46 protein-coding genes, 1 tRNA gene and 1 pseudogene (2 of these 48 running past the window's edge) are annotated in these 57,671 nt (G+C 48.8%); 30 read left to right on the forward strand and 18 right to left on the reverse strand.

The features are described 5' to 3' along the window. The 13 genes from HHO50_RS07710 to HHO50_RS07770 all read left to right on the forward strand — a co-directional run. On the forward strand, window positions 1-840 hold the 3' portion of the coding sequence (locus HHO50_RS07710) for an oligosaccharide flippase family protein (RefSeq protein WP_181305431.1). It extends 462 nt beyond the left edge of the window; 840 of the gene's 1,302 nt are visible here — the last part of the coding sequence; its start codon lies beyond the left edge, outside the window; the stop codon is at window positions 838-840. Window positions 841-1,161: 321 nt separating this feature from the next. After that, the gene (locus HHO50_RS07715) at window positions 1,162-2,199 is read left to right on the forward strand and encodes a glycosyltransferase family 2 protein (RefSeq protein ID WP_181305432.1); all 1,038 of its coding nucleotides are present in this window, start codon (window positions 1,162-1,164) and stop codon (window positions 2,197-2,199) included. Next, complete coding sequence (locus HHO50_RS07720) at window positions 2,196-3,506, forward strand: O-antigen ligase (RefSeq protein ID WP_181305433.1); 1,311 nt, start codon at window positions 2,196-2,198, stop codon at window positions 3,504-3,506. The genes HHO50_RS07715 and HHO50_RS07720 overlap by 4 nt, the downstream gene beginning before the upstream one ends. Next, window positions 3,487-4,623, forward strand: coding sequence for a glycosyltransferase family 1 protein (locus HHO50_RS07725; protein ID WP_219921476.1), 1,137 nt, complete (start codon window positions 3,487-3,489; stop codon window positions 4,621-4,623). The genes HHO50_RS07720 and HHO50_RS07725 overlap by 20 nt, the downstream gene beginning before the upstream one ends. A 190-nt stretch (window positions 4,624-4,813) precedes the next feature. After that, complete coding sequence (locus HHO50_RS07730; protein ID WP_181305434.1) at window positions 4,814-5,929, forward strand: glycosyltransferase family 4 protein; 1,116 nt, start codon at window positions 4,814-4,816, stop codon at window positions 5,927-5,929. 382 nt (window positions 5,930-6,311) lie between these two features. Continuing rightward, window positions 6,312-7,184, forward strand: coding sequence for an O-antigen ligase (locus HHO50_RS07735; protein ID WP_181305435.1), 873 nt, complete (start codon window positions 6,312-6,314; stop codon window positions 7,182-7,184). A gap of 295 nt (window positions 7,185-7,479) precedes the next feature. Continuing rightward, window positions 7,480-7,578, forward strand: a complete 99-nt coding sequence (locus HHO50_RS21525) for a type II toxin-antitoxin system RelE/ParE family toxin (RefSeq protein ID WP_370457547.1) — start codon at window positions 7,480-7,482, stop codon at window positions 7,576-7,578. Between the two features lie 122 nt (window positions 7,579-7,700). After that, window positions 7,701-7,931 carry a helix-turn-helix domain-containing protein gene (locus HHO50_RS07745; RefSeq protein ID WP_219921477.1) on the forward strand — a complete coding sequence of 77 codons (231 nt, stop codon included), beginning with the start codon at window positions 7,701-7,703 and terminating at the stop codon, window positions 7,929-7,931. A gap of 566 nt (window positions 7,932-8,497) precedes the next feature. Beyond that, complete coding sequence (locus HHO50_RS07750) at window positions 8,498-9,004, forward strand: DUF1579 domain-containing protein (RefSeq protein ID WP_181305436.1); 507 nt, start codon at window positions 8,498-8,500, stop codon at window positions 9,002-9,004. 523 nt (window positions 9,005-9,527) lie between these two features. Further along, on the forward strand, window positions 9,528-10,910 hold the full coding sequence (gene hisS, locus HHO50_RS07755; protein WP_181305437.1) for a histidine--tRNA ligase: 1,383 nt from the start codon (window positions 9,528-9,530) through the stop codon (window positions 10,908-10,910). Next, window positions 10,910-12,415, forward strand: coding sequence for a histidine ammonia-lyase (gene hutH, locus HHO50_RS07760; RefSeq protein ID WP_181305438.1), 1,506 nt, complete (start codon window positions 10,910-10,912; stop codon window positions 12,413-12,415). Before hisS ends, hutH begins: the two co-directional genes overlap by 1 nt. An 8-nt stretch (window positions 12,416-12,423) precedes the next feature. Next, the gene (locus HHO50_RS07765; protein WP_181305439.1) at window positions 12,424-14,058 is read left to right on the forward strand and encodes a T9SS type B sorting domain-containing protein; all 1,635 of its coding nucleotides are present in this window, start codon (window positions 12,424-12,426) and stop codon (window positions 14,056-14,058) included. Between the two features lie 91 nt (window positions 14,059-14,149). Beyond that, window positions 14,150-15,235, forward strand: a complete 1,086-nt coding sequence (locus HHO50_RS07770) for a WG repeat-containing protein (protein ID WP_181305440.1) — start codon at window positions 14,150-14,152, stop codon at window positions 15,233-15,235. A 713-nt stretch (window positions 15,236-15,948) separates the two neighbouring features. On the opposite strand, the gene HHO50_RS07775 is transcribed toward HHO50_RS07770, so the two are convergent. Beyond that, window positions 15,949-16,941 (reverse strand): acyl transferase, encoded by a 993-nt coding sequence (locus tag HHO50_RS07775; protein WP_181305441.1) that lies wholly within the window; start codon window positions 16,939-16,941, stop codon window positions 15,949-15,951. A 78-nt stretch (window positions 16,942-17,019) separates the two neighbouring features. Here HHO50_RS07775 and HHO50_RS07780 point away from each other — a divergent pair, with 78 nt between their 5' ends. Then, the gene (locus tag HHO50_RS07780; RefSeq protein WP_181305442.1) at window positions 17,020-17,586 is read left to right on the forward strand and encodes a hypothetical protein; all 567 of its coding nucleotides are present in this window, start codon (window positions 17,020-17,022) and stop codon (window positions 17,584-17,586) included. Between the two features lie 85 nt (window positions 17,587-17,671). On the opposite strand, the gene HHO50_RS07785 is transcribed toward HHO50_RS07780, so the two are convergent. After that, the gene (locus tag HHO50_RS07785) at window positions 17,672-20,083 is read right to left on the reverse strand and encodes a thiamine pyrophosphate-dependent enzyme (RefSeq protein WP_181305443.1); all 2,412 of its coding nucleotides are present in this window, start codon (window positions 20,081-20,083) and stop codon (window positions 17,672-17,674) included. A gap of 186 nt (window positions 20,084-20,269) precedes the next feature. Here HHO50_RS07785 and HHO50_RS07790 point away from each other — a divergent pair, with 186 nt between their 5' ends. Further along, a complete protein-coding gene (locus HHO50_RS07790; RefSeq protein ID WP_181305444.1) occupies window positions 20,270-21,064 on the forward strand; it encodes a DUF1573 domain-containing protein in 795 nt (264 codons plus the stop codon). 215 nt (window positions 21,065-21,279) lie between these two features. Next, window positions 21,280-22,395, forward strand: a complete 1,116-nt coding sequence (gene ald / locus HHO50_RS07795; RefSeq protein ID WP_181305445.1) for an alanine dehydrogenase — start codon at window positions 21,280-21,282, stop codon at window positions 22,393-22,395. A 555-nt stretch (window positions 22,396-22,950) separates the two neighbouring features. Here ald and HHO50_RS07800 read toward each other — a convergent pair. Continuing rightward, on the reverse strand, window positions 22,951-23,418 hold the full coding sequence (locus tag HHO50_RS07800; RefSeq protein ID WP_181305446.1) for a type I restriction enzyme HsdR N-terminal domain-containing protein: 468 nt from the start codon (window positions 23,416-23,418) through the stop codon (window positions 22,951-22,953). Between the two features lie 75 nt (window positions 23,419-23,493). On the opposite strand from HHO50_RS07800, the gene HHO50_RS07805 reads away from it, so the two are divergent. Both HHO50_RS07805 and HHO50_RS07810 read left to right on the forward strand, forming a co-directional pair. Continuing rightward, window positions 23,494-24,264, forward strand: a complete 771-nt coding sequence (locus tag HHO50_RS07805; RefSeq protein ID WP_181305447.1) for an AMP nucleosidase — start codon at window positions 23,494-23,496, stop codon at window positions 24,262-24,264. Then, complete coding sequence (locus HHO50_RS07810) at window positions 24,257-25,909, forward strand: amidohydrolase (protein WP_181305448.1); 1,653 nt, start codon at window positions 24,257-24,259, stop codon at window positions 25,907-25,909. The genes HHO50_RS07805 and HHO50_RS07810 overlap by 8 nt, the downstream gene beginning before the upstream one ends. Window positions 25,910-26,002: 93 nt before the next feature. Here the strand turns inward: HHO50_RS07810 and HHO50_RS07815 are convergent, their stop codons facing one another. Further along, window positions 26,003-27,316, reverse strand: a complete 1,314-nt coding sequence (locus HHO50_RS07815; RefSeq protein WP_255478648.1) for an MFS transporter — start codon at window positions 27,314-27,316, stop codon at window positions 26,003-26,005. Between the two features lie 147 nt (window positions 27,317-27,463). Between HHO50_RS07815 and HHO50_RS07820 the strand changes: the two genes are divergently transcribed. The 5 genes and pseudogenes from HHO50_RS07820 (at window position 27,464) to HHO50_RS07835 (ending at window position 33,939) form a co-directional block, all read left to right on the forward strand. Then, entirely contained in the window at window positions 27,464-28,075 is a 612-nt protein-coding gene (locus HHO50_RS07820; protein ID WP_181305449.1) for an RNA polymerase sigma-70 factor, read from the forward strand. A gap of 73 nt (window positions 28,076-28,148) precedes the next feature. Beyond that, entirely contained in the window at window positions 28,149-29,222 is a 1,074-nt protein-coding gene (locus HHO50_RS07825; protein WP_181305450.1) for a FecR family protein, read from the forward strand. Between the two features lie 35 nt (window positions 29,223-29,257). After that, window positions 29,258-29,992: a head GIN domain-containing protein gene (locus HHO50_RS07830; RefSeq protein ID WP_181305451.1), complete on the forward strand. Its 735-nt coding sequence runs from the start codon at window positions 29,258-29,260 to the stop codon at window positions 29,990-29,992. Window positions 29,993-31,359: 1,367 nt separating this feature from the next. Beyond that, a pseudogene (locus tag HHO50_RS21530) lies at window positions 31,360-31,563 on the forward strand (DUF4974 domain-containing protein); the annotation flags it as partial. 30 nt (window positions 31,564-31,593) lie between these two features. Beyond that, window positions 31,594-33,939, forward strand: a complete 2,346-nt coding sequence (locus HHO50_RS07835) for a TonB-dependent receptor (protein WP_181305452.1) — start codon at window positions 31,594-31,596, stop codon at window positions 33,937-33,939. 115 nt (window positions 33,940-34,054) lie between these two features. On the opposite strand, the gene HHO50_RS07840 is transcribed toward HHO50_RS07835, so the two are convergent. Beyond that, window positions 34,055-35,539 carry a hypothetical protein gene (locus HHO50_RS07840; RefSeq protein WP_181305453.1) on the reverse strand — a complete coding sequence of 495 codons (1,485 nt, stop codon included), beginning with the start codon at window positions 35,537-35,539 and terminating at the stop codon, window positions 34,055-34,057. 270 nt (window positions 35,540-35,809) lie between these two features. On the opposite strand from HHO50_RS07840, the gene HHO50_RS07845 reads away from it, so the two are divergent. The 5 genes from HHO50_RS07845 to HHO50_RS07865 all read left to right on the forward strand — a co-directional run bounded on the left by HHO50_RS07845 (window position 35,810) and on the right by HHO50_RS07865 (window position 42,558). Beyond that, entirely contained in the window at window positions 35,810-35,998 is a 189-nt protein-coding gene (locus HHO50_RS07845; RefSeq protein WP_181305454.1) for a hypothetical protein, read from the forward strand. Between the two features lie 137 nt (window positions 35,999-36,135). Further along, the gene (locus tag HHO50_RS07850) at window positions 36,136-37,857 is read left to right on the forward strand and encodes an ABC transporter substrate-binding protein (RefSeq protein WP_181305455.1); all 1,722 of its coding nucleotides are present in this window, start codon (window positions 36,136-36,138) and stop codon (window positions 37,855-37,857) included. Between the two features lie 6 nt (window positions 37,858-37,863). Then, window positions 37,864-39,222, forward strand: coding sequence for an ABC transporter permease (locus tag HHO50_RS07855; RefSeq protein ID WP_181305456.1), 1,359 nt, complete (start codon window positions 37,864-37,866; stop codon window positions 39,220-39,222). 7 nt (window positions 39,223-39,229) lie between these two features. Beyond that, window positions 39,230-40,285 (forward strand): ABC transporter permease, encoded by a 1,056-nt coding sequence (locus HHO50_RS07860; protein ID WP_181305457.1) that lies wholly within the window; start codon window positions 39,230-39,232, stop codon window positions 40,283-40,285. Window positions 40,286-41,412: 1,127 nt separating this feature from the next. After that, a complete protein-coding gene (locus HHO50_RS07865) occupies window positions 41,413-42,558 on the forward strand; it encodes an NTP transferase domain-containing protein (protein ID WP_219921478.1) in 1,146 nt (381 codons plus the stop codon). A gap of 932 nt (window positions 42,559-43,490) precedes the next feature. Here the strand turns inward: HHO50_RS07865 and HHO50_RS07870 are convergent. The 9 genes from HHO50_RS07870 to HHO50_RS07910 form a co-directional block, all read right to left on the reverse strand. Continuing rightward, window positions 43,491-43,577: transfer RNA gene (locus tag HHO50_RS07870), tRNA-Ser, on the reverse strand. Window positions 43,578-43,653: 76 nt separating this feature from the next. Continuing rightward, complete coding sequence (locus HHO50_RS07875; RefSeq protein WP_181305458.1) at window positions 43,654-44,727, reverse strand: asparaginase; 1,074 nt, start codon at window positions 44,725-44,727, stop codon at window positions 43,654-43,656. Window positions 44,728-44,731: 4 nt separating this feature from the next. Further along, window positions 44,732-45,493: a TatD family hydrolase gene (locus tag HHO50_RS07880; protein WP_181305459.1), complete on the reverse strand. Its 762-nt coding sequence runs from the start codon at window positions 45,491-45,493 to the stop codon at window positions 44,732-44,734. 90 nt (window positions 45,494-45,583) lie between these two features. After that, window positions 45,584-46,675 carry a glycosyltransferase gene (locus tag HHO50_RS07885; protein WP_181305460.1) on the reverse strand — a complete coding sequence of 364 codons (1,092 nt, stop codon included), beginning with the start codon at window positions 46,673-46,675 and terminating at the stop codon, window positions 45,584-45,586. 3 nt (window positions 46,676-46,678) lie between these two features. Continuing rightward, window positions 46,679-47,245: a polysaccharide deacetylase family protein gene (locus HHO50_RS07890; RefSeq protein ID WP_370457537.1), complete on the reverse strand. Its 567-nt coding sequence runs from the start codon at window positions 47,243-47,245 to the stop codon at window positions 46,679-46,681. A 675-nt stretch (window positions 47,246-47,920) separates the two neighbouring features. Then, complete coding sequence (locus tag HHO50_RS07895; protein WP_181305462.1) at window positions 47,921-49,144, reverse strand: PP2C family protein-serine/threonine phosphatase; 1,224 nt, start codon at window positions 49,142-49,144, stop codon at window positions 47,921-47,923. Between the two features lie 205 nt (window positions 49,145-49,349). Next, a complete protein-coding gene (locus HHO50_RS07900) occupies window positions 49,350-49,607 on the reverse strand; it encodes a hypothetical protein (RefSeq protein WP_181305463.1) in 258 nt (85 codons plus the stop codon). Further along, window positions 49,604-50,731: a glycosyltransferase gene (locus HHO50_RS07905; protein ID WP_181305464.1), complete on the reverse strand. Its 1,128-nt coding sequence runs from the start codon at window positions 50,729-50,731 to the stop codon at window positions 49,604-49,606. The genes HHO50_RS07900 and HHO50_RS07905 overlap by 4 nt, the downstream gene beginning before the upstream one ends. After that, window positions 50,731-51,741: a lysylphosphatidylglycerol synthase domain-containing protein gene (locus HHO50_RS07910; RefSeq protein WP_181305465.1), complete on the reverse strand. Its 1,011-nt coding sequence runs from the start codon at window positions 51,739-51,741 to the stop codon at window positions 50,731-50,733. Before HHO50_RS07910 ends, HHO50_RS07905 begins: the two co-directional genes overlap by 1 nt. On the opposite strand from HHO50_RS07910, the gene ruvC reads away from it, so the two are divergent. Next, window positions 51,733-52,305: a crossover junction endodeoxyribonuclease RuvC gene (gene ruvC, locus HHO50_RS07915; protein ID WP_181305466.1), complete on the forward strand. Its 573-nt coding sequence runs from the start codon at window positions 51,733-51,735 to the stop codon at window positions 52,303-52,305. The genes HHO50_RS07910 and ruvC overlap by 9 nt on opposite strands. Before the next feature lie 272 nt (window positions 52,306-52,577). Here the strand turns inward: ruvC and HHO50_RS07920 are convergent, their stop codons facing one another. Both HHO50_RS07920 and greA read right to left on the reverse strand, forming a co-directional pair. After that, window positions 52,578-52,970: an HIT family protein gene (locus tag HHO50_RS07920; RefSeq protein ID WP_181305467.1), complete on the reverse strand. Its 393-nt coding sequence runs from the start codon at window positions 52,968-52,970 to the stop codon at window positions 52,578-52,580. Window positions 52,971-52,981: 11 nt separating this feature from the next. Further along, window positions 52,982-53,455, reverse strand: coding sequence for a transcription elongation factor GreA (greA, locus tag HHO50_RS07925; RefSeq protein WP_181305468.1), 474 nt, complete (start codon window positions 53,453-53,455; stop codon window positions 52,982-52,984). Between the two features lie 257 nt (window positions 53,456-53,712). Here greA and HHO50_RS07930 point away from each other — a divergent pair, with 257 nt between their 5' ends. Beyond that, window positions 53,713-54,639, forward strand: a complete 927-nt coding sequence (locus tag HHO50_RS07930; protein ID WP_181305469.1) for a phosphatase — start codon at window positions 53,713-53,715, stop codon at window positions 54,637-54,639. Between the two features lie 73 nt (window positions 54,640-54,712). Here the strand turns inward: HHO50_RS07930 and ppk1 are convergent, their stop codons facing one another. Then, entirely contained in the window at window positions 54,713-56,815 is a 2,103-nt protein-coding gene (gene ppk1, locus HHO50_RS07935) for a polyphosphate kinase 1 (protein ID WP_181305470.1), read from the reverse strand. Between the two features lie 161 nt (window positions 56,816-56,976). Next, a protein-coding gene (gene gyrB, locus HHO50_RS07940; protein WP_181305471.1) for a DNA topoisomerase (ATP-hydrolyzing) subunit B crosses the window boundary here: on the reverse strand, window positions 56,977-57,671 show its final stretch. It continues 1,261 nt past the right edge of the window; the window shows 695 of its 1,956 coding nt (coding positions 1,262-1,956); the start codon falls outside the window, past its right edge; it ends in the stop codon at window positions 56,977-56,979.

Here is a 57,671-nt window from a genome sequence, read left to right on the forward strand (position 1 = left end):
ATCAGTGTTGTGAATTCGGTCTCTAAAGTACTTTCATTGATGCTGATTGTTCTGTTTGTGACTAAGCCGGAAGACTATATTTACATCAATTTTTATTCGGGTTTAGGAACTATGTCGGCGGCCGCCTATAGCCTCTTCTTCATAAAAAGAAAATATGGCCTGGCTTTTCAACCTGCTACCTTCCACAAGGTACGGCACCATTTAAAGGAGGGGAAAGACATCTTCATCTCCAATTTAGCAGTTAACCTGTATTCCAACTCCAACATCCTCATCTTGGGCCTTTTTGCATCGGTTGAAATAGTGGGGTTCTACAGTGTGGCCGAAAAGGTCATTACCACGGTACGGCAAATGTTAAGTGTTTATTTCCAGGCCATTTACCCTACCCTGTGTACCCTGGTATCTAAAACGAAAAAGGAAATCATAGCATTTACCCTGCGCCTCCACTTGCCTTTTTTATTTTGCATTCTTTTGTTGTGTTCCGGCATCTATTACTTCTCAGATGAGCTAACCACTTACTTCGCGGGTAGTTCCATTCCAGAGATTCGTAGTCTTATACGGCTCTTAAGTTTCGTGCCGTTTATTGTGGCCCTGAATATTCCGTCTAACCAGTTCCTGCTTATTTACGGCTTCAAAGAAAGCTACAGAACCACCCTGCTCACCGGGACTTTCCTGAACTTACTTTTAAACTCCTTTCTAAGTTATTTCTATCTGGCCCAAGGCACTGCCCTGGCTGTTATCCTTACCGAAATTTTCATTACCGTAGGGCTGTTCACAGTCTTAGAAATCAAGAACCCCGTTTTTAGCCTACTTTTCTCAAAACAGGCATTAAACCAAAAATAACCCAGCAGTGATCTGGTGCAGCGAATGCTCTGGTTGAACATTTACATTGTCTCTTCTAGGTTTAAATGAAGGACTACTTTCAAAAATATTTTTTTTCCGAAAGCACCCGATTCTATCTTCGTTTTAGGGCCGATTTTAGGAAAATAGCCCGAAAACAGAAATTTTATATGGATAAATGCACCAGCAGATGTCTGCACTAGAAACAAAATTAAAAACGCTAAACAGGCTTTATTTCTAACTAATTACTTAGATTCTATTCAGAAAGATATTTGTAGCCAGAGAGTTGTTTTGCCTATCCTATTCCGTACAAATCTTACACCAATGACCGCCCGTAGAGACCTTCCCGCAAACCTTCCCTGGGTAAGTATCATTGTCTTGCATTACAGTAACTATCAAGACACCATTGAGTGCCTTGATAATTTGCTTAAGCTGGAATACGCGCGTTTCTCTATGGTTGTGGTCGATAATCATTCCCCTAATAACTCCCTTGCTTATATAAAAACCTGGCTGCTGGAGGGCGATTTTACCGGGTATGATTTAAAGAGTAAAGTAGAACAGCTAGAGACTTTCCAACAACACGTAATTTATGGGAAAGGAAAGGATTGGGATTCCGTTCCATCAGAAAAGGCTTTCCTTACCACCATCCAGGTAGGCGAAAACCTGGGGTTTGCGGGCGGCAACAACGTGGGGATTGACTTCGCCCTGCATCACTTCTCCCCTGATTTTGTCTGGCTGCTGAATAATGACACGGTGGTGGCCCCTAATAGCCTGTCTGAACTGGTGCACCAAGCGCAGGCGCAGTTGGGGGAAGGCAGCAACATAGGCATCTGGGGCTCCAAACTCCTGTATTACCACCAACCAGATACCATTCAGGCCATTGGCGGAAAACTGAATTTAACTACTTTTACCACCAGCCATCTCGCCCAGGGACTTAAAGACACCCCCGCCAACGAGGAAGAATACCCAAACCAGGATTACGTGGTGGGGGCTTCGCTTTTTGTTTGCCGAAAGTTTCTGGAAGAGGTTGGGCTGTTAAGCGAAGAGTATTTTCTTTACTTTGAAGAACTGGATTGGGCGAAACGAGGGCAAAAAGCTGGTTTCTCGCTGGGGTATGTGGCTGCCAGTAAGGTTTACCACAAAGAGGGTGCCTCCATCGGCTCCAATTCGGTGGGCAGGCAGAAAAGTGATCTGGCAGATTACCACGGCATCAGAAGCAAAATCATCTTCTTCAAGAAGTTCTACCCAGAAAAGTCCCTGCACCTGTACACGTGGCTGCTGGCTTCGGTTTTCCTGCGGTTAGGCCGGGGGCAATTCAAGAGAGCTTTTAGGGTACTTAGCCTCCTACACCGCACAAAATGAAGATAACGTTTACCCCTAAGGTCTCCCTTTCCTATACGCTGCTGGTTAGCCTTATTCTCACGCTTTTATTCAGCGGTTTCGTCACTAATTTTATTTCATTTACTACGGTTAACCTGGGCACGGCGCTGGTAGATCTGGTCGTATTCCTGATCATGATTCACACGCTTCTAACCCTGGCGTTCTTTTATTTATCAGGTAAAAAGATAGACAAAGAGTACGTTATTTTCGCCGCCTTCTTGCTTTTGCTGTTAATACTCACGTTAAGTAAAATCTTCTTTATAGACGAAAATCCTGTGCGGGAAAGGGTATTAGGCCTCCGAAATAACCTCATTTACTGTCTGCCTGTAGTATATATTCCCCTGCTTCTGCAAAAGGAAAAACACATTGCCAAAAGCATTCAGATTCTGCTGACTGCCGGTTTGGTTTTGTGTGTATTTGCCGTTTTCCAATACACTTTTGCCTCCCGGCTGCCCCTCTCTTTTCTGGCGTTAAGGGGCGAAGGGACTTTTCATTTCTATGAGCAGGAAATTACCCGGCCCACTGCCCTTATTGGCAACACCATCATCTTCGCCAGCTTTACCCTGCTGTTGTCCAGCCTGTTTTTCACCAAGTACATTACCTACAGAAAAAAGCTCTATCTAATCTTTATGGCCCTCATTCTCATGGTCAATGTCATGACATTTACCAGGGCTACTCTGGTGGGGTTTGTCTTGTCTGGCGGCATCATTCTGGCGTTGTACTACGGTCGGTTTACGTTACTTTATACCATCAAGCTTCTGGTGGTGCTCACTACCTTTCTTTCGGTTATGCTGCTGGTGGGCTATCACTACAAAGACACCTTTTTAGTGCGCAGGATGACGGGACGTGAAATGAGCACTATTTCCTCCAATGAAGGCCATTTCAGTATGATTGACAACGCTGTTGCTTACCTGAAAGAACATTATCTGGCGGGTTCGGGCATTGGATCACAAGGCCCCAGCGGAGATCCTGAAAAGGTACTTATTACCGACGGGTATTGGTTTCAGTTGTTCCTGGAGAACGGGGCAATTTTGGGGCTACTGTATCTGGCGTTTTATCTTCTCTGTTTCTTTTATGCGCTGCAGGCATTTCTTAAAACAGACAATATTCTGCTCAAGCAATTATGCCTCGCCTTTCTAGGGATAAGCGCCTATTACTATGGAGCTTCGTTCATTAATTCGGCGTTTATTGGCAGAGTGAATTTCATCTTGTACTGGATGCTGTTTGGCTTTATCATGGCGCAACGCCTCATCACCAAAAAACAAGCACATGCCGTCTCTGGTGATTGATGCCCGCATGGTGCATGCTTCGGGAATTGGGGTGTACCTGAGGCAGCTTATTCCTTTTTTAGCGGAACATTTTACCATTTCCCTTTTAGGCAAAGAAGAAGAGTTGCAGGAAGCGGCTATGGGTTCTTCCGGAAAGATTATTCCGGTGAACGCGCCTATTTACTCTTTGCAAGAGCAGGTAGCGCTTTTTACAGAAATCCCGGTCTGTGACATCTTCTGGTCGCCGCACTACAACATCCCGCTTTTACCTGTTAAAGCCCTAAAAAGAGTGGTCACCATCCATGACACCTACCACCGGGCGTACCAACACACCTTACCCCTCGCCCAGAAAGCCTACGCCGCGGTTCTGTTGAATGCTGCCGTCTTGCGGTCAGATAAAGTGGTGACGGTTTCTGCATTTTCTAAAAAAGAAATCAAAACCTACACCAAGTGCCCGGAGCAAAAGCTGCACGTCATTCACAATGGCGTGAACCCCGCCCTGTTTTCGGCCTATTTTCCAGAAAACGCCCCCGAAACCCTCCGCAGCCACCTTCCTGAACTGCCGAAGAAGTTTATTCTGTACGTGGGCAATGTGAAACCCCATAAGAACCTGATTACGCTGCTAAAGGCGTATGCCCAGCTTCCATTAGCGCTAAAGGCCCAGTACGGGATAGTGATTGTGGGAAAGCAGGAAGGGTTTATCACGCCAGACCAGGAAGTGTTTCAGTTTCTGCAGCAGGAGCCCTCCCTCCAGAACCGGGTTCATTTCACGGGCCTGGTGCCCGATGAGCTATTGCCATTCCTCTATAAATGCGCATCTTTGTTTGTCTTTCCGTCTTTTTACGAGGGGTTCGGCCTGCCGCCGCTGGAGGCGATGGCCTGCGGTTGCCCGGTTCTGGTGTCCAGCGCGGCCAGTATTCCGGAGGTTTGCGGGGATGCTGCCCTTTACTTTAATCCGCTGGACGTAAACGAGCTGGCGCAGCAGATGGAAAAAGTGTTAAACGATGAAACGCTACGGCAAGCGTTGATTAAGAAAGGAGTTCGGCGGAGCAGCCTTTTCTCCTGGCAGGAGTCGGGAAACCGGCACCTGGCGCTGTTTCAGGAACTTTTAGCGCCGGTACCAATGGGCCCGTTTTGAAGCAGTTTTACCAAAAACAAGCCTAAGAGCTTGTTTACATTTGAGGTTTGCAAGCGAAAACGGCCAGAGAAAGGTTCTGCGGAAACTTTTCTTGAGCAGCGTAGCAGCGAACGCTGGTTCTTGCTATGGGCTTTTGCAGCGCAAAGATGAAATGTAAACAAGCTCTAAAACATCAGTTAGCAGAAAAGGGGTGAGAGTAGCGATTGTACATGAATGGTTTGTGGATTACTCGGGGTCTGAAAGGGTGGTGGAACAGCTTTTGCAGATTTTCCCCGAGGCAAGTCTGTTCGCGGTGATTGATTTCATGCCTGCCCACCTGCGGAAACACATTCTTCATAAACCGGTCACTACCACGTTCATCCAGAAGCTTCCTTTCGCGCAGAAATACTACCGCAATTACCTGTTTTTGATGCCCCTGGCCATTGAGCAACTGGATGTAAGCGGGTACGATGTGGTCATTTCCAGTAGCCACGCCGTGGCGAAAGGCGTTTTAACCCACGCCAACCAGCTTCATATCTGCTACTGCCATTCGCCCGCCCGCTACGCCTGGGACTTGTACCACCAATACCTGAAGGAAACCGGGCTGGACAAAGGCCTGAAAGGCATGCTGGCGAAGCTCATCCTACACCGTTTCAGAAGCTGGGATCTGGCTACCGCGCAGCGGGTAGACTATTTCATTGCCAACTCCCACTACATCGCCCGGCGCATCAGAAAAAACTACCACCGCACCTCTACGATCATTCACCCACCGGTAGACGTGGAGAATTTCACCGCCGCCGGCCGTAAAGAAAGCTTTTACCTTACCGCCTCCCGCATGGTGCCCTACAAACGGATTGATCTGATTGTGGAAGCGTTCAACGACATGCCAGACAAACAGCTCCTGGTGATTGGCGAAGGGCCCGACTTTGAGAAAATAAAAGCCATGGCCGCCCCCAACGTGGTGTTGCTGGGCTACCAGCCTTTTGAGGTGCTCAAAGACCACCTACAGCGGGCCAAAGCCTTTGTTTTTGCGGCCGAGGAAGATTTTGGCATTACGCCCGTAGAAGCCCAGGCCTGCGGAACACCGGTTATTGCCTTCGGGAAAGGCGGTGCGCTGGAGACCGTTGCTCCCCACACCGGGGTCTTCTTTTACGCCCAAGAAAAAAACGCCCTCAAAGCCGCCGTGGAGCAGTTTGAAACGAATGGTTTACCCTACCACCCCCTATCCGTTAGGGCCTCGGTAGAAAGATTCAACCAAAAAAGATTCAGGGAAGAGTTACGGCAATTTGTTTCAGAGAAATACCATGAGCTTCAGCAAGGTTTTTAGGGGAACGTCTGGCCTTTGGCATGATGCTTATGGGAATGTCCTCTATCTGTACGCCTTCGTTTTTCCCTGGCGCTCTAACCTGAAGTCTGCCTTGTTTCTTCTTCTTTTGGGGGCATTCCTGTGGCAAACTGCCCGTAAAAAAAACCTCGATCTTTCTATTCTGAAGAGCAAGGTTTACCGGACAATGATCGCGTACTTTTCCCTTTGCGTGCTATCCCTGTTTTACTCGGTTAACCAAGAAGGCACCCTGCAATTCATTGTTTTACAGGCTAGTATTTTCCTGTTGCCGCTATTGGTTTACCGGCGATTTTCGGCAAAACAGGTGCAAAACGCGCTGCTGCTTTTCTGTTTGAGTTGCTTTGTTTTGGCGGTGTACGCCACTATGCTTACCGCACTTGAGTACCTCAAGGTAATTCCTCCTCATGCACATTCCTTAGCTACGTTGGACTGGACTTTTTTCTCGTATCATATTCCGCAAAGCATCCGTTTCCATGCTCCATATTTCAGCTTGTACATTGGTACTTGCTTAATCATCCACTCGTATTTCCTGTACACTCTTCGTTATTCAGAGCACCGGAAGACCTTTCTTTTTCATTTATTTTTCTGGCTGTTTTTCTTTTCTTTTCTGGCGCTTTTGTCTTCCAGAACCGCCTTGGTGGCCACGGTGGTAGTGCTGGCGGTGGCAGCGGTGTACCTGGCACTAAAGGCCAGGAAATACCTGCTGTTGGCGGCCGTTGTGGTCTTCACGGCAGGTACCAGCTTGCTGATTTTTGAGAAAGTAACCTATTTAAAAACGAAATTCAGCCAAAACGCGGGAGTGACCGAACGGAAAATGATGTGGCTTTCTGCGTTGGACATTATCAAAGAACGCCCCATAACAGGCGTTAGCCCCGGCGGCTCCAGAGATGCCGTGGTGGAGAGCTACCGCAAACACAACTTTAAAGAAGGAGTGGAAGCCCGGTTTGATGCGCACAACCAGTTTCTCATGTATGGCGTCTCGCTGGGTTTACCAGGAGTTCTGGTTTTTCTGCTGCTCCTGCTCTTTCTCCTGAAAGCCGCTTACCAGAGGCAGGACTTTATCCTTTTCGCGTTTGTGGCGGTTTTTGGCATTTGCTGCCTCACCGAATCTTTGCTCCAGCGCAGAGACGGCACCCTGTTGTTTTCCTTTGTCACCTCCCTCCTGCTTTTCGCCCCCAAAGACCAGCCGATTCCCAGGCAAACTCTGGTAAAACAGAAGAAGCCGCTGAAAAATTAATCGCGCAGAAACCTCCTGCTGGCATTATCCAGAAGATAGTTGGTTCCGTTTTAAAGGTTCTTTTACCAAAACAGGCTTAAAACGGGAGGTTTGCCTTTGCTAATTCTCGTGGGCCCGCTTGACAATCTATAAACATCCATTATATTGTAAGGAACATAGTGATTACTATCGTTGAAAGAGTGCCAAAGAAATCCCTGCAATACATGGAAGGAACGGACGGGCTTTACGAAGTCCGTATAGAGGTAGGGAGCAATATCTTCAGGGTTTTCTGTTGTTTTGATGAGGGAAGCTAGTGGTGCTTTTTAACGGATTCCAGAAAAAGACACAGAAAACACCGAAGTCGGAAATTGAACGAGCAAAGAAGCTTAAAGCAGCGTATTTCGCACAAAAGTAAAACCTAAAATCTTAAGGAGGCGGCAACTCAATAAATGCGGCAGAAAGCTTATAGACACTAGAAATAAAAACTTTACAACTTTTGAGGAGCATCTTGATAAAAGATACGGAAAAGCCGGCTCATTGAAAAGGGCCGAATTTGAAATAAAAGCTAAGGCATTCGCTATTGGAGAGGTCATCAAGGAGGACAGGAAACTGGCAAAGATGACACAAGAACAACTTGCGGAGAAAACAGGAACAAAAAAGAGTTTCATATCAAGGATAGAGAATGGACACAGCGACATTCAACTGTCTACTCTTTACCGAATCCTTGAAATTGGACTTGGGCGTAAGATTTCTTTGTCAATAGAATAAAAAGGCGATGGCATAACCACACCTAAACGTCAACTGGGTTTCCTCCATACAGCAGGCCAATTACATTCTACTATAAAAAAAGCCAGAGTGGCTGGTAAGCAAGCAAACCTCCCAGCCGTCGTTTACACGAGACCGTTGTGGCAAATTTGAATAACGGCTTCTAGGTGAGGCAGTCAGAAAAAATTATCGGCAAGAGTAGCAGAAGTAAAAGATAAAAATCGGCAGGAGAATTTAGTCAGCTTAGCAGACATTGGGAACACCACCCGATTCTGATCGGCTAGAGTTGCAGAAGAGGGATTGACGTTGCGTTTGAGCAGGAACTGACGCAAAATGCCCGCATCCCGACTTCGGGAATGCGTTTTCGGCCTGATTTCCGGAAAACAAGCCAAAAGCAGACGGGCAGAAAAAAAGCTCCGAGAAGCTGTTTTCGGTCTTTTTTCGAAAAACAGGCTGGAAACAGAAACTGTGAAAAAAGTAAAAGAAAAACTACAGGTAACAATGAACTGTCACCTTCCGATTACCTTCTAAAACGATATAATTATTCAAACAAATATAGACCTACTGTCATGAGCGAAAAATTTGAAGCTTCAAAAACCTCGGGTGCCCATTTCCAACTAAGCAGACTAGTAGGGGAATGGAAAGGCACTGCCAGAACCTGGTTTGATCCCAATAAGCTAGAGGATGAATCTCCCGTAAGTGGAACCATGAGGCTCATTCTGGATGGCAAATTCATCCTGCATGAATACAAGGGAAGCTTTGGTGAGAATCCAATCACTGGTATGGCCCTTTACGGGTATCACCTGGAACTGGGGAAATTCCAGTGCGCCTGGATTGACTCTTTTCACAATGGAACGGCCATCATGTTTTCAGAAGGCAAAAAGGGGGAGAAAGACATTTCGGTTTTGGGCAGCTATGCTTATGTGACGCCAGAAATGGAACAGCACTGGGGGTGGCGAACAAATATCGAGTTCATGAGCGATGATGAAATAGTAATTACCGCTTACAATATTTCCCCGGAAGGCCAGGAATCAAAAGCGACTGAGACTACTTACAGAAAAGTAAATCAACTTTAGAATAAGAAGGCGAACGCAGCGCAAACCCTAAAAGCATTAAGGGCTTTTAGGGTTTGTGGTGCGTTAGTTGAACATATAAATGCCAGCCTTGGGCCGCCACTTACCCAAGGTTTTGCAACACAAATAAGCGCTCAGCCCTACCCAGCACATAGCCTGTTCCAAGACATTTTAAGCAAATAACATATGAGTGCCAATGGGAGATAAAAAATGCGGACAAAATTAGTTTGACTTACTTTTCTTGTTGTCCTCCTGGAAGGATCTTGGTGGCGAACGGCAATTGCGCTCCATCAAAGCTATTCTAGTTCGCCCACAAGAGGAAGACAGATAGTATAAGGTAATGCTGTCTCCAGACTTACATGCGAGCAAATTCAGCCTACGTTACTTATATCAGAAGAAGAAAGCCTTCCTTAAAATGAAAATTAAGTTGTTTAAAGGCTCTTTTTTCAAAAACAAGCCAAAAACGTCGCCAGGAAGCTCACCCCAGAGCAGGAAGATTCTTTTCTGAAATTGCTATCTTCGCGGCATGAGCAAAGACAAACCATCCATCCCCAAGGGCACCCGTGATTTCGGGCCGGCCACGGTGGTGAAACGCAACTATATCTTCTCCATCATCAAGCGTACTTTTGAGAAATTCGGGTTTCTGCCGCTAGAAACGCCCGCCATGGAAAACCTGTCGGTGTTGACCGGCAAGTACGGCGACGAGGGCGACCAACTGATTTTCAAAGTCCTGAACTCCGGCGATTTCCTGAGCAAGGTTTCGGCCCCAGATCTGGAAAACGGCTATAAACCGCTTACCCCCAGAATTTCAGAAAAAGCCCTGCGCTATGACCTTACCGTGCCCTTCGCCCGGTTTGTGGTCATGAACCGCAACGAAATCGCCTTCCCTTTTAAACGTTACCAAATCCAGCCTGTCTGGCGCGCCGACCGTCCGCAGCGGGGCCGTTACCGGGAGTTTTACCAGTGCGACGCCGATGTGGTAGGCACCAATTCCCTGCTCTGCGAAGCCGAAATCATTCTCATGATGGACGAGGTGCTGAGCACGCTGGGCCTGGACGATTTCACCATCAAATTCAACCACCGCGGGCTGCTAGCGGGCATCGCCGAAGCCATTGGGGCCAAAGGCCGCGAAGCGGACTTGTGCGTGGCCATTGACAAACTGGACAAAATTGGCCAGGATGCGGTGAATGAAGAACTTCGGCAGAAAGGCATTGTGGAAGAATCGCTGGTGAAGTTGCAGCCCATTCTGGGTTTATCGGGTGAAATTTCAGATTTACTGCCAAAACTGGATGAGTTGTTACAGGAATCGGAAGAAGGCCAACGCGGTTTGAAGGATATTCGTAGCATGCTATCTTTCCTGGAAAGCTTTGCCGTGCACAAAGCCAAGGTACAGCTGGACGTAACCTTGGCGCGCGGACTCTCCTATTATACCGGCTGCATTTTTGAGGTGAAAGTAAACAACGCGCAGATGGGCAGCATTAGCGGCGGCGGCCGGTACGACAACCTTACCGGTATGTTCGGGTTGCCCGGCGTGTCGGGCGTGGGGTTCTCGTTCGGCGTAGACCGCATCTTTGACGTGCTGGAAGAACTCAACCTGTTTCCGCAGGACAGCCAAATCCTTACGCAGGTGCTTATCTCCAACTTTGACGAGGCGAGCATGCGCTACTCCCTGCCGGTACTCCAAACGTTGCGCGAAGCCGGTATCTCCGCTGAATTATATCCCGAAGCGGCCAAGCTGAAAAAGCAGATGGCCTACGCCGACCAGAAAAGCATTCCGTACGTGCTCCTGATTGGTTCTGAGGAAATGGAGAGCGGCCTGCTGAATCTTCGTAACATGCGCACCGGCGTTCAGGAACGCCTGACGGTACAAGAGATCTTAGGCGTGTTACAAGCCAACGCAACCCACTAATGGCAACGCAGCACCTCGTTTCCCTAGGCCCACTCTCCCTGCCGGAGATTAAAAAGATTCTGCAAACCAAAGCCACCCTGGCCCTTTCTGAGGAGGTGGAGCAACGGATTCTGAGAGCACACGCGTACCTGCACCAACATCTGCAAGCCGCTCCGGCCCCGGTGTACGGCATCAATACCGGATTCGGGGCGCTTTGCAACACCACTATTTCCCCCGAGAAACTGGAGGCCTTGCAGCGCAATCTGGTCATGTCGCATGCTTGCGGCACCGGCGAAGAAGTACCCGCCGAGGTGGTGAAACTGATGCTGTTGCTCAAGGTGCAGTCGCTGGGTTACGGGTACAGCGGCGTGCAGCTAACCACGGTGCAGCGCCTGCTCTCCTTCTTTAATAGAGAGGTGTACCCCATTGTCTACCAACAAGGCTCTTTGGGGGCCAGCGGCGATTTAGCCCCTTTGGCGCACCTGTGCCTGCCCTTGATTGGGCTGGGCGAGGTGCGGTTTCAGGACTTCAAACTGAAAGGCCACGAAATACTGGATATTTTCAGTTGGGAGCCCATCAAACTGCAAGCCAAGGAAGGGCTGGCGCTACTGAACGGCACCCAACTGATGGCGGCTTACGGAACCATCATTTGTCTGCGCGCCCGCCAGATATCGGCCGCGGCCGATGTGCTGGCTGCTCTATCCCTGGAAGCGTTCAACGGACTCAGCACTCCGTTTTGGCCCCAGATTCACAAAATCAGGCCACATTCGGGTCAGGTAAAAACTGCCGCCCGCATTCTGGGCTTACTCACCGGCAGCGAACTCCAGCAACAACCCAAAACCCAGGTGCAAGACCCGTACTCGTTCCGGTGCGTGCCGCAGGTGCACGGTGCCAGTCTGGATGCGCTGGAATACGCCGAGAAAGTGTTCACCACTGAGGTGAATTCCGTAACCGATAACCCCAATGTTTTCCCCGAGGAGGAACTAGTGCTTTCGGGCGGTAACTTCCACGGGCAACCTTTGGCGCTGGCGTTGGACTTCCTGAGCATCGGCTTGGCCGAGTGGGGCAGTATCTCAGAGCGGCGTACCTTCCAGCTTCTATCGGGGCAGCGGGGCTTGCCCCAGTTCCTCATTCAGGAGCCGGGCCTTAATTCTGGTCTCATGATTCCGCAATACACGGCGGCTTCCATCGTTAGCCAGAATAAGCAACTGTGTACCCCCGCCAGCGTTGATTCCATAGTCTCGTCTAACGGGCAGGAAGACCACGTGAGCATGGGCGCGAACGGAGCCACCAAAGCGTACCAGGTGGTGCAGAACGTGGAGCGGATTTTAGCCATTGAGTTGATGGCCGCCGTACAGGCCCTGGAATTCCGCCGTCCGCTGCGCACCTCTCCGGCGCTGGAGAAAGTAGTGGAGGCGTACCGCCGGCAGGTAGCGCCGCTGGAGCAGGATCGCGTGTTGCAGCCCGACATTGAAAAGAGTATCAAGTTTATCCAGGAGTTTCCCTTTGACGAGTTGATGGCGTGAGAAAACGGTTGGCATTTCTGCTTTTTTGGCTGGGTACTTCAGCTGGTGCGTGGGCGCAGCAATCTCCTCCTTTTCTGGCCTACAATCAGCAAAACCAACCCGTAGAATCCTTCTGCGTGGGGGAAACCATTGCCTTCAAAGACAATTCCGGCCAAAGCAACGTCACCGAATATTATGATTTTGACAAACGCGATGGCGTAAATGCCATTGAACCTCCTACGCATGTATTCACCGCCCCCGGCACGTACGTGGTGACACAGCTCACCGGCGTTGGCAATTTCAAGGAACGCAGCTTTGTGGTAAAAGCCGCCGCGCCGCCCTCGGCCCCCGTGGTGCAAAGAATCACGCTTCAGGGCACATCCATTCAGGTTCAACTGCAAACCACCGGCGTGAATGATTTGGTGGTGGAAAGAGCGGTTTCCCCTGCGGGTACTTTTACGGCCATCCAAACCTTGTCCTCTGTAGCGGTGGGGCAAAGCCAGCACACCATCACCGTTTCTCCCGTGACCGGCTGCTACCGGGTGCGGGTCACCAATAGCTGCTCGGGCCGGGAGGATATTGTTTCCAATGTGGTTTGTGCCCAGACCTTGACGGCGAGGGCCGGAGACCAGCAAAATATCCTTTCTTGGGCTCCTAATTTAAGTTCCAGCAGTGTGGTCAGTTACCAGGTACTCAGAGGCAGTCAGTTGTACCAGACGCTTCCTGGTACCCAGACCTCGTTCACAGATGCCCAGGTGGCCTGCGGCCGAAAGTACTCTTATCAGTTGGTGGCTCTGCTGCAGAATGGCGCGCAGAGCGCTTCTTTGCCCGTGGAAGTCACCACCACCGGCACTACTCCTCCCACGGCTCCCTTGCTGGTGGCCAGCTTTGATTTGCAGAACCGGGTCACGGTAGAAACCATTGTGCCCGCCCAAGAGACGTTTATGGAGCAAACCGTTTTCCGAAGCCAGAACGGGGCTGCTTTTAGCCAGATTTTGGAAAAACAGCCCAAAAACACAATAGACCCAACTTCCCTTAACCTGACCGCTCCGGTATGTTACCAAGTGGCCTACACAGATTCCTGCCAGCTTGTTTCGCCCAGAAGCGCTAGGGTTTGCCCTACCCTTTTAACTGCCACCCTCCAGCCCGAGGGCAGTGTCCAACTCACCTGGAACTCGTACGAAGGCTTTCCATCTGGCATAGGCACCCAAACGCTGGAACTACTGGACGAACAGGGCGCGGTGTATTGGAGCGTCCCGGTTACGGGCCAAAGCTACCTTGATGCGCAGCCGCAGGAGAAATTCCAGCGCCTGACCTACCGCCTGGTAACCTCAGCGTTGAACGCCCCTTACCAGAGTTCTTCCAATACCGCCACGGTAGACCAGGGCTTCCAGTTTCAATTCCCCACCGCCTTCACCCCTAACAACGATGGCCTGAATGATGTCTTCCGGCCCGTAGGCGCTCCGTTTTCCTCTTCGTACACCCTGCAAATCCTGAACCGCTGGGGTCAGATTATCTTTGAGAGCAAAGACCCTAAAACCGGCTGGGACGGCACCCACGGCGGCAAACCAGCCCCTCCCGAAACCTACCTCTTCCGCTTTGAGGCCATTGATGTGAACGGCCAGCGAATTACCCAGAAAGGAACGGTTACGCTGCTGAGGTAAGCGTTTTTGGCCTTATTTTTCGAAAAGAGTTGATAAACAGATTCGCTGAAAAGTATGTCTTCCCCTTTTTAAGCATTTACTATTGTGCAAAATGAGAAAAGTCTTGATAATATTTTTGTCACTTCTGCTCTCCCTTTCTGGCCAAGCGCAATCTTCTGAGCGGTGGAAGGCCTTCTGGGACAGCAACCTAAAGCTGAAAGGCTTTAAAGATTCTAATGGTGTGGTAAAAATTGAACCTAAGTATTCTGATATCATAGCCAACTACTTTGAAGACATCATGGCTGTGACGGAAAATAGGAATGGCAAGTACCAATCTTACTACCTGACCAAAACAGGAAAAATTGTTGGAAGAGATAGCTTGCACTATTATGACAATGGAACAGATTGTGAAAGTGAGGGCTTTATTCGGTTTAGAGACAAGAAAACTGGCCTAGTCGGAATGTTTGACAAGCATGGACACATTGTTATTCCAGCCGTTTACAACAGTCTATCAAAGGTGCAAAATGGCCTTGTTTGGGCCCTGAAAGGTGCAAGTAAGAAGTACCTAGATGAGCACAAAGAGCATTATTCTTATGAAGGGGGAGAAAAAATGCTCATCAACACAAAAAATGAAGTTATCTTAAGAAACACTTATCACCAGGCATTTCTGAACTTGTATTCTTTAGAAATCCACTCAAAAGTTACTACAGCCCCTAACAGGCAAAGCTTTGAAAGTGATAATGGTAAATACTACTCCTTCATTGACTATGAGAAGGAATTCAAAGGTTGGCTTGACACAGAATTACTCAACTCCTTGGAACCAGAAAACCTACGTAAGGCTTCTCATGACAGCATCACCTTTTGGCAGGAACCAAACGGCTGGAAAGCCGAAGCAAAAGCCAGCTTTATCAATAGAAACTTTAAAGTAATCAGGGCAAGACTGCTCGCGTTAAAAGAAGAAAAAGCAGATTTCTTCTTTTCCATTGATGGACTTAACCATTATATATTTACCGGGCCGAGCTTTGATAAGTACTATAATAACTGCGGTGAAGCCCTCCAAGAAAAATACCCAACCATGAACTTGATTATAAATACAAAATTAAAGGGTGACCTGTCCCAAGACCATTTTGAGTTTTTACGAACTGAAAACGGATATAAACTCATTAGTATCTCAATTAGGGATGCAAACCTGAAATAGCAGCAGTCACTAAATTAAAGTCACTACTCGCCTTAGATATAAGTAATAATATACCTGCACAAAATACCACTTCGTGGCCTACTATCTGGTGACCACGGCGCTAAATTCCTCATACCAGTGTAATTCCAATATAGCCAGCATACGTTACTCTGGTAAGCGTTTTCTGCCTATCTTTCCATAATTAGGCCAAAAACAGGATGGACAGAAACAAGAGGGATTTTTTTGTTTCTTTGAAGGTTGCTCCCCTAAACACTTTTTGCAGTCATAGCAAGAGCCACGGAAGTAACTTCCGCGCCATAGTTAAGATTACGCCTTTACAGGAAAACACAGGTAATGCAACCAAGGCCCGCTACAGCCTGCTACTTTTACCACCTCCTTTACTTTCCCCAGTTCCAGTCTTCCCCGAGCGCGCCTCGCTTTTGGCCATAGATAGGCAAAACTAAGCGAAAAAGGCGTCACAGGCCGAAAGGGCAGTGCGAGAGGGGAAGACGGGGCCCCGCGGCCGTGAGCGCTTAGCGGAAGCTATGAAACAACACAGCACTTGCACCCACGCAACAAACGGACAAACCTAGGGAACAGCAAACTGCGTGCACCTGCTAATTACCCACGCATTAAGCAATCTAATAAAGAGAACTGCATAAGACCTGCACCATTCCCTTAAAGAAGCCAGTTCCAAGCAGTGGTAAAAGCGTAGAAATGAACCGATAGAGGTTTTAGCTAACCAGCAGGTTACACCCTCTAATATCTGAATTGTCAAACCGGCCCAGTATCTCAAAAGAACCATCGGCATAGAGTTTTCCTAAGTCTTTGGTTTCTAGAAAGGCACAGGAATCTACGTTGGCCAGGTCAATGACATTCACCCCGCCAGAACCAGCGTCACCGGTTACGGAAAAAGGATCGTTCACATCGCGCACCAACACCCGCAACGTGCGCGCTGGCTGGAAAATACCTGCTCCGGTAGAATATGCCTGCGACAGGAGTTCGGTCATGCCGTATTCTGAATGGATCTTGTCCACCCCCAAAGCCTTGGTTAACACCGCGTGCAGTTCTTCCCGTACCATTTCACGCCGACGGCCTTTCATGCCTCCGGTCTCAAAAATAGTGATTGCGCTGAATGCCTGATGATCTACTTCCTCGGCCAAATCCAGCAGCGCATAGGTCACCCCGAAGAGATAGACTTTCTTGTTTGCGGCTTTGGCCTCACCAACGGCTTGGCGCAGGTCTGCATGGTTCTTAAGGTAGAACCCGGGGTGGGGTTGGCCGCTCACCTGCATGAAATGGTCTACCATCATGACCAGCGAAGAATCTCCCTGTTCCAGGTAAGAAGGCAGCAAGGCCAACACCACACAGTTTTCCAGCGGGCCGTAGGTTTCCTCAAACAGATGTTGGGCGTGTTGTGTATAGAAGTCCGTTTCGGCCACCAGGTGCTGGCTTCTCTGTTGCAAGGTGGTGCCGCTGCTCTTGAAGATTGCCTGCGGGGTGAAGGGGTGCGACTGAACCGTATGCGTTTTGAAAAATTCGATGGGCAGAAAAGGAATCTGATGAAGCTGCTGTACGTTTTGGGGGTCTTTTCTTAAAAAGGCCAGATAATCACGGTACAAAGGGGTGTGCTTGGCTTGGTACTGGAATAATTCCAGCGCCACCGCTTCAAAATTCTGGGGGCCTTGATGGATGATATTCTTTTTGAACGCTTCAGGAAAACCCATGGGGGATGATGCTAAATTATACAACAAAGTAATTAAGTGCGCGTTATGATTTGTACCTTAGGTGCTCATAAATACTCTATGAAAAAACGTAGACTCCTGTTTGGTCTGGCCTTAGTATTTGGTTCACTGGGCTTACCCTCCTGTTACGAAGAACCTGAATTTGACTTAACCCCCAACCTCACTTTCAGAGGCATTGAACAACGTACCCTGCGCAATCCACAGAACGTCACCTATGACTCCCTTATTCTGGTGACCCGCTTTCAGGACGGCGACGGAAATCTGGGCCTGTCAGAAACCTTGTATCCTGAAGATATTCAGCCTCCCTTTAACGTAGGCGGATCTAGCTTTCATAACATGCTCTGCAACGTCTATAAGAAAACAAACGGCAGGTTTGAGCAAATCAGATTTCAAGGAAATCCAATTAACTATAATGGGCGTTTCCCACGCGTTTCTACCATAGAAAGGGAAGAACCGTTGGAAGGCGATATCCGGTACAGCATCAATATTTTTGAGGAAACCAGAAACCCCAATGCGCTTCTAAGACGCGGCGATACCATACGGTTTGATGTGCAAATAATGGATCGTTCAGGCAATAAAAGTCCGGTAGTGACTACCTCAGAAGTGATCTTGTTCTCCCAACAGTAATTTACAATTTCCTTTACTTCAATCTCAAAAGCCAACGGCCTGCTTTCATGAAAGCAGGCCGTTGGCTTTTGAGATTTTTCACTGGCTAGTAAAGCGCAGGGAAACTCTCCGGGTCTGCCTCGTGCATTATGGCGTACACTCTTTCAAAGACATCCTCGGCGCTTGGCTTAGAGAAGTAGTCTCCGTCTGTTGAGTACGAGGGGCGGTGATCCTGGGCCGAAAGCGTAGCCGGCTTGGAATCCAGCCAACGCCAGGCCTCCTGCTCATCAATCACTTTCTGCAGCATATACCCGGTGGCCCCGCCCGAAACGTCTTCATCCGTAATCAACACCCGATTGGTTTTCCGGATAGAATCAGTAATCAAATGCTCTAGGTCAAAGGGCAAAAGGGTTTGTACGTCAATCACTTCCGCGGAAATGCCTACGGTCTGCAATTGCCCGGCGGCGTCCATGACCACTTTGCACATAGAACCGTAGGTGACAATCGTGATATCAGTACCGGTTCTCAAAACCTCGGGCATTCCCAACGGAACGGTGAATTCGCCAATGTTGGCCGGGATGCGCTCTTTTAAACGGTATCCGTTCAGAGGCTCCACTACTAAAGCCGGTTCATCAGACTTCAACAACAGATTGTAGAACCCAGCGGCTTGCGTCATGTTACGGGGCACCAACACGTGCATACCGCGCAAACTGTTCACAATCATACCCATGGGGGAGCCTGAGTGCCAAACGCCTTCCAGACGGTGCCCGCGCGTCCGGACAATCAGCGGTGCTTTCTGCCCGCCTTTGGTGCGGTACTGCAAGCTGGCCACGTCATCGCTCAGAATCTGGATGGCATACAGTAAATAATCCAGGTACTGGATCTCGGTAATGGGACGGAGACCTCTTAAGGCAGCCCCTATGCCCTGACCAACAATGGTACACTCCCTGATGCCGGTATCGGTGACGCGCAACTCGCCGTATTTATCCTGCAAACCGGCAAACGCCTGGTTCACGTCGCCAATCTTTCCTACGTCTTCGCCAATGGCGAATAAACGGGGCTCCCGGGCCAGTGCGGCATCAAAACAAGCCTGTAGCACTTCGCGGCCATCTACCAAGGGGCTGTTCTCTGTGTATTCGGGCTTTATTTCTTCCACCAGCAAAGCAGATTCCTCTGACTGGCTGTAGAGGTACGAGTTGTAGCGCTCGGCATTTTCGCCCTGTACGGTTTCCAGCCATTTCACCAAATCGCGTTTGGCCGCGCTTCTTTCCTTCCGGACGTAGCGCAAGACTCTTCTGGCCGCCCTGATGGCATCTGACCGAAGCGGGTTGATCACTTTGCTCAGTTCCTCTCTGATGGAAGCGATCTCTGAGACATTTTGCCCGCTGCTGCTTACCAGTTGGTCTAGCAGGTGCAGGCATTGTTTATGGTCTACCTGTATGGCGTTGTTGAAGGAAGTCCAGGCATTGGCCCGGGCAAGGCGTACGGCTTCTTTCGCTTCGGCCTCAATCTGGTTCAGTTCAGCGTGCTGGGCGTAACCGTTGGTGATCAACCAATTGCGCATCTGCTTGATGCAGTCATACTCTTCTTCCCAGGCTAACCGCTCTTTTGATTTGTAGCGCTCATGCGAGCCAGAGGTGGAATGGCCCTGCGGCTGGGTTACTTCCTCTACGTGAATCAATACGGGTACGTGCTGCTCACGGCAGATTTGGGTTGCCTGGTGGTAGACCTCACAAAGACCCGCGTAATCCCACCCTTTCACTTTGAAGATTTCGTAGCCCTGTTCGCCCGGAGCTTCGCGCTGGAAGCCGGCCAGAATCTCAGAGATGCTGCTTTTGGTGGTTTGGTAATGCGCGGGCACAGAAATGCCGTAGCCATCGTCCCACACTGAAACCAACATGGGCACTTGTAAAACCCCGGCGGCATTGATGGCTTCAAAGAAAACCCCTTCTGAGGTAGAGGCGTTGCCAATGGTACCGAAGGCGATTTCATCTCCGTTGTGGGAGAAGTCTGTGAATTGGTGCAGTTCTGGGTTCTGTCTGTATAATTTAGAGGCGTAGGCCAGCCCTAACAGGCGGGGCATCTGGGCACCGGTGGGCGAAATATCTGCGGAAGAGTTCTTGGCGGAGGTCTGTGGCTTCCATTTGCCCTCTTCATCCAGTAAACGCGTCCCAAAGTGACCGGTCATGCTACGGCCTGCGGTAGACGGTTCCTGCTCCACGTCTGTGTGGGCGTAGAGTTGCGCGAAGAACTGCTGTATGGTCAATTCGCCAATGGCGAACATGAACGTCTGGTCTCTATAGTATCCTGAACGGAAATCGCCGGGGCGGAAGAACCGCGCCATTGCCAATTGCGCCACTTCCTTGCCGTCACCAAAAATCCCGAACTTGGCTTTACCCATGAACACTTCCTTGCGGCCGGTTAAACTGGCCTGCCGACTCTCGCACGCAATGCGATAGTCCTGCAACATCTCTTCTTTGGTAAGGGAAAGCTGATTAATCCGTTCAACGGTTTGCATGCGTTTTCTTATAAGGTTCTATAAGGATTTTTAAAGCCAAAACTACGTAGATTTTACCCCATTTTCAAATGGTTTGTCTTGCCCCCTGTTAATCAAGTGATTTAGTGTAGCGTAAAGAACTTATTTTTCTTATTTTTGTTAACCCACTAACCGGGCTTTCTAACCGAAGCAAATCTTTAAAAAATTATGAAAAAAGTCTATCTTTTCCTTTCCCTTGTCCTAGTAGTGCTTACCCAAGGGATGGTTTCAGCACAAGGCGTGCTGACCTTTGAAAAAGACCTGCATGATTTTGGCAATGTGACCGAAGGGGTGCAAGCCATTTACGAGTTTAAATTCAAAAACACGGGAAACCAGCCGGTAGTTATCTCGCACGTGCAGGCCTCTTGCGGTTGCACTACCCCAGAGTGGCCCAAAGAAGCGATTTTACCCGGTAAAACCGGCGTGGTAAAAGCAGGTTATAACAGCGCGGGCCGTCCGGGTGCCTTCAACAAAACCTTGACTGTTACGTCTAACGGCAACCCAGAAACGCAGTCTTTGTTTATCAAAGGTACCGTTACGCCAAAAGCTGCCACTCCGGCTCCCTCTTCTACCGCCTCTGCCCAAGAAGTAGCCAAGTCGCCTAAAATTGAGGTAGCCAGCACCACCTATGATTTCGGCAAACTAGAGAAAGGCCAGAAAGCCACCGCTAAATTCACGCTTAAGAACACCGGTAAATCTGATTTGAACATCACCGGTTTACAGACTGCCTGCAACTGCGTAGCGTTCAAGATGAACCCTTCGGTAGTAAAAGCAGGACAATCTGCAAAATTGGAACTTACCTACAGCCCACAGGTGTTACAGGATAGAATTGAGGCGGTAACACTGCTTTCCAACGACATCACAGGCTTTGCTCCTACCCTTACCCTTAAGGCCAAAGTAGTAGAAAGCCTCGCAAAACAAAGTTCAGTTAAGGTAAACAAGGCGTCAGTGCCTTTTAAATAGTTTTTTCATAGTTTTATTTTGTACTAATGGCAGTAACTAAGTTGCTGCCTTTTTTATGTCTGTACATTTCTGTTTCTGCCGTGTTTTTGCAAAAAGAAGCGAAAAACCAGACGTACCCAAACAAACGTTGATTAATATCTGCTTTAACTTGCAAATCTCATAGCAGGTTGGTGTATATTTGAGCACTTTTTCACCAACTACTAAAAAATCAGAAAATGATAATTGGTCTTCCGAAGGAGATAAAAAACAACGAAAACCGTGTGGCCCTTACCCCTGGTGGCGTGGCGGAGTTTATTAAAAACGGACACACCGTTTATGTACAGGCTACTGCCGGTGAAGGGAGTGGTTTCTCAGATGAGCAATACGCCGCCGCCGGAGCAACCCTTCTTCCTACCATTGAGGAAGTGTACGGCATTGCCGAAATGATTGTGAAAGTGAAAGAGCCCATTGAGCAGGAATATAACCTTATCAAGGAAGGCCAGTTGTTGTTCACCTATTTCCACTTTGCTTCCTACGAGCCGCTTACCCATGCCATGATTGAGCGCAAAGCTACCTGCCTGGCGTATGAAACCGTTGAGTTGAAAGACCGTTCCCTTCCTTTGCTTGTTCCTATGAGTGAAGTAGCGGGGCGCATGGCTCCGCAGGAAGGCGCCAAATACCTGGAGAAACCCTTGAAAGGCCGTGGTATTTTATTAGGTGGTGTACCAGGCGTGAAGCCAGCCAATGTATTGGTGCTAGGCGGTGGTATTGTAGGAACCCAGGCCGCTAAAATCTCTGCCGGTTTTGGGGCTAACGTGACCATCATGGACATCAGCCTGAAGCGTCTGCGCGAACTGGATGACATCATGCCCGCCAACGTAACCACGGTGATGTCCAACCACTACAACATCAAAGAAGCTATCAAAGACGCAGATTTGATCATTGGCGCGGTTCTTATTCCCGGCGCGAAAGCCCCTCACCTGATCACCCGTGACATGCTGAAAGACATGCGCCCGGGTACCGTGTTGGTAGACGTAGCCGTAGACCAGGGCGGTTGCATTGAGACCTGCAAACCCACTACCCACGAGAACCCAACCTTCATCATTGACGACGTGGTGCATTACTGCGTAGCCAACATGCCAGGGGCCGTTCCTTACACTTCTACCCTTGCCTTGACCAACGCCACCCTTCCGTACGCGATATTACTGGCCAACAAAGGCTGGAAACAAGCCTGCCTAGAGCGCGATGAGCTGAGATTAGGCTTAAACGTGGTAGACGGCAAGGTAGTGTACCCCGGCGTAGCCGAAGCGTTCAACTTACCATTGACAGACGTAGCCCAAGTATTGGCTTAATTCTTATTATCTGCCAAAAAGCCCTCTCTTTTAGCCAAGAGAGGGCTTTTTGTTTTTACTTCGATTTCTCAAAAGTAGCTTCAAAACCCCTATTGGGTGGGTAATTGGTGCACCCTTGAGGGTGATGGTGGAAAGCCAGAACCTACCCCTACCCCTCCCAGGAGGGGAATACGCCTTTGCGGTAGAATACAAGTAAATCCGCGCCATAGTAAGCCTTTACTACATTTATTGCTACTGCCATTACTTACTTTCCCCAGTTCCAGTCTTCCCCGAGCGCGCCTCGCTTTTGGCCTTAGATAAACTTGAACTAAGAGCAATAGACTTTTCAGGCCGAAAGGGCAGTGCGAGAGGGGAAGACGGGGCCTCGCGGCCGTGAGCGCTTAGCGGAAGCTATGCAAAGAGCCGCACCTGCACCCACGGAACAAACGGACAAGCCAAGGAAACAGCAAAAGGCATGCACCCACCAATACCCACGCAACAAGCAACCAAGGAAGCAGCAAAAGGCATGCACCAGCTACTTTTCAGCAGTTGATCAATAGAAATAAAAGAACAATCTCACCCCCCCGTTTTAAGGCTGATTTCCTGAAAAGACGGCAAAACAGGAAGGGGCGTGATCTGGTTGGTTTCTGCCTGAACATGCCAGCAGTAATGCTCCCGGCCGTTGCTAACCAGTAAATAAGGAGCGGCTATGGTTTGGTTGTAAACCGCCACTTGCCGTACAGTGGCTTCCGTGATGGGTACCTGGGGGGCTTTACATTCCACCAGCAGCAAAGGAATCCCTTCTGAGGAATACACCCGTAAATCGGTACGCTTTTGCAGGGTGTTGTATTTGGTGCCACGCTCCACACTCATCAAGGCCAGCGGATACTGCAAATGCTCGTGCAGCCAGTGGATAAGGTGCTGCCTCACCCATTCCTCGGGGGTTAAAACTACATATTTGCGGCGCACCTGATCCAGAATAAATGTTTTCCCTTCATAATCCTTAAGTTTGTAGGAATATGCCGGCAATGAAAGCTGATCCATGCGCCAAAAGTACTAAGTTGGAAGCAGAGCAGTTGTTTTTAAGCCGTTTTTCTCAAAATCGAACCAAAAGAAACTATGAAGACAAAACAGGAGATTGTGGAGAACTGGCTTCCCCGGTACACGGGTAGGCCCCTCAATGAATTTGGCGAATACATCTTACTGACCAATTTCCTTAACTACGTGGTGATGTTCGCCAACCAGTTTGAGGTGGAGATCAAAGGCTCTGACAAACCCATGCAGACCGCCACGGCCCATAACATCACCATCATCAACTTCGGGATGGGAAGTGCCATGGCGGCAACCGTGATGGATCTCCTCTCGGCGGTGAAACCGAAGGCGGCCCTGTTCCTGGGTAAATGCGGAGGCTTGAAGAAGTCGAAGTTGGGAGATTTGATCCTTCCTATCGCGGCCATTAGGGGCGAAGGAACGTCTGATGATTACCTGCCACCAGAGATTCCTGCTCTTCCCTCCTTCCGCTTACAGCGCGCCGTTTCGTCCATGATCAAAAAGCATGAGATGGACTACTGGACTGGTACCGTGTACACCACCAACCGCCGCGTGTGGGAGCATGACGAGGAGTTCAAAGAATACCTGCGCTCTATTCGCGCCCTGGGCGTGGACATGGAAACCGCCACTATCTTTGTGGTAGGCTTTATGAACGATATTCCGCACGGGGCTTTGTTGCTGGTCTCTGACAACCCCATGACTCCGGACGGTGTGAAAACCGCCGAAAGCGATCTGCGCATTACCAGTGACTTTGTAACCAAACACCTCCAGATTGGAATTGATTCTTTAATGGAACTCCGTGACTCCGGAGAATCTGTAAAACACCTGCGCTATGAATAGAAAATGGAATTTAGCGGGCTTGGCTGCCTTGCTGGGGCTTTCCCTCTTTTCAGCCTGTACCCAAGGCGAAAAGGCCGATCTGCTGGTGTACAACGCCACCGTGTACACCGTCAACCCCAGCTTTGACAAGGCGCAGGCCTTTGCCGTGAGAGAAGGCAAGATTCTGGAAGTGGGCACGTCAGAGACGTTGCGCCAGAAGTACAAGGCCACCCAAGAAGTAGACGCGCAGGGCAAACCCGTGTACCCGGGCCTGATTGACGCACACGCGCACTTCCTGGGGTACGCCATGAACCAGCGCGAGGCCGATTTGGTAGGCGCCACCTCCTTCACGGAAGTGGTACAGCGTCTGCAGGCCCACCGCCAGGCGTACCCGCAGGCGGCCTGGCTTACCGGCCGGGGCTGGGATCAGAACGACTGGCCAGGAAAGCAATTCCCCTCCAAAGACACCCTGGACGCGCTTTTCCCCAACGTACCCGTGATCATTGAGCGCATAGACGGCCACGCCTCCCTGGCAAACCAGAAGGCGCTGGATTTGGCGGGCGTCACGCCGCAAACCACCGTTGTTGGGGGCAAAGTGGAAGTGAAAAACGGGAAACTCACGGGTTTGCTCGTAGACAAAGCCGCGAACCAGGTGGTGGCGCAAATCCCCTCTCCCTCGGTAACGGAGCTAACCCAAATGCTGAAGAAAGCCGAGCAGAACCTGTTTGCCGTTGGCCTTACCTCGGTGGTAGACGCCGGTTTGAGCAAAGGCTCGGTAGACCTGCTGGACTCCCTTCAGAAGAAAGAGGAACTGCGCATCAGGGTTTACGCCATGCTGAGCCCATCTCCTGAAAACAAAAGCCACTACTTCAAGAACGGCCCCTACACCACCAACCGGCTCACCGTCCGGTCTTTCAAAGTTTACGGCGACGGAGCACTGGGCTCCAGGGGGGCCTGCCTCATTCACCCGTACTCAGACCGGCCCCATGAAACCGGGTTTCTGCTGGAAACGGTGCAGGAGTACAAAGACCTGGCGGCTGAGATCTACCAGCACAATTTCCAGATGAACACCCACGCCATCGGGGATTCTGCCAACCGGCTCATTCTGCAGATTTACGGCGACAACCTGAAAGGCAAGAACGACCGCCGCTGGCGCATTGAACACGCGCAGGTGGTGCATCCCGCCGATGTTCCGCTGTTTGGCAAGTACAGCATTCTGCCGTCGGTGCAGCCCACGCACGCCACCTCAGACATGTACTGGGCCGGTGAACGCCTGGGGTTAGACCGCGTGAAACATGCCTATGCGTTTAAAGCCTTGTTACAGCAAAACAACATGATTCCGTTGGGTTCTGATTTTCCGGTGGAGCATATCAATCCGCTGTTTGGCTTTCACTCGGCTATTGCGAGGCAAGACGCTAAAAATTACCCCGAAGGTGGTTTCCAGATGGAGAATGCCTTGACCCGCGAAGAAGCCTTGAAAGGCACTACCATTTGGGCTGCATACGCCAACTTTGAGGAAAAACAGAAAGGCAGTATTGAACCCGGCAAAGTAGCGGATTTCGTGATCTTGGATCAAGACATCATGACCATTCAGCCGGAAGCCATCAGAGACGTGAAAGTGATCAGCACCTTTTTGAACGGAGAGAAAGTGTACAGCAGAAAATAGCCATTTACCGCCTCTTTTTCTAAAAACGCCTCAGAAACGAAGAAGGGCATTCTGTTATGGATGCCCTTCTTCGTTTCTGAGGCGTTTAAGGTTTTAGAACACAGAGGGTTCAACAGGTGCCAGTTTCCGGGTTCTGATGGAGAACAGCAGGGCCAGGCCAATGACAAAAAAGACCAGCAAGGTGAGAATGCTGTTGCGCATAGACCCAAAGATTTGCTCGGTAATGCCAAACGCCAAGGTGCCTAAAGCCAAGCCCACTTTGTCGCAGATGTCATAGAAACTGAAGAAAGAGGCGTGGTCTGTGGTTTCAGGCAACAACTTACTGTAGGTAGACCGGGAAAGCGATTGCACCCCTCCCATCACGGCTCCTACTACAAAAGCCAATACATAATATTGATTTCCGGTGGTGACAAAATAAGCACCTATGGTAATGCCCACCCACACCAGCACCGCCCACACCAACGCCATGGTATTCCCAACTTTCCCCGAAAGCCACGCAAAGAAATAAGCTCCGCCAATGGCTACGGCCTGAATAATCAATAATACAGTAATTAAAGCATTATCGGGTAAATTCAGCTCTTTAGAACCAAAAAGGGAGGCCACGTACATGACGGTTTGCACGCCCATGTTATAGAAAAAGAACGCCATCAGAAAACGCTTGAGCAAGGGCAACTCTTTCAGCATGCTGACTACCCTGCCCAGTTCTTTGAACCCGTTCAGCAGATAATTTCCTTCGGCTTTCTTCTTGTAAGGGTTATTGGGCAGGTACGCAAACGAATACTGCGAGAAGCCAAACCACCAGAGGCCCGTAATCAGAAAGGAGATGCGTGGCGGCAACCCGGCATCTTCAATACCCAATTTCTCGCTGTTCAAGACCAAGGCCAACGAGAAAATCAACAGAAGCATACTGCCTATATACCCCAAAGAAAAACCACGCGCGCTCAATTTGTCAAAGTTGTCTTCCGTGGCGATTTCGGGCAGGTAGGAATTGTAAAACACAATGCTCCCGCTGAAGCCGATGGCCGCCACCATGAACAGCAATACCGAGAGGGAAAAAGTCTCTTCGGTGAAAAAGAAAAGCCCCATGCAGGCAGTAGAGCCCATGTAGCAGAAGAAGCGCATAAAGTTCTTTTTGTTTCCGCCGTAGTCTGCAATGGCGGTGAGTAGAGGACTCAGGAAAGCAATGGTCAGGAAAGCCCCGGTTAAGGCATAACTATACAGGACAGAGGCCGATATTTCAATTCCGAAGAAACTGACGATATCGCCATTGTTTCCTCTGGTGAGGGCGACATAATAAATGGGGAAAATGGCGGTGGTGATGACAAGCGAGTAAACAGAATTTGCCCAATCATAAAAGCACCAGGCTTTCATGATTTTAGGGTCGTTTTTAAGAGTGGTCTGCATCATAGGGGCAACTAGGCCTTGGTAAAGTCAATTTGGAGTTCTAGTTAAGCAAAATACTGAAATATTGAGACATACATTTTGATTTTAAACGGGAATTATAGGATAACTTAAAGGTTCTTATACCTTTGCAGTACACTTAATCTTACGTATATGGGTACACCAATACTTACCCAAGACCAGGAACTGCACCACCTGCTCAAAACAGATGAAAAGCTTTTCATGGAAACGCTGTTCAAGCAGTACTACGCATTATTGTGCAGAACAGCCGTGCGTTTCACCAAAGACACCGAGGCGGCCGAAGATCTGGTGCAGGAAGTCTTCTGTAAAATCTGGCAAAACCGTGAGGTGCTGGAGGTAAACACATCTTACAAGGCGTACCTTATCAGGTCGGTGACCAACCAGGCTTTGAACTACCTGGAGAAACAGAAGCGCCTGGTGTTGGCAGAAGACACCTCCCCCTTTGAAGCCTCCCTTTCGGCCAACACTACTATGGAACTGCTAGCCGGAACCGAGATGGAAAGCCGCATTCAGCAGGCCCTGAACGATTTACCGCCCCAGTGCCGCCTTATCTTTGAAATGAGCCGGTTTGAGGAATTAACCTACAAAGAGATAGCCGAAACGCTGCAACTTTCCCCTAAAACGGTTGAGAACCAGATGGGAAAAGCCCTGCGCATGTTGCGTGAGCGTCTGCTGTTTTTATTTATAACGTGCTCTTTCTTAATAACTTTAACTGAGACTGGCAAAACTTTAACATTAGTTTAACAAATGATTGAAGTGGGCATAGGGGTTACCCTCCTTTCATCTGTCTTACAGATACCACGACACTAACACTACCATGACACAAACAAAACCGAACACCCACGAGAACCCAGAATGGGTCTTGATGGCGAAAGCTTTGCGCGGAGAGCTCACCGAAGAAGAACAGGTTGCATTTTCTGCCTGGTTAAACCAAGATGAAGCACACACGCAACAATGGACAGACGCGCTGGAAGTTTGGGATCAAGTTGGCGCAGAACAAAACCAGGCCTTCCAGCCAGATGCAGACCTGGCCTGGACTAAACTGAGCGCCAAACTAGAGTTTCCTACAGAGACCAAAGTCATTCCGCTGATACCCGCTGAGCCAGTTGCCTCTTTAGAGCCAACCGTAACCGTAGAAAGACAGCTCTCCCCCTGGAATACCCTATACAAGTACGCCGCCGCGCTTGTTCTGGCCGCCGGTTTAGCTTGGTTAGGGTATTTGCAATTTAACACGTCCTCTTCTGCCTGGGCCCAGGTAGCCACCGCAGCCGGCCAAAGGCAACTGATTTATCTACCAGACAGCAGCCAGGTGACCCTCAATGAAAATTCGACCCTCCGCTACCAGACCGCTTTCAATGGCGCTGAGCGCCAGGTGGAATTGGTGGGCGAAGGTTTCTTTGAAGTCAGGAAAAACCCAGAGCAGCCGTTTATTGTGAAAAGCGGTAACGCCCAAACCAAAGTACTAGGCACGTCCTTTAACGTGAGGGCCATCAAGGATGAGCCAAACGTTTCGGTGGCGGTGGTTACCGGCAAAGTAGCTTTCTCTTCCCTGAAAGACCATCAGCAAGTTCTGCTGACCCCAGGGTTTACCGGACAGCTTTCGGCCAATGGCCAACTTGCCAAGAAACAGACGCTGGAAACTTCTGCCAGCACCTGGCGGACGCTGGAATTTGACAATACGTCTATCAAGGCTGTGGCGCAACAATTAGAAGCGTATTTCAAAGTTTCTGTGGCCATCCCTGACCAGAAGCTGCAAGCCTGCACGTTCACCGGCACGTTTGAGAACCCTGAGTTAGATGAAATCCTAGCGGTTTTGATTGCCTCATCAGATTTGAAAATAAGCCGTTCTCAAACCGGATCTTACACCATTGAAGGGGCAGGTTGCCAATAAGTACCTTTCCCCTGCAGAGGTATTTGAACACCATCATGCACCTTAGAGTAAGTTTCCATTCCCTCTTGCTACTCTGTTTTCTGGGCATCTTCACGGCCTGTGACATTTTAGGTGACAGCCCCTGTTTAGAGGGAGATGGCCAAAGCAAAACAGAAGCCAGGGCTGTACCCTCCTTTACTGGAGTGGACATGCGGATAGCCGGAAATGTCTATGTCACTGCCGGGCCAAAGGCTGAAGTGAAGGTGGAGAGCTTCGCCAATCTTCTACCCGAAATTGTGACCGAACTGGAAGGCAGCACCTTGGTAATCAGATCAGAATCTTGTTTAGAATATTCTGATGAGGAAACCACCGTGTACATCACCTTACCAGACATAGAATACGCCGAGCTCCAAAGCTCCGGGCAGATGAGGATTCAAGCAGTGCCGTCCTCTAAGGGTCTTAAGATAAGATTAACCGGTTCAGGAACTGTCAGGTACCTGGGAAGCACAAACCGCATCCAAGTTACCCACACTAGCTCAGGCGACGTAGACTTGGATGGCTTTGTCTCTCACCTGGAGACCACGTTGACCGGCTCAGGAAAAATTCTCGGGTATTCTCTTCGGGCAGATACGGTGGAAGCCAAATCAACCGGTTCCGGACACCAGCAGATTTGGGTAGATAAAGTTCTGGAAGCAACAGTTAACGGCAGCGGAAACATATATTACCGCGGCTCTCCTTCTCTCGTCTCCACGTTTACCACAGGTTGGGGCAAAGTACTACAGGATGATTGAATCATTCCTTCTGTCATCCTGTAAGGATCTTGGAGCGAATTGGGAATGAAGTGAATAAACGCCATTGCCGTTTGTAACCAAGATCCTTTCAGGTTAATAGGAATAGGTTCCTTTCTGCGCTTTGGCTTTCTTTGGGGGATTGACAGTGACATGCCTTCTGCTATTCCCTTGGCTTGTCTGCTTCTTGCGTGGGTGCAAATACTTTGTTGTTTCATCTTTGGCGGTAAGCGCTCACGGCCGCGGGGGCCCGTCTTCCCCTCTCGCACTGCCCTTTCAGCCTGGGAAGTTCTCTTCTCTTGGCTCATGTCTATTCAGGGCCAAAAGCGAGGCGCGCTCGGGGAAGACTGGAACCGGGGAAAGTAAGTAATGGCAGCAGTAAAAGTATGCCCGCTCTTCCGGAGTTCCACTCCGGAAGCAACCTGCCGGGGAGTTCCACTCCCCTTCTTTTGCCGTGGCTCCCGGCAGAGTGGAAATCCGCAGCAGACAGGTTCGGGAGTAGAACTCCCGAATAGCAAGGGTAGTAATTAGGGGCTAGCTGTATTGCCTCTCTTCTCCTATAAAGGCGCATTCCCCTCCTCGGAGGGGTAAGGGTGGGTTCTGGCGCTCCACCATCTCCCTCAAAGGCGAACCAATCATTGCACAGGGGTATAAAATTCCAGTTTCAACATCCCGCAGATTCTTTGCGCTAAACCTTTAAGTAACTGCTAAGCAACTTACTTTCTTGAGGAGTGCTCAAACATTTTAATCTATTCCCCAAAGAGGAACTGTTTATTGCCTGTTTTCGGTAAAAGACCCTTAAAACGGATTCCGCTAATAACTCAGGCTAATGCCACTCATAGAACCTGTTTAGAGTTTTCATAAACCGGCATTTAAAGCAATTCCCCTGGTGCAGGCGTCCGTTTGTGCCGTCGTTTTCAGGCTGCTTTTACAAAAACAGGCCAAAATCAAGAGGTTTATTTATACTCTGGCGTAAGCATCCGCTTGTACCTCTGTTTTTAGGTTGTTTTTCTGAAAACAGGCAGAAAGCTCCAAACAGCTTCATAGTTTTAAAATTCTGTTTTGAGCCTCTTTTTCCAAAAACAGGCAAGAAACGCGCGCTTTGGAGAAGGAGCATTTACCATTTACTTTCTAGGATGCAGCTTTAAATTAAAATATCAATACAGAACACAGCTAAATTCCTATTTCATGATAATTGAATTTTGTAAATATTCATGAATTTCAGAAATTAGCGAGCAGATTTCTGCCGTTTACCAACATCCATCCCCTTCAAATGACCGGTTTTGCTTAAACAAGTATGCCTCTGTTTTTGTGTTGTTTTCCTGATCTTCTTCCCCTTGAGATCGGGAGCGCAGGAATTACCGGCTGGGGTGTCTGTTTCCTTTCACTACCAGAATAAAACCTTAGAGCAGGTTCTGGAAGATTTGCAGAAGCGGTATTCTCTGAATTTTTTCTATAGCAACAGTCAACTGCCACTTACTACTAAAGTTTCCTGCGCGGCTACCTCGCTCCCTTTAGAGAAAGCCCTGCAAGCTTTATGTGCCTGTGCTGATCTTTCCTTCCAGATTATTGGGGAACAGATTGTCCTAAAACCAAAGAATGGGATGAAAGACAACGCTGTTTCTTTGAAGACCTTTACGCAAACCCTACGAGGAACCGTGATAGATGCCGGACTAAAAACGCCTTTGATAGGTGCCACCGTCTCCCTCCTATCCGTTGATCCCAACCGGGCCGTGAGCACCGGCCTAGACGGATCTTTTGCGTTGGAAAAACTACCAATTGGCAGACATACCCTTCAGGTTTCTTACCTGGGGTACAAAGACGCTGAGCTGCCGAATATTATGCTTGTGTCAGGAAAAGAAACGGTCATCTCTGTCCAAATGGAAGAAAGTTTCATTCAGCAGGCCGAAGTGTTAATTGAGGCCGAAAGAGACAAAGCCCTTCCCCAGAACCTACTCATTTCCTCCAGTGTGCATACGCTTCGTACCGAAGAAATCAACCGGTTTGCGGGCTCCCGGCAAGATCCCAGCCGGATGGCAGCCAATTACGCGGGCGTTTCCAGTGCTTCAGACCAGCGGAACGATATCATTGTGAGAGGCAATTCTCCCTTAGGTGTTCTCTGGCGCCTGGAAGGGGTAGAAATTCCCAACCCAAACCATTTTACGTTCACGCCTAATACCGGTGGGGCGTTCAGTATGCTCAATAACAACCTGCTGGACAATTCAGACTTCCTGACGGGCGCCTTCCCCGCCGAGTACGGAAACCGAATTGGGGCAGTCATGGACGTACGCTTACGGGAGGGCAATAACAAAAGAGTAGAGAATACATTACAGATTGGCCTGAACGGAATGGAAGTGGTCACGGAAGGCCCCTTAGTGAAAAAGTGGGGCGGCTCTTTTCTGGGCAGTATGCGTCTCTTTACGTTTCGGCCACTGGAAGAATTAGGAGTGAACATTGGCTATCAAGGTCTGCCCAGATTTCAGGACGGCTCCTTTAAAATTGTGTTGCCTACGCCTACAGCGGGCAAGTTCTCTGCCTGGGGCATTGCCGGTAGCAGCAGCGTCACCATTTATGACATAGACGAAGATACTACCACCTGGGGAAAGGTTCATTATAGGCTGGAGCCCACCTTGTACAACCAGATGTACGCTTTTGGAGTGCATCATACCTATTCTAAGATCCCTAAAACAGTCACCGAACTGATCATCTCTACTTCGGGCAGCCAGGTAGAGGCCACCAGCATTGCCACCTTTAGGAATCTCACCTCCAGATTGTTCTACTACTTGCGCAATTACGAAAGGCAACTCATAACCCGGTTTACTGTCACCCACAAACCTACGCCTGGGCTGTTGTTCAAAAGCGGCTTCACCTGGCAGAAAATGTACTACAACAACCAAGAAATCATGTATCAATATCCCAGGGATGTGTACGAGATTCCGCTGGATGCCCAGGGTTCTGCCACCTTGTTACAAGGCTATTTTCTGTCTAAGTATTCTATCTCCCCCCAACTTGACGTGCAGGCCGGATTATACGCCCAAAAATTTTCCATTGGGGAGCGGTTAGCCGTAGAGCCCAGAATCACGTTTGATTATTATATTACGGATGCCCACAAAGTCCACCTTTCCGCCGGATTCCACAGCCAAACCCAACCCTTGGTTTACTATGAATACAGGTTCTTTTCGCAAGAACAGCCTGTTTTCAATCAACCGTACAACCAACTGGATTTTACCAGAAGCCGTCAGGTTGTGTTAGGCTATAACTACTCTCTCAATTCAAGTTGGCGTCTAAAAGCAGAGGCATACTACCAGTACCATTATAATGCTCCGGTAAGTAAAAGAGAGGGAGAAGAAGCTTTCTCCATGCTCAACCTGGGCACCGACTACAGCTTTGTTACCGTAGACAGTGTTGTGAGCACAGGAACCGGCAAAAACTACGGCATAGAATTCACCGCCGAACGCTTTCTCAAAGATGGTTTCTACGCCTTAGCCAACCTCTCGCTGCTGAAGTCTACTTTCACCGGAGGCGATGGGAAAGAACGGCCAACCGCCTTTAGCATCGGCTTTATTTCTAACCTACTTTTAGGAAAAGAAATTAAATTGGGTTACGACAATAGACATCACCTTTCCTTGGATCTTAGAATCAATTATGCCGGGGGCAGAAGGTACATTCCAATTGACAAAGAAAGAACCAATCAAGAACCAACCGATAAAATTTATTACGATGTTGAAAATGCCTATATACCCAAACTCAGAAACTACTTCAGAACCGACCTTCGTCTCTCCTACCAGCTGAACACCAAGAAAACAACCCACTGGTTTTTTGCAGCCGCAGACAACATCTTCAACAGAAAAAACGAACTTTACTATGGCTGGGATTTAGAGGAGAATGAAGCAAAGGAATATTACCAGCTGGGCATTTATCCCTATTTAGGCTATAGAATACAATTCTGATTTACTCCCTTATAAATCAAGTATAAGAGCTACCCTATTCAAGCACTAATAAAGGTATTTCACATTAAGTTTAAATTGTTATTCATCACACTAAAACTAAATCAATTACCCCATCTCACTGCTTTGCATGTAGGGTTGTATTCTTTATTCTATTTAATACAAGCTCCCATAAATGCTCATAAGGTATAATCTCAATTTCAGCATAAGCGTCTCCGGGAGTTGGAGTCTTTTGCAATTTCTGATACAGATGGCTTCCTTTTTTATGGGTAACAGAATAATCAAAATTGGAGCTTACCAATACCGTTAAAAGCTTGAAAAAAATTCGACTGCGTTCACTAAAGCTATCCTTAAAGTGGTGCTGGGCGTACTTTTTCAAGGAGTCCACTCTATACTCTAAAGCTTCATAGTCAGCAATTTCAAGATAGTACATTACCTGTAAAATAAGGATTGCAACATTGAACCCTTCTTTATCCTTACTGTAGGTTGGGGCATTATGTACTAAACTTTGCCACTTCAACGGATTCTCTTTCTCAGGTGCTATAAATTGTAAGTAGGCCTCAAACAAAGTCCACCTTTCCTGGGCCAACTTATTTATTTTCTTAATAAAGGGGTTTTCCTGAACCTGATGCAACAACATATGCGCCACTTCATACTTCTTTGCATGGATAGCCAACAAAGTATAGTTCTCCATATAGGCAAACCAGTTGTTGCTTGAAGGACTAAAAGAAGGTAAATACGCATTAGCCAGAGCTAGGCCTTGCTCTAGTTTTTTAGCTCTTAAGTGAGCATATACCTGTATGAATTGATTATACCGATGATCAAATCTTTTTGCCACATTTTTATAGTCCTTTAAAATTTGTTCTGATCTATCTGTCAAATTAACAATTTGGTCAAAATTGCCATTTAACTCATGCAGCCACATGGAGAGCCTATAATAATTATTAAACGTTTCAAACGTTTTGGCATCTTGCCATATTTTATTCATTTTACCTAGTACCTGATCTACCCTTTGGAGGTAATCTTTTCGGGCTACAATTGAACGGCTGAGCTCTATATTGGCCTCTGAAAAAATCATTTCTGATTCCTGGTCAGCAGTCAGTTTAGACGTTACAGTTTTCAATTGGTCTACCGCTTTGTAAAATAGAGTTGTTTCTTTTAAATTAACATAAGCTTGAATAATCGCCCGCAAACACAAGGAAGAGATATAAGTGAAATCATATTCAGCCGCCTTAGACAAGGCTTGTTTCAGCAATGGCAAAGCCAGGTTATTGGCCCCCGCATCTAGCAAAACCCTTGCCTGCAAGAATTTTGCTAGGCAACTTTGTTCTATGGCATGTGAACCTTGGTTATTTCCTATGTTTTCATCAATGAAAAAAAGCTGATTCATTAACTTCTTCCTAAGTCTTGATTTAACCATTTTCAACCCTCCTTTATCCTGCCCATTTGAATAAAGAATAAGATTGGCGGAAGATTCGTCATGAATCTGGCCTGTTATAATTTCTCTATATAATTGCTTTTCTTTAGAATTAACGGTAAAAACATGAGGCGGCATGCCACCTCTTTTTTCAACTATTTGCACTAATTTTATTAATTCTTCCATTGTTCATAGATTCTTGAAATAAGGTGAACCATATTCAATGACTTTGATGTCTTTGACTATATAAGTAATTCTTTTTGCTTCAATATCAGTTTAAAATTACGTAAAATTACATTATGATACGATATAAATTAAATCAATAAAGAGCTATATATTAATAATTTTATATTTTTTATTAATATAACCATAGTTACAAATTCACCAGAAGTTTCCTTTTCTTCCCCTCCCCAATCACCCATATTTGTACCATACTTTTAAACATTCAATACAGCCATGATAGAATTACTACTCGCCCTCCTGCTTCAACTTGCTACCTTGAATGGAGATACAACAGTTAAAAAGGACAATGAAAAAGCCAAAGCGGCTACAACTTCAGTAAGTACTGCAGCGACAACTCAGGATACAGATTCAGGTTCTGAACCTAGCCGTGGCGGAACAGGTACCTGGGACACAAGAAACTAATACATCAAATATAATTGATAGAACGCCTCTTAAAGTTGATTCATCTCTATCTTTAGGAGTACTATAAATGAGCTAAGGCATTTTGAAGCAAGTTTTGTAATATTGAGCTGGGCTTATGCCTACATTGATCGCTCTATATGAAAAACTACTGCGCAAAATGCCTTAGCTTCATTTTTATATGTATTCTCTCCTGCACTTCTAAACCAGAAGAAACGGGCATTAGAATAAGATTTGATCAAGATCCAGAGTCACTACACCCTCTTAGCTATGGGAATGCTCCAGCACTTCAGATACTTAACCACGTATACCAAAGCCTATTAACTGTTGATTTAGCGGATAAGTCAATTCGTCCGTTACTTGCGGCAGAGCTACCAAGCGTACGCAAAACAGATTCAACCTCTTTATTTACTTTTTCCATTCGTCCCGAAGCCCAATGGGATAACGGATCACCCATCACTGCTCAGGACGTGGCTTTCTCTCTAAAGCTACTCCATAGTCCGCTTATTGACAATGAACGCTGGCGAGCTCAGTACGAATTCATCAAAGATATTCAGCTTTCCCAGAGAGATCCTAGAAGCTTTACTTTGGTCTGCTCTGGATATACACCTGAAATGAGGCTAATGGCAGGTGATTTTTTTGTCCTCCCATCTTATCAATTTGACCCAAAAGGTACCCTTGCTTCCGTCTCCTATCAATTGATAAGACAGAAATTTGATTCTCTTGCCCTTACCCCAACTTTTAAGGCCTTTGCTACCATTATTAATAATGTAGCTATGGCAAGAGATACTTCTTTGATTAAAGGAAGTGGCCCTTATAGACTAAGAAAGTGGAATGCTGGCCAGTCAATCACTTTAGAGAAAAAGAAGCCTTGGTGGGGAGACGGCGTTAATCCCCATGTTCCTGCACTACAGGCAAGACCAAGCCATATTGTTTTCCAAATAATACCTGATAATGCCTCCGCCATTTTAGCTTTGAAGGCTAGCCAATTGGAGTTGATGGACAACATTCCTTTGATTCCATTCCTGGAGATGCAGAGAGAAAGGAAGTACCAGCAACTTTTCAACTTTCACACTCCAACTTCCTATGAACTCATTTTCATGGGGGTTAATGGGCAAAATCCTATCTTACAAGATCGTTCAACCAGACAGGCTCTAGCCCATTTACTAGATATCCCCCAGATAATAAACTCTTTACAAGGAGGATTAGCAACCCCAACTGTTGGCTTTGTACACCCTCAGGAAAAAGAATTCTATAACTCAGATTTACCAATACTCAAGTTTGACAAACCAAAAGCCAGAAATTTATTACTAGCTGCCGGATGGAGGCAGACTTCTACCGGATGGGAAAAGAAGATAAATGGAAAAATTCACCAGCTAAAGCTTGATCTGTTACATAAAGTAGGCAACTCTGATTTTGAAAACATGAGTTTACTCTTTCAGCAGAATGCGAAATCACTGGGAATTCCGGTGACCCTTCAGGCACTGGAGAGCAGTCAGATAAGCGAGAGACTGCAAACCAGGAAGTTTGATCTCTATTTCAGAACATTGATAGGTAATCCATTCTCCTATAACCTTATTCCATTGCTCCATACTTCTAATGCTAAAAATGGCGGAGGCAATGTGACTAGTTTTGGAACCGCTGAGACTGACCTTCTCCTTGAAAAAATTGCCAATGAGGAACTGCCTGAAGAGAAAGCATTACTTTTGAAATCTCTTCAGCAAAAGATGCAGGAAGAAAGCAACATGATTTTCCTCTACTTTTCAAAAAACAGAATAGCGGTATCAAAGCAGATGGATTCTGTGATTATATCTGGTTTAAAACCTGGGTATGATGTGACCAGAGCTTTTTTAAAGAAATAAACAGCTATGTCGTTGTTGAATATATTCCTTCGACTCACCAAATTTATTCTCCTGCTTTGGCTCACCGCTTCCTGTGTTTTCCTAATGAGCCGCTTATTGCCTTCTGCCAATGCACCAAAAGGCATGGAAGACGCAGACCTTTCCATGCATGGGGCAACAAATGCTGCTATCCTTGAGCAAGTTAGAAGTGACTATCTGGAGAGAACGGGTTTAGGTAAGCCTCTCTTTTACTTCGATCTAGCCTTGAGGGGGCATGCATTAGCCGGAAAATTGCAAGCCACAGCAACTGACAGGCCGTGGGCTGAGAAGGCTGTTCTCTGGCATGGAAACAGAGAGGCCGAAAGTTTTTATTCCATTTGGCAGCAGTGGCAATTACGTGCGGCAGAGTCAGAGAAAAGAACGCTGCTCAACCATCTACTCTCCTGGTCAATCAGTGATTCACCCACAGACAGGGTTGTTCAAGAAAAGGAAATTGCAAACAGATTGCGTGCCTCTTCCCTTTCCGTTTCAAGCCAGCTTCTCACTTCTTGGCAAAAATTACGAAAGACGCCGTCTACCTTAACCAATTACCTGCCCGTTGTGCAATGGCACGGGAGTGATAACCTCTATCATGATTGGATGGTCAAAACCCTAAAAGGTGACTTGGGCGCATCTACGCAGGATTATCAAGCCGTTTCCTTTAAAATAAAAGAAGCCGCGGGTGTATCAATAATAGTAGGATTGGTAGGGTTACTTTTTGCGATGGTGGTTTCGTACTTCATGGGGTTACACTTCACAGAAAACCCATCAAGCGTATTTACCTATCTTACGCAGCAGTTTCTGTATGTATTGGATAGTATTCCGTCTTTCATGATCGCCCTCTTCTTACTTAGTATATTTTTAGGAGCTGGAGGTTCTATTTTCAACCCATTTTTGGTGGATGATGGCAGTGTTTTACTGGATATACTTGGAACACCGTCAATCCTGCTAGGAAGTCTTTGTATATCGCTCTTGCTCATCCCCCATCTTACGCTACAGTTTCACAGAAGCCTTGTTGCGCAAACCCAGGTTTTATACCAGCGCACAGCTTTAGCAAAAGGGCTTACTTTCAAGAAAACACTTCGGAAACACGCTTTACCCAATGCCTTACTCCCCAGTATAACCATTCTTAGTGAAGTCATTATTGGGTTACTGGCCGGTGTGTTGGTGGTGGAGATTACGTTTTCTTTACCTGGTTTGGGGAGCTTGCTGGCAAAGTCCATCCTTTCGGCCGATTACCCGGTATTGGTAGGATTAACCCTCCTGTTTCTGATTTTCAGGCTACTCATCGTGTGGCTTACAGAGCTATTGTATGGCTGGCTTGACCCAAGAATGAGAAGCAACTAAGGAGTTTATGGGAGAAACACCATCGCGACAGCCTTTATCGTTTGCTGAAAAAGCATCTATGTCCTGGCTAGTTCTTTTTTCAATTGCCGCCTTTATTTCCCAAATCCTGTTATGGCAGGGAAAACAGGCAGTAGCCATTCCAGAACAGGCCTACCTCCCTCCTTTCACTTCCGTAGAGCACCTTTTGGGAACAGACCAACTAGGCAGGGATGTTTTATATTATTTATTCCTCAGCTGCCGCACGGCATGGCTTCTAGCTGTACCGCCTTTGATTGTAGCAACCGCCATTGGTGTTCTGTTTGGTTCAGGAGCCGCCATTCTGGGCAATAATGGCGTGAAAATCACCGTAAGAAAACTTCTTACGCTGGCTTTGTTGCTAGTGGCGTACCTGGTTCTACATTCCATCATTCGCTACTGGCCTCCCTTGTCAGACTACCCGTTTACACGCTGGCTATATTACGGGAGCGGTATTCTCCTTTTATGTTATGTATTGAACCGAAAACCTGGTTCTGCTTTCTCAAAGAAAAGAACATTGCTGACCTTACCCGTAGACGAAGGGCTTCAAAAGATAATTGATCTCTGGTCTACCCTGCCAAAGTTACTTTTACTATTGATCCTTACCGCCTTCACTCCTTTTTCCATGCTCACGTTAATGGGCTGGATAACTGCCACCTACTGGGTCTTACCTGCCCGTATAGCCAGGGCCAGCGTTTTGCAGTTGAAGAAAGGATCTTACTATGAAACCGCACAGGCCCTGGGTATTCCCTTCAACAGAGTCTTCACCCATTTTATCTTACCCTCTCTGAAGGGGCCAATTCTAACGAACTTCTGTTTTGCTGCTTCCGGATTATTAGGGGTAGGGTCTACTTTGGCTTACTTAGGAATAGGGATACCGGCAGATGTGCCTTCATGGGGTAAAATGTTGGCAAATGCACGTTTTTCAGTTGAGGCTTGGTGGCTTTTGGTCTTTCCCGCCGCTTTATTACTGGGTAGTATCTTCAGTCTTCAGGTTTTAGGTCATAGTTTATCTGCTCAAAACAGGGACAAATCCGTTACAAAATAACCCTTTTTGTTCCTGTATTCCTACCATAATAACATGGAAACAATGGTATAAAGAGCAAAATACGCGTTTATCAGCACTTAAAGTACAATAACTTTCATGAAATATTCAAGTTATAGATATAATGATTCTTTCCTGTTTTGAGACCATAGTACCCTGTATTATTGTATCATAATAATAAGCAAATGGAAATGAATGTATCTGGGTCTAGTTTAATGAACACTTTACATCACCAATCTCACCTAACCGTAGATGTAAGGGCTTCCAAAAAGCCAGGTGGCCAAACTGCCCAGTCATTGCTTGGTAAGATAGGAACGTATTCTTCTACTTCCATATCTAACCTCATGGAATTCTCAACCACTAGCTTGTCAGAAGGCTTTGTGTTAGATGGATTCTTCTTAGGAACCTTTGAGTTTGATTCACTTACCGGCCACCCGGGAATACGATATTAAGTTTTTGAGTTGTCTTCCGTAGCCCCCCATACGGAAGTTAGTTTCTTGTTTCAGTTTTTTTGTTGTTTGTCTGTTTGCCTGCCGGCTTGTCACCGGCAGGCATTTTTTGTCTTAAATAACGTAAACAGAAGTCGCTTTTCCTTCATTCAATCAAGCGTTCATGTTTGACAAGATCAAAATTCATCAGCTCGTTTAAGGCGTGTTTTCTTTAAAACAAGCTCTAAACGGCTTCATGAAACAAAGAACCCGTTTAGAGCTTTGGGCAGAGTTTTCTTGTTCCATGCATCGGCACCTCCCCTTGGCGAAAGTGCCATCTCCGCCGCCTGTTTTGAGGCTGTTTTCTGCAAAACAGGCGCTAACCGGAAATCTTTACCAGAAGGCGAGCCCCTGCAAACGCTTTCGCCAGCACTTCATAAAGAATAAATTACCTCTCGTATATTTAGCGTGCGTTTTGAGGCGGGTACCACAACGGTTAAGGTTCCCAGGCTAATAGGCGAACAAGTGGAGCAACACTGATCGGGTGGGCTTGGGCGGGAAGATAGCTACCGGCTGGGGCCGAATGATAAACGTGCCGTGGAAAAAGATTTTGTATGTTTAGGCCGTCCTGAAGAGGAGCAAATTGAGGCCTACCCAAATTCTTATGCCGATTGCTAGAAAGAAACAGGAGCGAGAAAGATTTTGAAAGACCATAAAAAACACCGTGCCATCACCCAACCCGCCTACGGCAATTACAGCAGGCTGGAATGGGCTCTTCTGGGAACCACCTGCGGCACCATCAAAACCCTGGCCGAGTCCATCATCAATGCGTTAACGCCTGACTACAGATGCGGCTACGTAGACGCCCAACACACCAAAGACCAGGAAGAACCTGAAACAGGCCGATTGGGAGCCGGTGCCCGATTGGAGTACACAGACCAGATCACGTTTGATCAGTTCCATTTCCAAAAGCCGTTGAGCACCTTTCAGTTCCGTCAGATTTTCTCTGAGATGGATGCGGTTTTGGTGAATGGGAACCACCAACAGGCAAAAGCGCAGGTGGTCATCATGGACGAAAACAAAAAGGCCTCCCTGCAAAAAAGAATAGCCCAACTCACCAACGTGCAACTGATTTTACTAGCCGACAACGCCGACTCAGCTTTTGACTTTGTGCAGGAAGCTATCCCCGTCTGGCAGGAAATCCCGTTATTCCGCCTGCACGAAACAGGCAAAATCGTCTCCTTTTTCCAAAAACAGCTTAAAAACGCAACCCCGGTCTTGAATGGTCTGGTATTGGCAGGCGGACGAAGCCTGCGGATGGGGCAGGACAAAGGAGCCATTGCCTGGCACGGAAAAGAGCAGCGGTATCATGTGGCAGATCAGCTGAAAGGCTTGTGCCAAAACGTGTTTATCTCCTGCCGGGCAGAGCAACAGGCTTCACTAGAAGAGGGCTATGCCACCCTGCCAGATACTTTCACCGCCCTGGGGCCTTACGGGGCTATTCTGTCTGCTTTTCGGGAGCAGCCAGACGCGGCCTGGTTAGTCGTAGCCTGTGACCTTCCCCTACTGGACACGGCTACCCTGCGGTACCTGGTAGCGAACAGAGCCGTATCTGCCCTAGCCACCACGTTTGAGAGCCCACATGACGGTTTTCCCGAGCCCCTCATCACTATCTGGGAACCGAAGAGCTATCCTGTCTTGCTTTCGTTCCTGGCCCAGGGTTATACCTGCCCCCGAAAGGTTCTACGGAACAGTGAGATTCACTCATTAAAGCCTCTCAACCCAGATGCGCTCCTAAACGTGAACACCCCCGAAGAAGTAGAGAAAGCAAAGCAAAAGATGACGTAAGAGGGTAGGCTACTTCCCCAAATCCTCATGCACCATAACAAAAGTTCTTACTCTCTTCAAATGCTACTCCCATTCTCCTGTCAGAATGCTAGCCCTTAACCTGACCTTACGCCCTCCTGCTGGTGGTTTCCGGCGAGTCTGGAGACTCACTCATCCTAAGTCACGAGACTGGAGTCTTGCGCCGGTTAGTTCTACACCTGTGAGGTCTTGAAGCCCTCACAGGTGATGCGTTTTGAGCCTGTTTTCCGCAAAACAGCTTCAAAACGCATCACAGGGGCTCCTCGTTCCGTTCAAGTAGGTGACATCGCATGGGAGACAGAACCTACCCCTCCAAGGAGGGGAATACGCCTTTATAGAAGAAGAGGGGCAATACAGCTAGCCCCTAATCACTACCCTTGCTGTTCGGGAGTTCTACTCCCGAACCTGCCTGGTGCGGAGTTCCACTCCGCCGGGAGCCACGGCAAAAGAAGGGGAGTGGAACTCCCCGGCAGCTTGCTTCCGAAGTGGAACTCCGGAAGAGCGGGATTGGGTATACTAACTGCCTGTTACTACTTTACTTACTTTCCCCAGTTCCAGTCTTCCCCGAGCGCGCCTCGCTTTTGGCCATAGATAGACTTGAACTAAGAGCAAAAGACTTTCCGGGCCGAAAGGACCGTGCGAGAGGGGAAGACGAGGCCCCGCGGCCGTGAGCGCTTACCGTAAAAGATGAAACAATACAGCACTTGCACCCACGAGAAAAGCAGCCAAGCCAGGGGAACAGCAAACAACGTGCACCCACCAATCTCCCCAAAGAAGCCACTTCCAGACAGAGGCCAAAGTAAAGAAAAAAACCAATTGAGGTATTAGTTTTAATCAATAGTCTACGGTGTATCTGAAGCATAAGAAAAAAGCCCTGTAAAAATCTAATTTACAGGGCTTTTTTAACTATGATGCGGAGAGGGAGGGATTCGAACCCTCGATACCGTTACCAGTATACACACTTTCCAGGCGTGCTCGTTCGACCACTCTGACACCTCTCCGTGATCTCCGTTTTTCGGAATGCAAAGAAAGCCAGAAGCAACGGTATTTGCAAACCCGACGCATTCATTTTTTAGCTTAACTGCGGCGGGACATTTCACCCCGTAGGTCTTTTCCCAACAGGGTTACTTTCTCCTGCGGGGTAAGGTTCTGGGCCAGGACAAACATCAGCTTGGTAACGGCGGCCTCGGTACTAATGTCAGAACCGCTAACAACGCCCATTTCTTTCAAGTAGTAGCTCGTCTCGTACTGCCCCTGGTGCACCTCTCCTTCCTCGCATTGAGACACATTGAGAATTGTAATGCCACGGTCTACCGCTTCACGGAGGAGTTTCAGAAACCACGGATAGGTAGGTGCGTTTCCGGCCCCGAAGGTTTCCAGCACCAAGCCCTTCAAGCCTTTGGCTCTAAGTATAGCTTCAATCAAGGTTTTATTGATTCCGGGGAAAAGCTTTAGTACCGCCACCTGGCTTTCCAATTCCTGGTAAATCCGCAGGGGTTCGGTGGGCGGCGGCAGAATCACGGAGCGGTTGTACTCAATATCAATCCCGGCCTTGGCCAACTGCGGATATTTACCGGAGTGGAAGGCGTTGAAGTGCCGGCTTTCCACCTTGGTGGATCGGTTTCCGCGTAACAACACGGTATTGAAGAAAATAGAAACCTCGGGCACCAACGGTTTTCCAGAGCGGTAGGCCGAGGCTATTTCCATGGCAGTGATTAAGTTACGGCGGGCATCAGTCCGCATCCGGCCAATGGGCACCTGGGCACCGGTGAAAATGACCGGTTTTCCCAGATTCTCCAACAAAAAGCTCAGGGCCGAGGCACTGTACGCCATGGTATCGGTGCCGTGTAGTATCACAAAACCATCATACTCCTGGTAATTCACCTGTATGACCTGGGCTAGTTTTATCCAATGCTCTACGCCTATGTTGGAGGAGTCAATGGGCGGATCTAAACTAAGCACCGTCAGCATCACCTTGAATTGGCGCATCTCGGGCACGCGGTGAATCACTTCACTAAAATCAAACGGCACCAGGTGCTGGTCTTCTTTGTCAGAGACCATCCCAATGGTACCACCGGTGTAAATAAGCAAAATGGAAGCCTCAGGATCTCGCGGAGCCGCCGTATTGATATTTACCTTTAAGAACTTCATAGAATTAGGCAAAGAGGTTTCTTGCGTTGGCCGTGGTGGCTGCCGCTACCTCATCTAAAGTAATAGACTTGATTTCTGAAATCCGGTTTGCCACGTACGGCAGAAAAGCGGGTTCATTTCGTTTGCCCCGTTTGGGAACGGGTGCAAGATACGGACTGTCAGTTTCCAATACTACGTGTTTTAGATCAATCGCCTGTAGTACCGGTTCAAGCCCGCCGTTTTTGAAGGTACTTACGCCGCCTATGCCCAAAAGGAAATTCTGATCTACGGCGGCTTGCGCTTCCTCTACGGTACCAGAGAAGCAATGGAAAATTCCTCTCAAGGTACCGTCCTGTTGCTCTCGTATTATCTCAAAGGTATCCTGGAAAGCGTCACGGGTATGGAGAATGATGGGGATCTGGTACTTTTTGGCCCAGCCGCACTGGATACGGAGCGCCTCTTGCTGCTCGGGCACAAACGTTTTATCCCAGTAGTAATCCAGTCCGGCCTCTCCTACTCCTTTGAACGTACGTTTTTCAAACCATTGCTCCATCTCGTGCAGAACCTCTCTGTAGTCCTGGAAAACATGGCACGGGTGCAAGCCCATTAACGCGTGACACCACGGGTGCCGCTCCTCAATTTGCAGCATGGTGCCAATGGAGGCAAGGTCAATATTGGGCATATACACTTCGGCCACCTGGGCCTCCTGGGCGCGTTGCAGCATCTCTTCCCGGTCTTGCGCAAACTCAGGGGAGAAAACGTGGGCGTGTGAATCTATGTACTTCATGAATCTAAAATCTAGGGAACAGTTTTGAGCCTGTTTTCTGTAAAACAGCCTCAAAACGGCAAAGGTACGCAATTCAGTGCGTCGTGAAACTTAATACAACCTGCCTTTCCACCTGATTTTGAACGGCAGGAAGAAATAGATGATCAATACCAACGTGCTAACCAGGAGGTAAATTTCAAGAAAGAGGATGTCTGTCCATTTAGCTTTCCTATGCACATAAGAGACACATTTATGAACGAACATACTCTGCAGCACTAGTTTCCCGATGAAGATGGTGATCCAAATCCCGAAGGACGTATGGGCAAAGAATGGCAGCCACACCGGGTAGTACGAAGAATGGATCACAAACAGCAGCAGCATGTACCAGGGTAAGTGCACGGAGCCCCGCATCCAGCGACGACGCTGCTGCAAAAGGGTGGGCACATTGGGGGCAGGAAGTGAAAAGGCGAGCACTTCGGGTTGGTAGACGTTTTTGGTTTTAAATCCTTTGGCAAGCACCTGCTTGAAAAGCTGAACATCTTCGGTAATAGAAAATGGAATGGACTCAAAACCGCCCACGGCTTTATACGCTTCCCTGGTTACCAGCATGTTATTGCCCATGGTGGAAACGGCCAGGTTCCGGTCTGCCACTACCTGCATCAGCCCCAGATTATAAAGCCAGTCCAGCCGCTGCAGACGCTCAAAGAAACGGCGGCCTTTGGTGGTGGTAATGCCGGTGACAATGCCGGTGCCGGGGCTTAGGTACCGAAGCATGGTTTCTACCCAGTGGGGCGGTACTTCAATGTCAGCATCGGTGATGAAGAAGATGTCTGAGGTGGCCTGTTGGGCAAGTTGGGCCAGCACATTGGCTTTGCCTTTGGTACCCTGAATGTCATGGAGAATGCCGTGGCAGGTGACATACGGGTGGGTTTGCCGGAAAGCCTCTATCAGGTGGCGGGTATTATCGGTGGAACGGTCATCGCCAACCAGCACCTCTAACCGGTCTTTGGGGTACTTGAGCCGGTGAATGGCCTCCAGGCACGTAGTAATGTGCTCTTCTTCGTTACGGGCCGCAATTAGGATACTTACTCTGGGAAACTGCGTGAGCGGCGGAACAACCCTGGGTTTTCTATTCCACCACAGGCTCAGAAGAACCGTGAAGATGGAAAAATAGAGAATTAGGAATCCAAGGGAAAAGAGCATCCGCTACAGGGTTTTGAAAGAATATCCCAGCTCAGAGAAGTGGCGCAGTAGCCGGGGCAATACATAGCGCAGGTTTCGCTCCGCCTTCAGGCTGTCATGAAACACCACCACAGATCCGGGGCCGGTTACTGAAATCGCCTTGGCCAGGCATTTCTCCGGTGACAGGGTGGCGTCAAAATCATAGGTGAGGGTGCTCCACATGACAATCTGGTACTCTGGCTCCAACATACGCAGATGTTGCCAGGTCAGTTGACCATGGGGCGGCCTGAACAATTTTCGCTGGTTGGTGGTGCCCCCCACCTTTTCCAGCGCCATCTGGCATTGGTGTATTTGGCTGCGGTACGCGGCGGGCGACAGATTCCAGGCTTTTACGTGTTGGTGGGTATGGTTCGCCAGAAGATGTCCCTGGTTCAAGACCTGCCGCGCGATGCCGGGGTAACGCTCCAGGTTTTCCCCCACGCAGAAGAAAGTGGCTTTGGCCTGGTAAGCAGCCAACTGTTCCAGCACAAACGGCGTGACCACCGGAATGGGCCCGTCATCAAACGTAAGGAAAATAGTTTTATCGGCCACGGGCCTCTTCCACCAGACGTTAGGAAACAGCCAAGGCAAAAGAGGCGGGGTTTTGTGGAAGCGCAGCACTAGATAAGTTAAAAGTGTATTCCCCTTTCTGTCAAAACCTTTTCTGGTTCTTGATATGGACTTACGTTTAAAACCCAATTTCTTAAAATCAGGCTTAAAACACAAAGGCTCTGGTTTTATAAAGATAAAGATTTATTTCTGCGCTGTAGCCTCTGCCTGGAACTTGCTTCTATTGAGGGATTAGCAGGTGCATGGAGTATGCTGTTCCCTTGGTTTGTCCGTTCGTTGCGTGGGTGCAAGTGCTGTGTTGTTTCATCTTTGGCGGTAAGCGCTCACGGCCGCGGGGCCCCGTCTTCCCCTCGCGCACTGCCCTTTCGGCCTGAGCCGTTTGTCTCTCTTAGCTGAGGTCTGTCCATGACCAAAAGCGAGGCGCGCTCGGGGAAGACTGGAAATGGGGAAAGGAGCGAAAGCGGTGATGATTGTACCTGTAGAGACCAGGCATTGCCTTGGCTCTGTCACGCATTCCTGTCTCCTGGAAAAGCGTATTCATTCCCCTCCTGGGAGGGGTTGGGGTGGGTTCTGGCGCTTCGCTTCACCATCTCCTATTAGAACAAAACCATCAAAATAGAGACGTCATATTCTATGGTGAAACGTTTCCCGCTTCTTTTATTTGAAACGGCAGGAAAGCAGGGTAATGTCATCATTGAAGGAAGTGCCGCTGTTGTAGGCGTTTACTTCGTGCAACAGTTGCCGATGGATATTTTTGGAGCTCACATAACGGCAATTCTGCAGCACCCTAAGGGTGTTCTCTATCCCGAACTCGTCTTCCTCCTGGTTGAAAACCTCGGTGAGGCCATCGGTGTAGCAGAGCACCAGGGCGTTGTGCGGCACATGCACCTTGGTGACCGTCAAAAACGGAAGCTCATCAAAGATGCCCAGCATGGTAGTTCCCTCGGTTAACAGGCGGTAGGTGTTGTTCTCGTAGAGGAGAATGGACTCATTGTGCCCGGCACTCACGTAGCTGAGTTCACGGGTGCTGCGGTTGTACAGGCCCAGAAAACAGGTAATGAACTTCTCGGCAATCGCGTTGCGGTAAATCAGGTCGTTCAGCTCGCTGACAATGGTGTGCAGGTTGGTGGTTTGGCGCAGAATGGTGCGCAGCCCGGCCTGAAAATTGGACATCAAGAGCGAGGCCGGCACGCCTTTCCCCGAAACATCGGCTACGCAGAAAAGGAACTGGTCTTTGTCAATGGGCACGTAATCATAATAGTCACCGCCAATGGACGAGTGCGGAATGTAGGTGGCATGGATGGCCACGTCATGGTTATTGGGCAGGGACTTAGGGAAAAGCATGTTCTGCACTTCGCGGGCAATCTCAATCTCTTTCCGCATGGCCTCCTGCGTGAGCCGGTGGCGCTCTAACCGGCGATTCTCCATGGCTACCAGAATGATGTTGCTCAGCGTCTGCACAAAACTCAGGGCACCCAGCGTGGTGTAGTAGGCGTGCACATTCCCTATCATCACAAAAGCCAGAATACGGTTGTTGTGCATGATAGGAATGACCGTCTCAAAGTCATACCAGCAGTCATCAATATTTAATTTGGCGAGCGACGTGATTTCCCGCAGCTCCGTGATGGCTGGGGGAAGTTTTATCTCCCGGAAGTTGTGGGGAGTCCCGAAACTCACTTTGCACTCCCACTTCTCGTCAATGAGGAAAAGGGAAAGGCGCCGGATATTGAGTTGCGCCAGCAACGTGAAATGGTATATTTTGTAAAGTGCTTCTTCCGGCAGATTGTTGTTGATGGCTTTGGTGATTTCCAACAGCGCAGCCAACTCCAACTTCTTCAGGTTCAATTCCTGTTCAACTGTAGGAAACTTCAATTCAGGCATCTATTAAAGATATTAGCGGTTCATCTGTGTGTTAGAACCTTGGGTAAATTTAAGCAAAGTGTTCAAGGAACTATGCACTGGGGAGCTTGAATAAAAAGCGATGGCCGGTAAACTGCCCCACAGAAACCAGTGCTTTCCTGCCATGCAGCTTACCGGGTGTTTTGGGCCCATTTCTAGAAAAACAGCCCAAAAAAGAACTACTTTTTCACCTTGAATTATGGGTAAGGAGCCCATCTTTAGAGGCCAGGAAAAAGTACTGGTGCCCTTCCCGCTCAAAATGATCAGGATCAAACGGCACCTCGGTGTCCTGGTCGGGGAAAAGGCACTTCACATAGTTCATACTGATCAACCCCCTTAGCGCCTCCCTGAGTGCCGGTTCTGGCATCTCCAGTTCCTGCTGCAACTCAGCAAACGAAGTCACAAAATAGAGTTCATCTAAAATATCATATTCCTGATCTGTCATGCGGTGCTCAGTTGGCGGCCTTTCCAGTGGTACTTTCCCCGTAATCCCAGAAGGCCCGTGAAGACAATGTAGGGGACATACAGCAGTTGTAACAACCACAGGAGCGAAAGTAACCGCTTTTTATCAAATAAGCTCAGAACCGGGCATAAAAGTAGGGCATCTACACTCATTTTTGTGGTTAATACGATGCCAAAGAACCACCATTCCCCTAAACCGAAGACCGCCATAAGCAAAGCGACCAAAATAGAACTATTCCCTCCCAGCACAATCAAGGCCAGCAGTTGCGACGTGAACGATTGGTAGTGTTTCCATTTACTGGCCCACCGCACCCGTTGGTGCAAAAACTGGGTGAGCGTTGCCGCCGCCGGGGTTTGCACAATCACTTCTTTGGCTTTCGCGAAGGTGATCTGGCCCGGGTAGCACTGGTGGATTTTGTGGAGCAGGAATTCGTCATCGCCGGAGGGAATCTGTTCATTGCCCTGGAAACCGTGCACCTCATAAAAGGCCGCTTTTTCATAGGCCAGATTGGCCCCGTTGCACATGGTGGGTTTCTGCACGGCAATAGACGCCGCCCCTACCCCTATCAAGGCCGAAAACTCCAACGCTTGTAACCGTTGCCAACCAGTAGTTAAAGGCGCATACACCACCGGCCCGCTGATCAGTTTAGGGTTTTGGCCATGCCGAACCTGGTTGAAGGCGGCCAGCCAGAGTGGCGAGAGACGGCAATCGCCATCGGTGCAGGCAATCCAATCGCCTTGGGCGTGCCGGATGCCCATTTCCACGGCGGCCTTTTTCTGCCTCTTTTCCGGAAAATCGCTTAAAAACAGCAACGTAAGCGTCAAAGAACTTCGGGCCTGAAACTGTTGCACCAAACCCGGGGTGCCATCCTCAGAATGATCATCCACCACAATCACCTCAAACTGAGCCGCCGGGTACTGCTGCCGCTCCAGATCCTTCAACAGCGACAGAATATTTTTGGCCTCGTTCCGGACGGGGATAATGACGGTGAAGAATGCAGTAGGCGTTTCTTTTGAAATGGAAATTGCAGGAAGTTTTCGCCAGGCGTGCCAGGCCCGCACCATTACCAGCGCGTACACAATCACCAGAAACAAAACCAGCAGCATCAACGGGAAGTAGAGAGTTTCAGCGGAAGCACAAAAATAAGCCCCAGCGCACTGGGCAAGGCTATGTTCAAAGTCCACAAAGAGAGGCTGGCGCCCAGCACCAGCAGGGGATCTTGCCCCATCAACCCAAAAAAGTGCATGGCAGAAAGCTCCCGCATGCCAATATCTGCCAGCGCATTGATGGAAGGCACCGCCGACTTTATCAAAAACGTGCCCGAAACGCCCCACACATATTCCTCCACTGAAAGATGCACCCCAAACGCCCACAGCAACGCAATGAACTGCCCCATGAACACCAGGTACCTGACCCCAGAAATGAATATTATCTGTCGCAGTTCTGCAAAAGAATACGTGCCGATGACCGAGAAATAATGCACCCACCGGCGCAGAAACGTGACCCTTTCCAGTAACCCGATGGCCCATTGAAAACTGAACAGCAGCGCCAATGCCCAGCCATTCATCAACAGCAAGGCCAACCCCACAGAGATGCCCACCGGCGAAGCCAGGGGAACATAGTATTTGTACACGAAATAGGCGAGTGCCCCAGATCCCATCAGCACCGTGGCAAACAGTTGGCACAAACGGCCCAGCAGAATAGCGCCAATGGCATCTGCGCGGTCTTTGCGGTGCAGGGTAAGAATTCGGCCCGCGTAGTCTCCCATACGGTTGGGGGTGACAAAGCCCAGGGTTAGCCCCACCAACACGGCGCGGTAGGCTTCCAGAAACGTGATTTTCTCAAACTTTTGGGAAAGGTACCGCCACTTCACTGCTTCTACGCCCCAGTTCATTGGCAGCAAGGCTGCGGCCAGACACAAGGGAAAACCGTTGGTAAACCAGATTTTCCGCAGGGTCTCAAAAGAAAAGGTACTGTGAGAACTTGCTTCCAGAATTGCTTGTCTTAGGTAGTATAACGTCAGGCCGAAGACCAGCAGCTTGCCTAACCCCACCAAAAGGCGGCGCGGTACCAGCACTTTGCCGGATTGTTTGTAATTTTGCGCTTCATGATTCATTCTACCGCAGTTCTTCCCAATAATAAATTAATCTTAGGTGTAGACCCCGGCACCAACGTCATGGGCTATGGCCTCATAGAGGTGAACGGCTCCAAAATAACGGTTCTCCAGTACGGCGTGTTACAACTCAAAAGCTACAGCAACCACGCCGTAAAGCTGAAGAAGATCTATGACAGCACCCTGCGCCTCATCACCGAGTACCTGCCGGACGAAATGGCCATTGAAGCGCCTTTCTTCGGCACCAACGTCCAGTCCATGCTGAAACTGGGCCGCGCCCAGGGGGTAGCCATTGCCGCCGCCCTGTCCCGCGACATCCCGTACGTGGAATACGCCCCAAAGAAAATAAAACAATCTGTGACCGGCAACGGAAACGCCTCCAAAGAGCAGGTAGCGGCCATGCTACTGCAGATTCTCAAGATCAAAGAAGCCCCCAAATTCCTGGATGCCACTGATGCCCTGGCCGTTGCCCTTTGCCACCATTACCAACAAGGCAACAACCAAAAAGCCGGCGGAAAATCCTGGAAAGCGTTCCTGACCGAAAACCCAGACCGCATGGCGAAGTAGTTTTCAGTTGTCAGTTATCAGTTGTTAGTTATCAGTTGTTAGTTTTTAGATTAAATTATTGGATTTAAGTTCTCGCGTAAAACTTACTCCATAAAAGTCATTCGCTCTGTTTAGGGGCTGTTTTCAATGAAACAGCTCCTAAACAGAGCGAATGACTTTTAGTAGGTCTAGCAACTAAACACTAATAACTGACAACCAACAACTACACACTAACAACTGATAACTAACAACTGATAACTAACAACTGATAACTAACAACTGATAACTAGCAACTAAAAAGCCTGTCTAATCCGTTTGGCAATCTCTTCCATTACTTCGGGCTCCAGCTTTAGTTTGGGGCTGCTGAAGTTCATGTCTGAGATTTGGTTGATGGGCACCAGATGCACGTGGGCGTGCGGAACCTCCAGACCAATAACGGCCACGCCTACTTTCTTGCAAGGAACGGCTTTCTTCACAGCCGCCGCTACCTTCTGGGCAAACTTATGCAGATCGGCCAGGGCATCGGGGTTTAGGTCAAAGATATAGTCCACGGGCTCTTTGGGAATGACCAGCGTATGGCCTTTCACCAACGGGAACACGTCCAGAAACGCCAGAAACCGGTCGTCTTCCAGCACCTTGTAGGCCTTTACTTCGCCGCTAATGATCTTAGAGAAAATGGTTTCCATGGGAACAGCGTTTATCGGGAGATTTCCAGGATTTCGAAACGAAGCTTGCCCGCCGGTACGGTGATCTCCGCAATCTCGCCCACAGACTTTCCCAACAAGCCTTTGCCAATGGGCGACTTCACAGAGATTTTACCGGCCGCCAGGTTCGCCTCTTCCTCGGCCACCAGGGTGTAGAGCATCTCCATGTTGTTGTTCAGGTTCTTCAGCTTCACTTTAGACAAGATGAGCGCCTTGGTCAAATCCATGTTAGACTCATCAATGAGGCGGGCGTTGCCCAGCACTTCCTCCAGTTTGGAGATCTTAAGTTCAAGATGGCCTTGGGCATCTTTGGCGGCATCATATTCGGCGTTCTCACTTAAGTCCCCTTTATCACGCGCTTCGGCCAACTGGCGCGCCACTTCTGAGCGGCCTTTCGTCTTCAGCTCATGTAACTCTTCCTTGAGTTTCTGCAATCCCTCTGGGGTGTAGTAAGATACTGTTGCCATAGTAGTAATGGGTTAGTACAATGATATAAAAAAGAAGAACGGCCTTCCTGTCTGGAGACCGTTCTTATGCTAAGGTATCACAATTTTTCTAAACAACATGCATGAGAGCTATTATTTTGCGCATCGGCAAAGCCGATGCAGGCCTACCTCCTGCTTCTTTCCTACCAGTTGGTTTTTACCTCTTTTTACGGAAATAAGCTAAAAACTACGGTTCGGTTGCAACAAAAATTGACTTTTGGTGATATGTTTACAACTGTATGTCAGAAGCCACCGAACCATTTCTAAAACTTGCCGCCATAGACATTGGCTCTAACGCGGTCAGATGCCAGATTTCCAACGTCTTCCGGTTTGAAGACCATACCCTTTTCAAGCGCGTAGAGTACATCCGGTACCCCATGCGGCTGGGCGAAGATGTCTTTGCCACGGGCATCATTTCGCGGCCCAAGGCCGAAAAATTCATAAAGCTGCTGCACGGCCTTTACCTGATCATGCAGGTACACGAGGTAGATGATTTCATGGTCTGCGCCACCTCGGCCATGCGTTCGGCCGCCAACGCCCCCGAGATTATTGACGAGGTGTATGACAAATTAGGTCTGCAGATTCAGGTTATTGACGGCACCACCGAAGCCGATCTCATCAACCTGGTCATCCGGCAGCAACTGGACGGCCAGAACTACCTGCACATTGACGTGGGCGGCGGCAGCACCGAATTCAACATCTATGTGAACCGCATGAAAGTGGCCTCGCAGTCGTTTGAGCAAGGCTCCATCCGGCACATGCAGGGCGATGAATCCCTGGAAATGTGGCACACCATGCAGAAATGGGTTACGGAGAAAGCCCGCATGCACCATATTGTGAGCGCTATTGGCACGGGCGGAAACATCAACAAGATTTATGAAATGGCGGGCAAAATGGCTGGTAAACCTATCTTCCGAAATCAGATAGAGGAAGTGGTACAGCAGATTGCCAGCTACACCATGGAAGAACGGGTAAAAGTGCTTATGCTCAACGCAGACCGCGCCGATGTCATAGTGCCTGCGGCCGAGATTTATTTATCTGCCATGAGCTGGGCCAACCTAGACTCTATGCTGGTACCGCAGGTAGGCCTGAAAGACGGCATGCTGCAGTCGCTCTATGAGCGCCACCAAGGCACCACCCAATTCCATTTTAAGCTTGATTCCTGAAAAACAGCCATAAAACAGGTGGGGCGGTCATTCACCAATGACCGCCCCACCTGTTTTATTGTTAACCTGTTACTTAAAACAGGCAAGCCTCTACCTCCACATCGGTAGAGAGATGGTAGAACTCGCGGTGCATGTTGAAGATGGGCTCTCCTGCGGCGGGTTGGCGTTTGATGTAGGAGCCGTCTTCGCGCATGATGTAGGAGTTGTGGTTGTCCATGAGGTTGTACCGCAGAATGTTGGTGGCCTGCCGTTTTAAATCATCGTGCACAATGTAGAACAGGGCTTCAATGCGGCGCTCAAAACTGCGCACCATGATATCGGCAGAGCCGCCCAGCACCAGCGGATTGCCGTTGTTGTGGAAATAGAAAAGCCGCGCGTGCTCCAGGTATTCGCCCACAATGGAACTGACCTGAATGTTCTCGCTCAAGCCTTCGCGGCCGGGGCGCAGGCAGCAGATACCGCGCACAATCAGCCTGATCTGTACGCCGGCCTGGGAGGCGGCGTAGAATTCGTCCATCACTTCTTTGTCTTCCAGCGAGTTGATCTTGATCACAATTCCGGCAGGCAAACCGTTCTCCGCGTTACGCTTCTCCTGCCTGATGAGCTCCATCAACTGCTGGCGCATGTCTTTGGGCGCGGTAATCAGGTACTCATAATTTTCTGGGTAAGAATGCCCGGTGATTACGTTGAAGAATTCAGACACGTCATGGCCGTACACGTCATCGGTGGTCAGCAGGCTGATGTCGGTGTAGGTGCGGCTGGTGGACTCGTTGTAGTTTCCGCTGCCAATGTGCACGTACCGCGTCACCTTCTCGCCCTCCTTCCGGATGATCATGAGCATTTTGGTGTGCGTCTTGTACCTGCTGATGCCGTAGATGACAAAGCAACCGGCTTTCTCCAGCTTCTCCCCTTCCCGCAGGTTTCGTTCCTCGTCAAACCGCGCTTTCACCTCCAGTAACGCCGAGACGTGCTTTCCGTTTTCGGCGGCTTTCAGCAGAGCGGCGGTCACGCGGGAGTTGTCGGCCAGGCGGTAAATGGTTTGCTTTATTCCCAGCACATACGGGTCTTCGGCGGCTTTTTCCAGCAGGGTTACTACTGGTTCTATGCTGTTGTACGGGTGGTGCAACAGTACGTCATTGTGCTTGAGGTACTCAAAGATGTTCTCCATGGCTCCCGGCGGTAAGCTGGGCGCCGGAACCGGCACGGGTGGGCGCTGAATTTTGCTGGCGAACTGCGGGTGCCGCACAATCTGCCACAGCGCTTTGAGGTCAATGAGGCGGTCAATGGAGAAGATGTTTCCGTTGTCAATGCCCCAGCGCTCCTTCAGCATCTTCATGACCTGCGGAGAAGGCGTGCGTTCCACCTCCAGGCGTACCACGCGGCCCTTCTTGCGGTTTTTCAGTTTCTGCTTGACCTCCTGCACAAAATCCTGATCCATGTCATCGCTTTCCTCCAGCGTAAAATCGCCGTTACGCGTAATCCGGAACAGGTTCACCGACTCAATCTCCACGTTGCGGAAAAGCTTGTCCATGTTCCAGCGGATGATCTCTTCAATGGGCACGAAGATGATCTTGTTTTTGCGCGAAATCTCAAAAAAGCGGGTGAGGTTACTGGGAATCTGCACAAAGGTGGTGCGGCTCTGCTGCTTTTCTTCTTCGGTGGTGCGGGTGACCACGGCAAAAATAAGCAGTTGGTTCATCATAAGCGGAAACCCGTGGTAGCTGTCATACACCATGGGCGTGAGCAGCGGGTACACCGTGTTCTTAAAGTAAGAAGCCGCTTTGGACTGCTCAGACTCGGTCAAGTCCTCTACTTTGCAGATGTTGAAGCCGTGTCTGTCAAAATCGGTTCTCAGTTCCTCATACGTGGTGCATTGGTCTTCCACAAACCGGTGCGCCAGATCCAGCAGTTTCTTCCGGAACGGCAGCTCCCGCAGGCCCGAGTAATCTACGCGTTCTTTCCCGAAGTCAATGTAGTTGTACAAGCTGCCCACCCTAATCATGAAGAACTCGTCCAGGTTAGAGGAGGTGATGGCCAGAAACTTCATTCTATCAAACAGGGGCGTATCATAGTTTCTTGCCAGATCCAGCACCCGGTAGTTGAAACGCAACCAGCTAAGGTCACGGCTAATGTAGTTACTTCTCCGGATTTGCTCCGATGCCTTGATTGAATTCATAGCAGGTGGTCAACTTCTACTTTTCTGTGCTTTTATAGTGTACGTATGGGCCTACCATACGATGGCATTCTCTCTTGCTAAGTAACAGTATTCTATGCCCAAGAGCAACAGAAAAGCCTGCGTAAAGCAGGCTTTTCTGTTATTTACAATATAACTATTTCTTACACGTCTACTTTGGCGTATTTCGCGTTGCGTTCAATGAAATCCCGGCGGGGCGCAACCTCATCGCCCATGAGCATGGAGAAAAGATGGTCTGCCTCTGCGGCCGACTCTACCGACACGCGCTTTAAGCTGCGGGTGTCTGGGCGCATGGTGGTTTCCCACAACTGCTCTGGGTTCATCTCACCCAGACCTTTGTAGCGCTGTACGCCCACGCTGTCTTCTTTTCCTTTGCCCAGTTCGGCAATAGCTTCCAGACGGTCTTGCTCCGTCCAGCAGTAGCGCTCTTCCTTGCCTTTCTTCACCAGGTACAACGGCGGAAGCGCGATGTACACGTAACCGCTGTCAATCAAATCACGCATGTAGCGGAAGAAGAACGTCAAAATCAAGGTTCTGATGTGGGAACCGTCCACGTCCGCATCCGTCATGATGATCACTTTGTGGTAACGCAGTTTGGCCATGTTCAGGGCTTTGTCATCTTCCGCAGTACCGAAGCTCACACCCAAGGCGGTGATCATGTTCTTGATCTCTTCGTTCTCGTAGATGCGGTGCTCCTGGGCTTTCTCCACGTTCAGGATTTTACCGCGCAGGGGCAGAATAGCCTGGAACTTACGGTCACGGCCCTGTTTGGCCGATCCGCCCGCCGAGTCACCCTCCACCAGGTACAGTTCGCAATTCACCGGGTCAGAGTCAGAAC

Source organism: Rufibacter sp. XAAS-G3-1 (genome assembly GCF_013623775.1).
Taxonomy (GTDB): Bacteria; Bacteroidota; Bacteroidia; order Cytophagales; family Hymenobacteraceae; genus Nibribacter.

What these genes read in the sequence shown, in the direction of transcription:
- HHO50_RS07715 (WP_181305432.1), top strand. Translation starts at nt 1,162, where the DNA reads ATGACCGCCCGTAGAGACCTTCCCGCAAACCTTCCCTGGGTAAGTATC.
- ruvC (WP_181305466.1), top strand. Translation starts at nt 51,733, where the DNA reads ATGATTCATTCTACCGCAGTTCTTCCCAATAATAAATTAATCTTAGGT.
- HHO50_RS07800 (WP_181305446.1), bottom strand. Translation starts at nt 23,418, where the DNA reads ATGGATCAGCTTTCATTGCCGGCATATTCCTACAAACTTAAGGATTAT.
- hisS (WP_181305437.1), top strand. Translation starts at nt 9,528, where the DNA reads ATGAGCAAAGACAAACCATCCATCCCCAAGGGCACCCGTGATTTCGGG.
- HHO50_RS07875 (WP_181305458.1), bottom strand. Translation starts at nt 44,727, where the DNA reads ATGAAGTTCTTAAAGGTAAATATCAATACGGCGGCTCCGCGAGATCCT.
- HHO50_RS07835 (WP_181305452.1), top strand. Translation starts at nt 31,594, where the DNA reads ATGAAAGACAACGCTGTTTCTTTGAAGACCTTTACGCAAACCCTACGA.
- greA (WP_181305468.1), bottom strand. Translation starts at nt 53,455, where the DNA reads ATGGCAACAGTATCTTACTACACCCCAGAGGGATTGCAGAAACTCAAG.
- ald (WP_181305445.1), top strand. Translation starts at nt 21,280, where the DNA reads ATGATAATTGGTCTTCCGAAGGAGATAAAAAACAACGAAAACCGTGTG.
- hutH (WP_181305438.1), top strand. Translation starts at nt 10,910, where the DNA reads ATGGCAACGCAGCACCTCGTTTCCCTAGGCCCACTCTCCCTGCCGGAG.
- HHO50_RS07735 (WP_181305435.1), top strand. Translation starts at nt 6,312, where the DNA reads ATGCTTACCGCACTTGAGTACCTCAAGGTAATTCCTCCTCATGCACAT.
- HHO50_RS07905 (WP_181305464.1), bottom strand. Translation starts at nt 50,731, where the DNA reads ATGCTGCTGGTTTTGTTTCTGGTGATTGTGTACGCGCTGGTAATGGTG.
- HHO50_RS07860 (WP_181305457.1), top strand. Translation starts at nt 39,230, where the DNA reads ATGGGAGAAACACCATCGCGACAGCCTTTATCGTTTGCTGAAAAAGCA.
- HHO50_RS07790 (WP_181305444.1), top strand. Translation starts at nt 20,270, where the DNA reads ATGAAAAAAGTCTATCTTTTCCTTTCCCTTGTCCTAGTAGTGCTTACC.
- HHO50_RS07920 (WP_181305467.1), bottom strand. Translation starts at nt 52,970, where the DNA reads ATGGAAACCATTTTCTCTAAGATCATTAGCGGCGAAGTAAAGGCCTAC.
- HHO50_RS07895 (WP_181305462.1), bottom strand. Translation starts at nt 49,144, where the DNA reads ATGCCTGAATTGAAGTTTCCTACAGTTGAACAGGAATTGAACCTGAAG.
- HHO50_RS07930 (WP_181305469.1), top strand. Translation starts at nt 53,713, where the DNA reads ATGTCAGAAGCCACCGAACCATTTCTAAAACTTGCCGCCATAGACATT.
- HHO50_RS07900 (WP_181305463.1), bottom strand. Translation starts at nt 49,607, where the DNA reads ATGACAGATCAGGAATATGATATTTTAGATGAACTCTATTTTGTGACT.
- HHO50_RS07850 (WP_181305455.1), top strand. Translation starts at nt 36,136, where the DNA reads ATGAAAAACTACTGCGCAAAATGCCTTAGCTTCATTTTTATATGTATT.
- HHO50_RS07885 (WP_181305460.1), bottom strand. Translation starts at nt 46,675, where the DNA reads ATGCTCTTTTCCCTTGGATTCCTAATTCTCTATTTTTCCATCTTCACG.
- HHO50_RS07780 (WP_181305442.1), top strand. Translation starts at nt 17,020, where the DNA reads ATGAAAAAACGTAGACTCCTGTTTGGTCTGGCCTTAGTATTTGGTTCA.
- HHO50_RS07840 (WP_181305453.1), bottom strand. Translation starts at nt 35,539, where the DNA reads ATGGAAGAATTAATAAAATTAGTGCAAATAGTTGAAAAAAGAGGTGGC.
- HHO50_RS07720 (WP_181305433.1), top strand. Translation starts at nt 2,196, where the DNA reads ATGAAGATAACGTTTACCCCTAAGGTCTCCCTTTCCTATACGCTGCTG.
- HHO50_RS07880 (WP_181305459.1), bottom strand. Translation starts at nt 45,493, where the DNA reads ATGAAGTACATAGATTCACACGCCCACGTTTTCTCCCCTGAGTTTGCG.
- HHO50_RS07805 (WP_181305447.1), top strand. Translation starts at nt 23,494, where the DNA reads ATGAAGACAAAACAGGAGATTGTGGAGAACTGGCTTCCCCGGTACACG.
- HHO50_RS07725 (WP_219921476.1), top strand. Translation starts at nt 3,487, where the DNA reads ATGCCGTCTCTGGTGATTGATGCCCGCATGGTGCATGCTTCGGGAATT.
- ppk1 (WP_181305470.1), bottom strand. Translation starts at nt 56,815, where the DNA reads ATGAATTCAATCAAGGCATCGGAGCAAATCCGGAGAAGTAACTACATT.
- HHO50_RS07750 (WP_181305436.1), top strand. Translation starts at nt 8,498, where the DNA reads ATGAGCGAAAAATTTGAAGCTTCAAAAACCTCGGGTGCCCATTTCCAA.
- HHO50_RS07785 (WP_181305443.1), bottom strand. Translation starts at nt 20,083, where the DNA reads ATGCAAACCGTTGAACGGATTAATCAGCTTTCCCTTACCAAAGAAGAG.
- HHO50_RS07810 (WP_181305448.1), top strand. Translation starts at nt 24,257, where the DNA reads ATGAATAGAAAATGGAATTTAGCGGGCTTGGCTGCCTTGCTGGGGCTT.
- HHO50_RS07855 (WP_181305456.1), top strand. Translation starts at nt 37,864, where the DNA reads ATGTCGTTGTTGAATATATTCCTTCGACTCACCAAATTTATTCTCCTG.
- HHO50_RS07770 (WP_181305440.1), top strand. Translation starts at nt 14,150, where the DNA reads ATGAGAAAAGTCTTGATAATATTTTTGTCACTTCTGCTCTCCCTTTCT.
- HHO50_RS07815 (WP_255478648.1), bottom strand. Translation starts at nt 27,316, where the DNA reads ATGATGCAGACCACTCTTAAAAACGACCCTAAAATCATGAAAGCCTGG.
- HHO50_RS07775 (WP_181305441.1), bottom strand. Translation starts at nt 16,941, where the DNA reads ATGGGTTTTCCTGAAGCGTTCAAAAAGAATATCATCCATCAAGGCCCC.
- HHO50_RS07830 (WP_181305451.1), top strand. Translation starts at nt 29,258, where the DNA reads ATGCACCTTAGAGTAAGTTTCCATTCCCTCTTGCTACTCTGTTTTCTG.
- HHO50_RS07825 (WP_181305450.1), top strand. Translation starts at nt 28,149, where the DNA reads ATGACACAAACAAAACCGAACACCCACGAGAACCCAGAATGGGTCTTG.
- HHO50_RS07910 (WP_181305465.1), bottom strand. Translation starts at nt 51,741, where the DNA reads ATGAATCATGAAGCGCAAAATTACAAACAATCCGGCAAAGTGCTGGTA.
- HHO50_RS07820 (WP_181305449.1), top strand. Translation starts at nt 27,464, where the DNA reads ATGGGTACACCAATACTTACCCAAGACCAGGAACTGCACCACCTGCTC.
- HHO50_RS07845 (WP_181305454.1), top strand. Translation starts at nt 35,810, where the DNA reads ATGATAGAATTACTACTCGCCCTCCTGCTTCAACTTGCTACCTTGAAT.